General features: G+C 44.7%; 49 protein-coding genes, 1 tRNA gene and 4 pseudogenes (2 of these 54 cut by a window edge). 13 read left to right on the forward strand and 41 right to left on the reverse strand.

The genetic code is table 11. From position 1 onward, the window contains the following. Positions 1 to 792 carry the 5' portion of a dynobactin maturation radical SAM/SPASM protein DynA gene (gene dynA / locus AC5JQI_RS00480; RefSeq protein WP_493913349.1) on the reverse strand. It extends 405 nt beyond the left edge of the window, so 792 of the gene's 1,197 nt are visible here — the first part of the coding sequence; it begins with the start codon at positions 790 to 792; its stop codon lies off the left edge, out of view. 316 nt (positions 793 to 1,108) lie between these two features. Between dynA and AC5JQI_RS00485 the strand changes: the two are divergent. Together AC5JQI_RS00485 and AC5JQI_RS00490 are read left to right on the forward strand one after the other, a co-directional pair. After that, positions 1,109 to 1,321 (forward strand): annotated as a pseudogene (locus AC5JQI_RS00485) (IS3 family transposase); the annotation flags it as partial. Positions 1,322 to 1,377: 56 nt separating this feature from the next. Then, the gene (locus tag AC5JQI_RS00490; RefSeq protein ID WP_493912972.1) at positions 1,378 to 2,415 is read left to right on the forward strand and encodes an IS630 family transposase; all 1,038 of its coding nucleotides are present in this window, start codon (positions 1,378 to 1,380) and stop codon (positions 2,413 to 2,415) included. Positions 2,416 to 2,486: 71 nt separating this feature from the next. Here the strand turns inward: AC5JQI_RS00490 and AC5JQI_RS00495 are convergent, their stop codons facing one another. Further along, positions 2,487 to 3,623, reverse strand: coding sequence for an ISAs1 family transposase (locus tag AC5JQI_RS00495; protein ID WP_493913350.1), 1,137 nt, complete (start codon positions 3,621 to 3,623; stop codon positions 2,487 to 2,489). Between the two features lie 479 nt (positions 3,624 to 4,102). Between AC5JQI_RS00495 and AC5JQI_RS00500 the strand changes: the two are divergent. Beyond that, positions 4,103 to 4,360: pseudogene (locus AC5JQI_RS00500) on the forward strand (ATP-dependent Clp protease proteolytic subunit); the annotation flags it as partial. 31 nt (positions 4,361 to 4,391) lie between these two features. Here the strand turns inward: AC5JQI_RS00500 and AC5JQI_RS00505 are convergent. From AC5JQI_RS00505 to AC5JQI_RS00520, 4 genes and pseudogenes are all read right to left on the reverse strand, one after another. Beyond that, positions 4,392 to 4,877, reverse strand: coding sequence for a GNAT family N-acetyltransferase (locus AC5JQI_RS00505; protein ID WP_493914576.1), 486 nt, complete (start codon positions 4,875 to 4,877; stop codon positions 4,392 to 4,394). Next, positions 4,858 to 6,211, reverse strand: a pseudogene (locus AC5JQI_RS00510) (DNA primase family protein); the annotation flags it as partial. The pseudogene AC5JQI_RS00510 and the gene AC5JQI_RS00505, both read right to left, overlap by 20 nt. Beyond that, positions 6,202 to 6,522: pseudogene (locus AC5JQI_RS00515) on the reverse strand (tyrosine-type recombinase/integrase); the annotation flags it as partial. The pseudogenes AC5JQI_RS00515 and AC5JQI_RS00510, both read right to left, overlap by 10 nt. 20 nt (positions 6,523 to 6,542) lie before the next feature. Beyond that, a tRNA-Sec gene (locus AC5JQI_RS00520) sits at positions 6,543 to 6,637 on the reverse strand. Positions 6,638 to 6,861: 224 nt separating this feature from the next. Between AC5JQI_RS00520 and prlC the strand changes: the two genes are divergently transcribed. Both prlC and rsmJ read left to right on the forward strand, forming a co-directional pair. After that, positions 6,862 to 8,904, forward strand: a complete 2,043-nt coding sequence (gene prlC / locus AC5JQI_RS00525; RefSeq protein WP_493913351.1) for an oligopeptidase A — start codon at positions 6,862 to 6,864, stop codon at positions 8,902 to 8,904. Positions 8,905 to 8,910: 6 nt separating this feature from the next. Continuing rightward, a complete protein-coding gene (gene rsmJ, locus AC5JQI_RS00530) occupies positions 8,911 to 9,654 on the forward strand; it encodes a 16S rRNA (guanine(1516)-N(2))-methyltransferase RsmJ (protein WP_493913352.1) in 744 nt (247 codons plus the stop codon). A gap of 90 nt (positions 9,655 to 9,744) precedes the next feature. On the opposite strand, the gene AC5JQI_RS00535 is transcribed toward rsmJ, so the two are convergent. From AC5JQI_RS00535 to paaA, 15 genes are all read right to left on the reverse strand, one after another. Continuing rightward, positions 9,745 to 10,071 (reverse strand): lysozyme inhibitor LprI family protein, encoded by a 327-nt coding sequence (locus AC5JQI_RS00535; RefSeq protein ID WP_323854892.1) that lies wholly within the window; start codon positions 10,069 to 10,071, stop codon positions 9,745 to 9,747. A 386-nt stretch (positions 10,072 to 10,457) separates the two neighbouring features. Further along, a complete protein-coding gene (treC, locus tag AC5JQI_RS00540; protein WP_493913353.1) occupies positions 10,458 to 12,122 on the reverse strand; it encodes an alpha,alpha-phosphotrehalase in 1,665 nt (554 codons plus the stop codon). A 50-nt stretch (positions 12,123 to 12,172) separates the two neighbouring features. Further along, the gene (gene treB, locus AC5JQI_RS00545; RefSeq protein ID WP_493913354.1) at positions 12,173 to 13,606 is read right to left on the reverse strand and encodes a PTS trehalose transporter subunit IIBC; all 1,434 of its coding nucleotides are present in this window, start codon (positions 13,604 to 13,606) and stop codon (positions 12,173 to 12,175) included. Between the two features lie 488 nt (positions 13,607 to 14,094). Beyond that, entirely contained in the window at positions 14,095 to 15,276 is a 1,182-nt protein-coding gene (locus AC5JQI_RS00550) for a M20 metallopeptidase family protein (protein ID WP_493913355.1), read from the reverse strand. Positions 15,277 to 15,653: 377 nt separating this feature from the next. Next, positions 15,654 to 16,592, reverse strand: a complete 939-nt coding sequence (gene paaX, locus AC5JQI_RS00555; protein WP_493913356.1) for a phenylacetic acid degradation operon negative regulatory protein PaaX — start codon at positions 16,590 to 16,592, stop codon at positions 15,654 to 15,656. A gap of 173 nt (positions 16,593 to 16,765) precedes the next feature. After that, positions 16,766 to 18,109: a phenylacetate--CoA ligase PaaK gene (gene paaK / locus AC5JQI_RS00560; protein WP_493913357.1), complete on the reverse strand. Its 1,344-nt coding sequence runs from the start codon at positions 18,107 to 18,109 to the stop codon at positions 16,766 to 16,768. Between the two features lie 101 nt (positions 18,110 to 18,210). Continuing rightward, the gene (pcaF, locus tag AC5JQI_RS00565) at positions 18,211 to 19,425 is read right to left on the reverse strand and encodes a 3-oxoadipyl-CoA thiolase (RefSeq protein ID WP_493913358.1); all 1,215 of its coding nucleotides are present in this window, start codon (positions 19,423 to 19,425) and stop codon (positions 18,211 to 18,213) included. A gap of 69 nt (positions 19,426 to 19,494) precedes the next feature. Beyond that, positions 19,495 to 21,141 carry a 3-hydroxyacyl-CoA dehydrogenase gene (locus AC5JQI_RS00570; RefSeq protein WP_493913359.1) on the reverse strand — a complete coding sequence of 549 codons (1,647 nt, stop codon included), beginning with the start codon at positions 21,139 to 21,141 and terminating at the stop codon, positions 19,495 to 19,497. Between the two features lie 2 nt (positions 21,142 to 21,143). After that, positions 21,144 to 21,941, reverse strand: coding sequence for a 2-(1,2-epoxy-1,2-dihydrophenyl)acetyl-CoA isomerase PaaG (gene paaG / locus AC5JQI_RS00575; RefSeq protein WP_493913360.1), 798 nt, complete (start codon positions 21,939 to 21,941; stop codon positions 21,144 to 21,146). Between the two features lie 3 nt (positions 21,942 to 21,944). Continuing rightward, a complete protein-coding gene (gene paaF, locus AC5JQI_RS00580; protein ID WP_493913361.1) occupies positions 21,945 to 22,718 on the reverse strand; it encodes a 2,3-dehydroadipyl-CoA hydratase PaaF in 774 nt (257 codons plus the stop codon). 59 nt (positions 22,719 to 22,777) lie between these two features. Next, the gene (gene paaE / locus AC5JQI_RS00585; protein ID WP_493913362.1) at positions 22,778 to 23,881 is read right to left on the reverse strand and encodes a 1,2-phenylacetyl-CoA epoxidase subunit PaaE; all 1,104 of its coding nucleotides are present in this window, start codon (positions 23,879 to 23,881) and stop codon (positions 22,778 to 22,780) included. 14 nt (positions 23,882 to 23,895) lie between these two features. Further along, positions 23,896 to 24,399, reverse strand: a complete 504-nt coding sequence (paaD, locus tag AC5JQI_RS00590; protein WP_493913363.1) for a 1,2-phenylacetyl-CoA epoxidase subunit PaaD — start codon at positions 24,397 to 24,399, stop codon at positions 23,896 to 23,898. Between the two features lie 18 nt (positions 24,400 to 24,417). Next, on the reverse strand, positions 24,418 to 25,194 hold the full coding sequence (gene paaC / locus AC5JQI_RS00595) for a 1,2-phenylacetyl-CoA epoxidase subunit PaaC (RefSeq protein ID WP_493913364.1): 777 nt from the start codon (positions 25,192 to 25,194) through the stop codon (positions 24,418 to 24,420). Between the two features lie 12 nt (positions 25,195 to 25,206). Continuing rightward, entirely contained in the window at positions 25,207 to 25,494 is a 288-nt protein-coding gene (gene paaB / locus AC5JQI_RS00600) for a 1,2-phenylacetyl-CoA epoxidase subunit PaaB (protein ID WP_092552587.1), read from the reverse strand. Between the two features lie 62 nt (positions 25,495 to 25,556). Further along, on the reverse strand, positions 25,557 to 26,507 hold the full coding sequence (gene paaA, locus AC5JQI_RS00605; protein ID WP_493913365.1) for a 1,2-phenylacetyl-CoA epoxidase subunit PaaA: 951 nt from the start codon (positions 26,505 to 26,507) through the stop codon (positions 25,557 to 25,559). A 326-nt stretch (positions 26,508 to 26,833) separates the two neighbouring features. Between paaA and paaZ the strand changes: the two genes are divergently transcribed. Beyond that, on the forward strand, positions 26,834 to 28,906 hold the full coding sequence (paaZ, locus tag AC5JQI_RS00610; RefSeq protein ID WP_493913366.1) for a phenylacetic acid degradation bifunctional protein PaaZ: 2,073 nt from the start codon (positions 26,834 to 26,836) through the stop codon (positions 28,904 to 28,906). Between the two features lie 526 nt (positions 28,907 to 29,432). Here the strand turns inward: paaZ and AC5JQI_RS00615 are convergent. The 8 genes from AC5JQI_RS00615 to yhfZ form a co-directional block, all read right to left on the reverse strand. Further along, complete coding sequence (locus AC5JQI_RS00615) at positions 29,433 to 30,524, reverse strand: hypothetical protein (protein ID WP_493913367.1); 1,092 nt, start codon at positions 30,522 to 30,524, stop codon at positions 29,433 to 29,435. Positions 30,525 to 30,816: 292 nt separating this feature from the next. Continuing rightward, the gene (locus tag AC5JQI_RS00620) at positions 30,817 to 31,905 is read right to left on the reverse strand and encodes an aminotransferase class V-fold PLP-dependent enzyme (RefSeq protein ID WP_493913368.1); all 1,089 of its coding nucleotides are present in this window, start codon (positions 31,903 to 31,905) and stop codon (positions 30,817 to 30,819) included. Between the two features lie 4 nt (positions 31,906 to 31,909). Further along, the gene (locus AC5JQI_RS00625) at positions 31,910 to 33,259 is read right to left on the reverse strand and encodes a YhfT family protein (RefSeq protein WP_237385756.1); all 1,350 of its coding nucleotides are present in this window, start codon (positions 33,257 to 33,259) and stop codon (positions 31,910 to 31,912) included. A 10-nt stretch (positions 33,260 to 33,269) separates the two neighbouring features. Further along, on the reverse strand, positions 33,270 to 33,632 hold the full coding sequence (locus AC5JQI_RS00630) for a DUF2620 domain-containing protein (RefSeq protein WP_275384492.1): 363 nt from the start codon (positions 33,630 to 33,632) through the stop codon (positions 33,270 to 33,272). A 254-nt stretch (positions 33,633 to 33,886) separates the two neighbouring features. Next, positions 33,887 to 34,768, reverse strand: coding sequence for a phosphotriesterase-related protein (locus AC5JQI_RS00635; protein WP_493914577.1), 882 nt, complete (start codon positions 34,766 to 34,768; stop codon positions 33,887 to 33,889). A 409-nt stretch (positions 34,769 to 35,177) separates the two neighbouring features. Then, positions 35,178 to 36,350, reverse strand: coding sequence for a YhfX family PLP-dependent enzyme (locus tag AC5JQI_RS00640; protein ID WP_493913369.1), 1,173 nt, complete (start codon positions 36,348 to 36,350; stop codon positions 35,178 to 35,180). Between the two features lie 104 nt (positions 36,351 to 36,454). Beyond that, entirely contained in the window at positions 36,455 to 36,817 is a 363-nt protein-coding gene (locus AC5JQI_RS00645; protein ID WP_493913370.1) for a PRD domain-containing protein, read from the reverse strand. Between the two features lie 54 nt (positions 36,818 to 36,871). Continuing rightward, positions 36,872 to 37,780, reverse strand: a complete 909-nt coding sequence (gene yhfZ, locus AC5JQI_RS00650) for a GntR family transcriptional regulator YhfZ (RefSeq protein WP_237385760.1) — start codon at positions 37,778 to 37,780, stop codon at positions 36,872 to 36,874. A 545-nt stretch (positions 37,781 to 38,325) separates the two neighbouring features. Here yhfZ and AC5JQI_RS00655 point away from each other — a divergent pair. Together AC5JQI_RS00655 and AC5JQI_RS00660 are read left to right on the forward strand one after the other, a co-directional pair. Continuing rightward, positions 38,326 to 39,240, forward strand: coding sequence for an alpha/beta fold hydrolase (locus tag AC5JQI_RS00655; RefSeq protein ID WP_493913371.1), 915 nt, complete (start codon positions 38,326 to 38,328; stop codon positions 39,238 to 39,240). A 138-nt stretch (positions 39,241 to 39,378) separates the two neighbouring features. Further along, positions 39,379 to 40,248, forward strand: coding sequence for a hypothetical protein (locus AC5JQI_RS00660; protein WP_493913372.1), 870 nt, complete (start codon positions 39,379 to 39,381; stop codon positions 40,246 to 40,248). A 254-nt stretch (positions 40,249 to 40,502) separates the two neighbouring features. Here AC5JQI_RS00660 and glpD read toward each other — a convergent pair whose 3' ends face one another. The 6 genes from glpD to gntX form a co-directional block, all read right to left on the reverse strand. Then, positions 40,503 to 41,999 (reverse strand): glycerol-3-phosphate dehydrogenase, encoded by a 1,497-nt coding sequence (gene glpD / locus AC5JQI_RS00665; RefSeq protein WP_493913373.1) that lies wholly within the window; start codon positions 41,997 to 41,999, stop codon positions 40,503 to 40,505. 260 nt (positions 42,000 to 42,259) lie between these two features. Continuing rightward, the gene (locus AC5JQI_RS00670) at positions 42,260 to 43,018 is read right to left on the reverse strand and encodes a DeoR/GlpR family transcriptional regulator (RefSeq protein WP_237385766.1); all 759 of its coding nucleotides are present in this window, start codon (positions 43,016 to 43,018) and stop codon (positions 42,260 to 42,262) included. A gap of 169 nt (positions 43,019 to 43,187) precedes the next feature. Beyond that, positions 43,188 to 44,036 (reverse strand): rhomboid family intramembrane serine protease GlpG, encoded by an 849-nt coding sequence (gene glpG, locus AC5JQI_RS00675; RefSeq protein WP_323854863.1) that lies wholly within the window; start codon positions 44,034 to 44,036, stop codon positions 43,188 to 43,190. A gap of 82 nt (positions 44,037 to 44,118) precedes the next feature. After that, positions 44,119 to 44,442: a thiosulfate sulfurtransferase GlpE gene (gene glpE / locus AC5JQI_RS00680; protein WP_237385768.1), complete on the reverse strand. Its 324-nt coding sequence runs from the start codon at positions 44,440 to 44,442 to the stop codon at positions 44,119 to 44,121. A gap of 143 nt (positions 44,443 to 44,585) precedes the next feature. Beyond that, on the reverse strand, positions 44,586 to 45,161 hold the full coding sequence (gene nfuA, locus AC5JQI_RS00685; protein WP_493913374.1) for a Fe-S biogenesis protein NfuA: 576 nt from the start codon (positions 45,159 to 45,161) through the stop codon (positions 44,586 to 44,588). A 59-nt stretch (positions 45,162 to 45,220) separates the two neighbouring features. Beyond that, the gene (gntX, locus tag AC5JQI_RS00690; protein WP_493913375.1) at positions 45,221 to 45,904 is read right to left on the reverse strand and encodes a DNA utilization protein GntX; all 684 of its coding nucleotides are present in this window, start codon (positions 45,902 to 45,904) and stop codon (positions 45,221 to 45,223) included. 38 nt (positions 45,905 to 45,942) lie between these two features. On the opposite strand from gntX, the gene bioH reads away from it, so the two are divergent. Then, complete coding sequence (gene bioH / locus AC5JQI_RS00695) at positions 45,943 to 46,719, forward strand: pimeloyl-ACP methyl ester esterase BioH (RefSeq protein WP_493913376.1); 777 nt, start codon at positions 45,943 to 45,945, stop codon at positions 46,717 to 46,719. 66 nt (positions 46,720 to 46,785) lie between these two features. Here bioH and AC5JQI_RS00700 read toward each other — a convergent pair whose 3' ends face one another. The 6 genes from AC5JQI_RS00700 to AC5JQI_RS00725 all read right to left on the reverse strand — a co-directional run bounded on the left by AC5JQI_RS00700 (position 46,786) and on the right by AC5JQI_RS00725 (position 54,363). Further along, positions 46,786 to 47,229: an OsmC family protein gene (locus tag AC5JQI_RS00700; RefSeq protein ID WP_323854858.1), complete on the reverse strand. Its 444-nt coding sequence runs from the start codon at positions 47,227 to 47,229 to the stop codon at positions 46,786 to 46,788. 443 nt (positions 47,230 to 47,672) lie between these two features. Continuing rightward, the gene (locus tag AC5JQI_RS00705) at positions 47,673 to 47,912 is read right to left on the reverse strand and encodes a FeoC-like transcriptional regulator (protein WP_493913377.1); all 240 of its coding nucleotides are present in this window, start codon (positions 47,910 to 47,912) and stop codon (positions 47,673 to 47,675) included. 17 nt (positions 47,913 to 47,929) lie between these two features. Further along, positions 47,930 to 50,239 (reverse strand): Fe(2+) transporter permease subunit FeoB, encoded by a 2,310-nt coding sequence (gene feoB, locus AC5JQI_RS00710; RefSeq protein WP_493914578.1) that lies wholly within the window; start codon positions 50,237 to 50,239, stop codon positions 47,930 to 47,932. 112 nt (positions 50,240 to 50,351) lie between these two features. Beyond that, positions 50,352 to 50,579 carry a ferrous iron transporter A gene (gene feoA, locus AC5JQI_RS00715; protein ID WP_237385775.1) on the reverse strand — a complete coding sequence of 76 codons (228 nt, stop codon included), beginning with the start codon at positions 50,577 to 50,579 and terminating at the stop codon, positions 50,352 to 50,354. A gap of 395 nt (positions 50,580 to 50,974) precedes the next feature. After that, on the reverse strand, positions 50,975 to 51,502 hold the full coding sequence (locus AC5JQI_RS00720; RefSeq protein ID WP_237385776.1) for a pyridoxamine 5'-phosphate oxidase family protein: 528 nt from the start codon (positions 51,500 to 51,502) through the stop codon (positions 50,975 to 50,977). Between the two features lie 512 nt (positions 51,503 to 52,014). Continuing rightward, positions 52,015 to 54,363 carry a Tex family protein gene (locus AC5JQI_RS00725; protein WP_493913378.1) on the reverse strand — a complete coding sequence of 783 codons (2,349 nt, stop codon included), beginning with the start codon at positions 54,361 to 54,363 and terminating at the stop codon, positions 52,015 to 52,017. Positions 54,364 to 54,614: 251 nt separating this feature from the next. Here AC5JQI_RS00725 and greB point away from each other — a divergent pair, with 251 nt between their 5' ends. The 4 genes from greB to pstS form a co-directional block, all read left to right on the forward strand. Beyond that, on the forward strand, positions 54,615 to 55,097 hold the full coding sequence (gene greB, locus AC5JQI_RS00730; RefSeq protein WP_493913379.1) for a transcription elongation factor GreB: 483 nt from the start codon (positions 54,615 to 54,617) through the stop codon (positions 55,095 to 55,097). A 181-nt stretch (positions 55,098 to 55,278) separates the two neighbouring features. Then, entirely contained in the window at positions 55,279 to 55,998 is a 720-nt protein-coding gene (gene ompR / locus AC5JQI_RS00735) for an osmolarity response regulator transcription factor OmpR (protein ID WP_493913380.1), read from the forward strand. After that, positions 55,995 to 57,014: an ATP-binding protein gene (locus AC5JQI_RS00740; protein WP_493913381.1), complete on the forward strand. Its 1,020-nt coding sequence runs from the start codon at positions 55,995 to 55,997 to the stop codon at positions 57,012 to 57,014. The genes ompR and AC5JQI_RS00740 overlap by 4 nt, the downstream gene beginning before the upstream one ends. A 167-nt stretch (positions 57,015 to 57,181) precedes the next feature. Then, positions 57,182 to 57,671, forward strand: partial view of a phosphate ABC transporter substrate-binding protein PstS gene (gene pstS / locus AC5JQI_RS00745; protein WP_493913382.1) — the beginning only. Its footprint extends 551 nt past the window's final position; only the first 490 of its 1,041 coding nucleotides appear in the window; the start codon lies at positions 57,182 to 57,184; its stop codon lies beyond the right edge, outside the window.

Consider the following 57,671-nt stretch of genomic DNA (forward strand, 5'->3'; position numbering starts at 1 on the left):
AACAGGATCAATAGAAAAGGAGGTATTTCCACATTGAGCCATTCCTATACAATCAGCCGCTCTCCCTGCTAGAATTGCCTGAGTTTTCCTTACAAAGTCAGAGACAAAAATGTAATTTTCAGGTTCTGCATAAAACCATTTATCATATAATTTACTCCATGGTAGATAATATTCATCAGGGCCTAATCCGAGATCTTGATAATTATCTACGGCATTTCCTGATTTATTTAATGGAATCACGTTAAATGGTAATTTATTTTCAAACATGAAATCATATATTTCATCTGTATGATTCATGTTTGTCTTGCTCATTACTAAAGCACAACCAACATTAATATCATTTTTCCTTAGTTTATTGATTCCTTCAATAATCTTATTGAAACTCCCAGTGTCCTTATGTGTAACTCTATTTTTATCATTTAGATCTTTAGGTCCATCAATAGATATAGACATGAAAAATTTATTTTTTTTGATAAAATCACACCATCTTTGAGTTATTAATGTTCCATTTGTTTGAAGGGCATTTAAGTATTTTATACCATTGCTATATTTTTCCTGAAAATCTACAACATTTTCATAGAAATTAATACCGGGTAGCATTGGTTCACCACCATGCCATATGAAATGAACATAAGTAAATACTTTCTTATCATTGGCATAGTCGAACGTATCTTTAATTGTTTTTTCAAGAGTTTCCAGTGTCATAACAGGATGTCTTATGTCTTCGTTATAACAATATTTGCATGCTAAATTACATCTATGGGTTGGTTTTATTATGTTTACAAGTTGCATATTAATTTCCTTGCATATCCCATTATTGTCGTAAGGAAAATATTCAATTTAATTTAGGTATCTCATAATCCGTTGAGTTGAAATATAGCATATTAACAACAAACTAATAAATATGTGATTATTGATTTAAATCAAGCAATCTTAATGTTTATTATTTTTAAATTTACTTGTGGTTTAATTTTACTGATGAAACTATAAGTTGTAATAATATATACTTTCAACATTAAATAATAACAAGGCATCATGAAATAAATAATATTTTTTATTTATATAAAATTGATTTTAATTAATTTTAATTATTTTTTAACTTTATTTTGTTTTTTATAGTGATATAGGAAGTCAATATACGAGCCAGCAATATCAGGACTTGCTCAATGGCTATAATTTGAGAGCGAGTCAGGGAGATGTGGGAGCCTGTTGGGATAATGTAGTTGTTGAACGTTTCTTTAGCAGTTTAAAACATGACTGGCTATTTAAAACGTCTCATGAAAATCATGAGGAGATAAAACAAGATGTGCTGGATTATATACCAATCTCCTTTGAAGATGCTTGATTTCTTATCCAAACCCGATCATGCTTGCAACCATGAAAATTCATCTGACACCAGAACAAAAACATGCCCTCGAATTGATGCATGATACAACGCGCGACAGTCGAGTTTGTGATCGCATCAAGGCGGTGCTTTTGGCGTCAGAGGGCTGGACTGCTCAGATGATTGCACAGGCCTTGCGTATTCATGAAAGTACGGTAAGCCGTCACCTAAAAGATTTTATCGCTCAGGAAAAGCTCACCCCGGAAAATGGCGGTTCTGAAAGCCATCTCTCTGCCGAACAAACCGCCGACTTGATTGATTATTTGACGACAAATTTGATGCATACCACCGCCCAAATTGTGGCTTACGTCCGAGCACGTTGGCAGGTGTCTTTCAGCGTGGGCGGAATGACGAAATGGCTTCACCGCCAGGGTTTCAGCTACAAAAAGCCAAAGGGAGTGCCTCATAAATTCGATGCGGATCAACAGCAACAATTTATTGATGACTACCAGTCTCTTAAAGACCGGGCGGGTCAAAATGAACCTATCCTATTTATTGATGCGGTGCATCCTTCACAGTCCACAAAGCTCAGCTATGGCTGGATGAAAGCAGGAAAAAATCAGGTAAAAGTGGTCGAAACCACCGGCAGTCGTACCCGTCTTAATATTCTGGGTGCCCTCAATTTACAACGAATTGAAGACACCGTGATCCGTGAATATCCGAGTATCAATGCTGAAAGCATCGCGTATTTTTTCGGGGCGCTCCGGGAAACTTACCCGCTTTCGCAAAAAATCCACATTATTCTGGATGGGGCGGGTTACCACCGAGCCAAGTTGGTGAAAGATATTGCGTATGTCCTGAATATTGAATTGCATTACCTACCGCCTTACAGCCCAAACCTCAATCCGATAGAGCGATTGTGGAAGTATATGAATGAGCAAGTGTGTAACAATGTCTATTTTCCGAATGCGAAGACATTTCGTGAAACCCTTCATCACTTTTTTCATGTCACGTTGCCAGAAAAAACGAAAGAACTGACGACTCGACTGACTGATAATTTTCAGATTTTAAAACCCGCACCTTCAAGTTAGATTGGTATATCTGCATTATTACAATTTAACCCAGTTACATGCCGCTAATGGCAGGGCAAGAGCATGAATGTTTATTTCTTGCCCAACACCTGAAAACCTGCAATTAATACCTTGTCCAAATACTCACTGCTCATATTGGCCATATTCGTTTTTCGTCTGATACTGGCTTTTATGCTGGTTTCTGCACGCAACATATTCAGTGAGAGGTGTCGCATACCCGCTAATATCTCGGCACCGTTACCGCGACGAATGGCGCACGCATCTTCATTCATGGAAACATCGAGCACCCAATGAACGCGGTTCTCAATTCCCCAATGACTTCGCACTGCCGCCTTAAAGCGGTCTGCCTCAAGCGCTGCTGAGCTGATGTAATAATGGTAGTCCAATGATTCTTTTTTTTCCTTTTTATCAAGGCGATATCGCATTGCCACGCCAAGGCTTTTTAAACCTTTCCATTCCGGAAATTGCGCGGCAAGTTCTCCTGCCGGTAGAACATGGTACTCACGTAACTCAATTCGTCCATGCCCTTGTTCTATACTGACATTTTCTGGCTGACTGACCGCAGTCACTTGTGCTGACAGCGCTTGTTTCACTGCGCGATGTAATGTTGCCTGATTCTCTTTTACGGACAACAGATAATCACCGCCCTGAGCAATAATTTTTTTGGCAATTTTAGTCTGGCATCCCATTGCATCGAGGGTGACCAAACACCCTTTGATGTCCAGTAAATCAATTAATTTAGGGATGGCAGTGATTTCATTAGACTTGTTTTCGGTTTTCAACTGCCCCATGATAACGCCATTGGCCGTAGCAAAGGCGCTCACCATATGGATAGGCGATAATCGCTGATGCCAATTCCCGGTACTCCGTAAGGCTTTGCCATCAATCGCGATGATTTCCCCGTCGGTGCGTTCACTGACCGCCTGAGTCCAGCGAATAAAGCAGCGTTGAAACTGGGCAGGATCAAGGCGGGAAATGATACGTGCTATTGTGTCATGTACGGGTAAGCCGGTTTGAAAAAATCCCTTTTCCTGAAGCCAATTGCAGCGCATATTTCCGAAGTCTTCGATATCTTCCCAACCTTCTGCCCCCGTCAGGACGGCACACATTGTCAAAAAAAGTACATCAAACAGGGGATAGCTGATTTTGGCAGACTGGCGAGGATCGTTAATATCACCGAAATACTGAGAAAAGGCATCAAGTTCCATTAGAGGGTTCCCGAAAAAAGGAGTATAAGATCACAACTTAATTCATGGGTCAAATGGATTTATCTTGATTAAATAACGTTCGTGATCTCACCCTGGGTTTAGACTAACGTTTTTTTCGAACCACTGTAATTAAATATTACTAATTCGAAAATTTTATTGATAAATTTTTCACACAAGAAATTTCTTAATAAAACCACTAATTTAAAGTGACATATATAATTAAAAACATAAATCACAATGGATAACTATTTCACATGTTACGGAACATAACAGAAATAATGTTTTTTAATTTAGTTGAAAAATATTTAATAACATTAAGTTAAGTGAAAATATTTATATTCAGGCATATTACATTTTACCTCAGGCCATCTGATGTTAACATGCCAATTGGATTATCTATGATTTATTTGTTATAGTTCATATTCTGAACATCAAGTTAAGTATATTTTTACTCAACTCAAGTATAAGAGGTCTGTACTACTCGTTTTATGATTCATCAACCTTTAGGAGGGTACGAAGGGAGAGCATCTGATATTGAAATAGAAGCTAGAGAGTTTTTGCTGATACGTAATCGTATAAATCAGCTTATCAGCGATGCCACAGGACAGCCAATAGAAAAAGTAGAAAAAGTAGAAAAAGATACTGATAGAAATTATTGGATGCGCCCTCAACAGGCTATTGAATATGGAATTGTAGGTCGAATAATAACCAATTGGGAAGACGTCAGCCCTGTATAAATGATAAAGAGGGTGGGCAAAATCTCACCCTCTATTTTATATTAGTATCATATTCTTTTAAAAACTTTGGTACTTTCCATTCATCTTTTAGAATTGTGTATATATACATGTCACTCCATATTCCATTAACGTATTCGTTTTGTAATAAGTGAGCCTCTTGACGCATTCTTAGTTTTTCAACTAATTTTTTAGAACCTAGATTTAAAGCATCTAATTTTGCATAAATTCTATGATATTTAAAATAACTAAAGCTAATATCTATTAATGCACCTAAAGATTCTGTTCCAATAGATTTTTTTTGATATAATGGGTGAAATATACAACCTATTTCCCCCTGCTGTGATTCTTTGCTCGTTACCCTTAACATAATTTCTCCTGCTAAATCATTATGTTCACGTAGAACTACAGCAAGTCTTATTTCATCACCATTATCATTAAATGCAGGGTTAAGGACTTTATTAAATTGTTCACGAATATCTTTATCTGTGTGGAAAAAGTTATTCTTCTGGCAGGTTATCCCTTGTCAGTTTCGGCAGCCATTCGATAGCGGTATCGATATTCAGACTCAGATTGCTGCGAATGCCCTGTTTGCTTTTCTTACGCAGATAATGCTGGCTGTACTCCGCCAGTGCGCCCGGCATATCCATACCGAACCGAGTCACGGAAACCGGTTTATTTAGGTTGTTGCCTTTCATATAGGCAAGGTAGGCGTGATAAAGATATTTGCGGGGATTGAACGGCACTATTCTGCATTGCCGATTAACAGACCATCAGCTTCATGGGAAGCCACCAGATAGCCGCAAAAATCGACCAGTGGATCTGTACCGCGTTTGATATCTAAAGCCTCTTCGGATTTTTGTTGCTCTGCCAGTAAACGCCTTGCAGTGTGTGGATCAGCAAACCGATGAAGCAGTTGCCGGATAATGACAGGCAGTTCTGCCGCTATTTTGTCCCGCAGAAGCGGATCGCGTTCGTTTTCCGGCACGATTTCGGAGAAATTGAAAATCACCCGACGCCGTGATACCCCGCCACTGCGATCACTAAAACTCATGGCGTTATTGTTCACCGCCAGCACCACAGCAGGAATGCGGGTTGAATAAGACTGTTTGTGCTTTGGGTCAATAGCGACTTCATCCCCGCCTGTGATGGCCTTGATGCCAGAACCGTCGCCCACATAGCGGGTCTGGTCAGGCAGAATAATCAGCGAATACCCGACAATCAGCGCACGCTCCCGTGGGTTTTCCAGTGCGGCCATACTTGCAAACGGTATTGCCTTTGCCTGCCAGCATCGCGCAGATTTCAGAAAAAATGCTTTTACCACTGCCTCCGGCACCGGTGACTTCCAGAAATAACTGCCAGTCGTAACCGGTTTGCCAGCACCATAAACAGTGCAGCCAGCACTCTCTCTGCTTTATTTTCACAGTTGCCTGTTGCACGGTTAAGCCAACGCCAAAACTGAGGCGCATGGTTTTGCAGGGTTTCCCCCGAAACGGGGGAATTGAATTCAACGTCATTAGCAAGCAGTAACCAGTCATGTTTGTGATGAGGCCGGAACTGGCCGATTTTCAGGTCAAACACACCATTACTGAACCCGATTAAATGGCGTTCTGGTGCGTTCATCATGGGAAGCTATAATTTCAGGGCATCCACGGCAGCGCTGATACCGTGCGGTGAGTACGGCATTTTTTCTTCCATAAAAGCCGCCACCATTTCCCGCTTTAAATCGCGGTCGCTGACCGGACGCCAGATAACACCGTCATAGTGATGAATGGTTTCCGAAGCGCCATCCAATGTCAAATCACCGTCATAACGCACCAGTAATACTTCTCCGCGCTGACTGGCTCCCATCTGTCCAAAGGTTTAATTTCTGATATGGGACGATGACCGATATAAGGGAAAATATCCTTTTCAAAGGTATCAATAATTTCAGCACGATAACGTAATGACCATCTGTCAGCTTTAGATTTATTCCACTCTCTCGTGATAGCTTCGAATGTGTTGTTTAGTTTGTGTTGGCTGGCTAATTTTTTTTGCTTTTTATCAATATTGGGATCTTGTCCCTCTGCAATCAGTTTCTTGGCTTCCTCACGTTTCTTTCTTGCCTCAGCCAAAGAAGTATCGGGATAAACACACAATGCAAGCAGCTTCTCTTTATGAGCAAAAGACGTTACTGGACAAATTATGGCGGAAGATCACAGGAGTCGAACCTGCCGGGGATCGCTGGCGATCCCATCTGGATTTGAAGTCCAGCCGCCCCACCGGGGACGATGATCTTCCATTAAGGAAACTGATGAGGAGCGAGGATTATAGCGTGTCTCCCGAAACATCTAAACTCCTTCATCACATCACAGATCTCTGATATAAAAAGAGCGGAATTCTTAGCATAAAAGTGCGGCATTAGCATTGAACTCACGTTATCTTATCCCCATCTATCGTCAACAACCCACTGGGATAATGGCTGGTCTCAGTACATACCCAACTACACATAAAAGGCGCTCATTATGACAAATCCGTTACTGACATTTTCTGCATTGCCTAAATTCTCTGCAATTGCACCGAAACATGTCGTGCCTGCTGTGAAAGAGACGTTAGCCAACTACCGTCAGGTCATTGAAAATATTTTATCCCAACACTCGACTTTTACTTGGGATAATCTGTGCCAGCCCATCTCTGAAGAGAAAGATAAACTTTCTCGTGTGTGGTCACCGGTTTCTCACCTTAATTCGGTCAAGAATAGTCCTGAGCTGCGCGAAGTTTATGAGCAAAGCCTGCCCCTGCTCTCCGAATTTGATACTTGGCTGGGACAGCACAAAGGGTTATATCAGGCGTATAAATCGCTGAAAGCAAGTGATAACTTTGAGGCGATTTCCCAGCCACAGCGTAAGGCGGTTGAAAATACCTTACGTGATTTTGAATTGAGCGGTATTGGCTTGCCAGAAGAGAAACAGAAACGTTACGGTGAAATTACTGCCCGTTTATCTGAGCTGGGTTCGAAATTTGGCAATAATGTGCTGGATGCTACAATGGGATGGACCAAGCTGATTACTGATGAGAGTGATCTGGACGGTCTGCCTGAAAGTGCCAAAGCCGCAGCTAAAGCTGCCGCAGAAGCCAAAGATCAGAATGGCTGGCTCCTGACGCTGAATGCGCCAAGTTATCTGCCAGTCATGACTTATGTCGATGATTGTGACCTGCGCAAAGAAATGTATCACGCTTATACGACTCGTGCTTCCGATCAAGGGCCTGATGCCTGTAAATGGGATAACAGTGAAATCATGGCTGAAATCCTCGCGTTGCGCCATGAACTCTCTCAATTGCTGGGCTTCAAGAACTATGCTGAAAACTCCCTCGCCACAAAAATGGCTAAGACACCTCAGCAAGTGCTAGATTTTCTGAACGATTTAACCAAACGCGCTCACCAGCAAGGTAAGGAAGAGTTGGAAGAACTCGCTGATTTTGCTGAATCTCACTACTGGGTTGATGAGCTGGATGCATGGGATCTGGCGTATTACAGCGAGAAGCAGAAACAGCATGATTTCTCCATCAATGATGAAGAATTGCGACCATACTTCCCTGAACAACGTGTACTGGAAGGGCTGTTTGAAGTCGTTCGCCGCATTTATGGCATCACTGCCAAAGAGTGCCACGATGTAGATACATGGCATCCTGATGTACGTTTCTTTGAGTTGTATGATGATAAGCAGGTATTGCTAGGCAGTTTCTATTTGGATCTCTACGCCCGTGAAAATAAACGTGGCGGTGCATGGATGAACAATTATATCGACAGAATGCGCCACGCTTCCGGCGAGGTGCAAAATCCTATTGCTTATCTGATTTGTAACTTCAACAAACCAGTCGGTGACCAGCCTGCTTTGTTCACGCACGGTGAAGTCACAACGCTGTTCCATGAGTTCGGGCACGGATTGCACCAGATGCTGACCCAGATTGAAATTCTGGATGTTGCCGGTATCAATGGCGTACCGTGGGATGCGGTAGAGTGTCCAAGCCAGTTTATGGAAAACTGGTGTTGGGAGCCTGACGCGCTGGCGTTTATCTCCGGTCATTATGAAACGAAGGAACCGCTGCCGAAGGAAATGCTGGATAATATGCTGGCCGCCAAAAATTATCAGGCTGCTATGCGAATTCTGCGTCAACTTGAGTTTGGTCAGTTTGATTTCCGCCTGCACGTGGATTATGACCCAGCCAAGGGAGCACAAATTCTGGAAACGCTGCGCTCAGTGAAAAAATTCGTTTCTGTTGTACCATCTCCTGATTGGGGACGTTTTCCACACTCCTTTAGCCATATTTTTAACGGCGGCTATGGCGCAGGCTACTACAGCTATCTGTGGGCTGATGTTCTGGCAGCGGATGCCTACTCCCGCTTCTCTGAAGAGGGAATTTTCAATCGCACCACAGGTCAATCATTCCTTGACAATATCTTGTCCCGTGGTGGCTCAGAAGATCCAATGGCGCTGTTTGTACGCTTCCGTGGCCGTGAACCAAAACTGGATGCTATGCTGAAGAGTTATGGCATCGGTGGATAATAACTTGTGAAGATTTGTTTGATTTGTGAAGAAGGCGCTGATAACAGCGCCTTATCGTTATTGGCTGAACGCTGGAATCTGGTTCATGATGAAGATTCAGTCATGGCTTTGGTACTGACTCCCGAACGGCTGGAATTGCGTAAGCGCGATGAGCCGAAGCTGGGCGGGATTTATGTCGATTTTGTAGCGGGAACAATGGCACACCGCCGCCGCTTTGGTGGCGGTCGTGGCGAAGCGGTCGCCAAAGCTGTGGGTATCAAGAAAGATTATTTGCCCACCGTTGTGGATGCCACCGCCGGATTGGGGCGGGATGCTTTTGTTCTGGCCAGTATTGGTTGTCAGGTCAGAATGCTGGAACGCAATCCTGTCGTGGCGGCATTGCTGGATAATGGCCTACAACGGGGCTATCAGGATGAAGAAATAGGCGGTTGGTTGAAAGAGCGCATGACGCTGATCCATGCTTCAAGTATTACAGCATTGACGGATATCACTCCACCACCGGATGTTGTTTATCTTGACCCAATGTATCCGCATAAGCAAAAGAGTGCGTTGGTCAAAAAAGAGATGCGTGTTTTCCAATCGCTGGTGGGTGCTGATGAGGATGCGGATAGTTTACTGGAACCCGCTCGTGCTCTGGCAAAACGCAGGGTTGTGGTGAAAAGGCCTGACTATGCTGAACCACTGGCAGACGTTAAAGCCTCAGCCGCAATTACAACCAAAAACCACCGCTTCGATATTTATCCCTGTTGAACTGTTTTTGTTAAAGGAATAAGCCCTATGTCCTCATGGGGTTTATTCGTATAAGGAAAGAAAATCCCCCTTGAGCTTCCATTCTTTCTATCAAACCGGTTTCTCTATTGAATTATACAAAGTATCAAGTTGCTTAATGCGTTGGTGGTAACTTTGCATCAGACAAGCCGTATCTCCTTTGCACTTTTGCCGTTGTTTCAGCCATGTTGTTTGGTTATCATACATTTCGCCCGATACCCCCATGGCAAATAATCCTCGCAGAAAGTGATATTTCACACTCATTTCCACATCCAGATCATTTAGTTTTGGGCTGGAGCAAATGGCTTTTTCATCAGGAGTCTTGGCTTTGGCACAATCAAAACTGGCAGCAAAACTAAGCGGTGATAAGATAATTAATAGAAAAAAGAAATACTTCATTTAGTTCTCCTTATGAGGAGGAACGACAGGCTCCGACCCAGTTTGCAATTTTGGTGGTACGACTTTTTCGTATGTGAATGACTGTGCTTTGCCAGTTGCGTCTAATTTGCAGGATAACCGGATGCCACTCCAACTATATTTGTGTAGTTAGACATAATTATCTTCCAATATTAGAGGGTGATTGTATTTGATTTTTTTATGTGCTGTTTTTCAAGTGTAGCAGAAGATTGAAAATATCGAGGTGAATTTTGAAGTTTATTTTCGTGTTTTTTATTTATAATGTGTTCGGGTAAAAATATCATACCTCAATTTATATTTAATGAGGCATGATATTTAAAGCGTTTTATAAACAAACCACTATGTAAAATGGCAATATATAAATAATATTACTCTGAGGATATTAAATATATTGCTTCATAAGGTTTGATCTTGCTTTCATTTTCGATACTTACAGAAGATTGATAGTTACTGATTAATACTCGCCAGTCTTTGTGTATGAGAGAAAGCTCAGGTGACCACAGTTGTGTTTTATCACTAAGGTTTGCAATAACCAACAGAGTTTGATCCTGCCAGCGGCGTAAATAACACCATAATGACGGATGTTCTGGAAGCAGATCCTGATAATCACCGTATGTCAGAACAGGTTGCTGTTTCCTCAACTTGATTAAATCGTGATAGCAATAGAAGACTGAGTCTTTATCCTGCAATACAGCTTCAGCATTAATCTCAGGGTAATTACTGCAAGGTGTAATCCATGGTGTACCTGTGGTAAAACCGGCATTCGCTGAACTATCCCACTGCATGGGAGTTCGGCTGTTATCACGAGATTTTTGCGCCAAAATTGCCAGAATCTCGTCTGACGGCATATCTTTTTCAATATGTTCTTGATACATATTCAGGCTTTCTATATCCCGATAGTCTTCAATGCGCGTAAAGTGTGGGTTAGTCATACCCAACTCTTCACCCTGATAGATATACGGAGTACCCTGCATACCGTGTAGCACCATTGCCAGCATTTTAGCGGATATTTTATGGTACTGGTGTTCATCGCCGAATCGAGAAACAATACGGGGCTGATCATGGTTGCACCAGAAGAGGGCGTTCCATGCTTTTTGATGCATCCCCTGTTGCCATGTTGAGAAAATCTTTTTCAGTTCAACATAATCAGGCTTCGCACGAGTCCATTTCTCTCCATTCAGATAATCCACTTTCAGATGGTGAAAATTGAATGTCATGGATAATGACGTTCCATTCAATGCACTATAACGCTGGCAGTGTTCAAGGCTGGTAGAGGACATTTCACCAACTGTCATCAACCCCTTCGGTTGAAAAACATCACGGCTCATTTCTTGCAGGAATTCATGTATCCGTGGGCCATCAGTATAGAATCGACGACCATCTCCGCGATCATCATCAGGATAATCCTGCTGCTTTGAAACAAGGTTAACGACATCCAATCGCAAGCCATCCACTCCGCGATCACCCCAGAATTCGCAGATTTTTTTCAATTCGGCGCGGACGGGTTCATGTTCCCAGTTTAAATCGGCTTGCTCTACTGCGAACAGGTGAAGGTAATACTGTTCGCTCTCTGCATGCCATTGCCACGCATTACCGCCAAACTTGGATTTCCAGTTATTGGGCAAGGAATTCTCAGCGCCATCCCGCCAGATATAAAACTGGCGGTAAGGGCTATGAATATCCTGAGCAGCCTGAAACCATGGGTGTTGAGTTGATGTATGGTTGAAAACCATATCTAAAATGATGCGAATACCACGTTGATGGGCGTTTTGCACCAGATTATCAAAGTCTTCCATGGAGCCGTAATCAGGGTTAATGGCACAGTAATCGGCAACATCATAGCCATTATCAACTTGCGGAGACGGATAAATAGGGGTTATCCAAATAGCCTCAACACCGAGGTGCTGTAAATAATCCAGCCGTTGGGTGATACCATTGATATCTCCTGTACCTTTTCCGGTACTGTCCTGAAAACTTTTTGGATAAATCTGGTAAATAACGCTATCCATCCACCACGGTTTTTGTTCGGTCATAACTATACCTATTAATTTAATACTTTTGATAATTTATTGAATTTAATAAATTAATTAGTTATTTCGCCGGTCAGGGCAGCTTTACGTTCATTTCTGCGATAAGCCAGAATGGTCAGCACTGATGGCACAACGATTGCGATAAGCATGGCAACCAGATAAACCATCCAGAATTGAGGCTTGATGGAAAGAATGCCCGGTATTCCACCAACACCGATGCCATTGGCAATCACATGGTTGAGACCACAAACCAGCCCAGCCAGCCCAGCGCCAATCATTGAGCAGAACATCGGATAACGGTATTTCAGGTTGATACCATACATAGCAGGCTCAGTCACTCCGAGGTAGGCTGAGATCGCCGCAGGGATGGAAACTTCGCGTTCTTTCTGTTTCTTGCTTGCCCAGATAATACCGACAACGGCTGAACCTTGGGCAATATTGGATAGCGCAATAATAGGCCAGATCGGTGTTCCGCCAGTACTCTGGATCATTTGCAGATCGATTGCCAGAGTAGTTTGGTGTACACCTGTAATAACCAGCGGAGCATAGAAGAAACCGAACAGAGCGGCACCGATGGGAGCAAAACTACCTGTCATCAGCCCTTTCACTGCCCAGGCAACACCATCACCGATAGTGCGTCCGGCAGGGCCTATCAGAGCATGGGCAAGGAAAACTGCTAATAGCAGAGAAGTGACAGGGACGATAACTAAATAGAGGTAATCCGGCACCCATTTTTTCAGACGCGTTTCAATCCATCCCAATGTCAGGCCTGCCAATAAGGAAGGAATGACTTGCGCTTGATAACCGACTTTGGAGATAGTAAACCAGCCAAAATTCCAGACATCAGGGACTTGCTGTCCAAGCAGGTAAGCATTCATCAATTGCGGGGAAACCAGCGTAATCCCCAGAACAATCCCCAGAATAGGAGTTCCGCCCATTTTTTTAACGGCAGACCAACAGATACCCACAGGGAGGTAGAAGAATATTGCTTCACCGATCAACCAGAGGAAATCATAGATGCTTTGCCAAACAGGGTGGAGTTGTGCGAGCGATTTGCCATCACTGAATGGGATATCCCCGATAAGATTACGAAAACCGAGGATTAAACCACCACTGATAAGGGCGGGCAATAGCGGGAAAAAGATCTCGGCAAAATGTGAAATTGCATTTTCATACCATTTCATATTTTGGCGAGCTGCCTGTTTAACCTCTTCTTTATTAACAGATTGTTTCCCTGTGGTTTCAAGCAGAGCTTTATAGTAGACATCCACATTCGTCCCAATAACCACCTGAAATTGCCCGGCATTGGTGAAACAACCCTTGACCATGGGGAGTTCTTCAATAGCTTTAGCATCAGCGTTTTCTGGCGCATTAAGAACGAATCTGAGGCGGGTGATGCAATGGCTGACAGAAGCGATATTTTCTTTTCCGCCAATCAGGGTGATAAGTTTATCAACATCCTTTTGATTTATTTGTTTTTTCTTCATGCCTTTTCTCCTTGGTATGGCAGGAGTTATAAATAATGGGGGTTTTAGGTTAACAATGCGATTAACAGAATGATTACTCTCGTGATGAGATAATGAATAGACTGAAGTAATAGCAGATTTATCCTAGTCAGATTTGACACTTTTTAATATAAAAATATTTTTTGTTTGAGTTTTAGATCACACTTTATGCTACACAATTGAAATTAAAAGAACTCTTATATTTGTAATTCTTATTAATTACATTGTTTTTAATTTGTTATGAAATTAATAGCCTGAGGTTATGTGTTGATGACCTCAAAGGTGAATAAAATAAAGGAAGGTTCACACTCTGTCGAGTCACAACCCAGATAAATGGTTTTGTTGTTATCGGTAAAGGTGATAGTTTATTTTCATATTTTAATACCCCGCTGCTTGCGGCGGGGATATATTTTAATCTAGAAATAGAACTCAGATCCGCTTGTACTGCCATTACCGGACGCGAAAAATAATTAATGCGTTACAAGATTAATAAAAATTTGTGCCCCAACCAACATGCAGTCATCGTCAACAAAATAAGGATTCGAGTGCAGATAGTTACTGATTCCTTTTTCTGTATTACCGCTGCCGAGTATGAACATTGCACCGATGCGATCTTTAGTGGCGTTAATCATATAACTGAAATCTTCACTGGCAGTTATGGGACTACTATTTGGGTTAATATTTTCGTCTGGCAAGAATTTGCTTGCAGCCTCCAGAATACGCTGGTGTGCATAAGGGTGGTTCTCCACTGGGGGATAACCGGCATAGGTGATTGCGGTTTTAAATCCTCCATCCTTGCTGCGGGCAAGAATTTCTTGAAAACTATCTTTTAGGATTCTATGCGTTTCTTCATCCATTGCACGGATAGTTCCCTTAGCATGAACGTGGTCGGCTACGGCATTAGAGACGGTTCCTCCTTTTATCACTCCGCAACTGAGTACTGCAGGACTGAAAGGGCTTGTTTTCTTGGCAACGATATAATCCATGTAATCAAGGATACGACCGACTTCACGGATGGCATCTAACCCATTCTGGGGGGCTGAGGCATGGGTGGAAACACCGTATACATCCAATGTCCATGCTGTTCCCCATGAGGACATAATTCCCGTACCTAAATCGATACATCCGGTTTCCTGCATTGCGTTATTATGCAGTGCGTAGACTTCACTGACTCCTTCCATACAACCCAGTTCGACCATTTTATCCGCCCCGGGAACGTATACATCTTCTTCGGCCATTTGGAAGATAAAACGTACGTTGGCATCCATCTCATCTTGATGTTGTGATAAATAGTTGGCCGCAGTCAGAGCGGCAGTCATATGGACATCATGACCACAGTTATGGGCGCGACCCGGATGTATAGAGGTATACTCATTGTTGGTCATATCAGACATAGCAAGAGCGTCCATATCGGCGCGTAATGCTATCAGCGGTTTTTCCGGATCAATGATTAAGTCAGCAATAAAACCGGTATAGCCTTCATAAGTTTTGATGGTGTAACCAAAATTACGCATTAAATTATGGCAATACTGAGATGTTTTAAATTCCTGACCCGATAATTCAGGAATTCTATGTAAGTATTGCCGTGTTTTTTTACTGAATTCGTTTAATGCGAACAGTTTTTCACTTATGTTATATTTATTCTCGTTCATAGATTACTCCCTTTTATACTGAATATAATTTGAGTAAAGGTTTCTCCATATTTCGAATTTATTATACATCAATTCATCCGGAAATATTATGCCAATGATCACTGTAAATAATAGATAAGTTCAGTATGGTAGCAAGGCCAATTTTTATATCTCGCTTGACAACAATATATTGATAAATAATATTAAAAATATTTCAAATAGCATGATGATAAGATGGTTTTTTATCAGTTTCTATTCAATTCATGATTTCTCGTAGCAATATAACCGTCCAAACATTTTAAGTTTCAACCCAATAATACGCTTATATCTGTTTTTCAACGTGATAATAATTACCAAACTGTTTGAGATCTGCAACAGTTTGGTAAAAGCAATTTTGGTCAGGTGGTTATTTGATTGTGTAAGCCACCAAAACGTCGGTAGTACGCCGCCGCAGGTGGGGGTAACTGACCGATGGTTGTTTCACAGCGTTCGCTGACGTAACGTGTTGCAGCTGGGTCAATGCGTTGATAGATATTGAAGCATAAGTTACGGGCAATCTGTCCTTCCCATTGTATGGGCAGCAGGGCATCCGGCAATAGTGGATCGCGCAGCACCACCCGGCGGTAAAAGTGGATCAGCAGCAGGCGTAGCTGGAAGCCGCGTTCCGGTGTCAGGTCTTCTTCATGGCAATCCCGCAGCAGTGCCATCAAGGGACGGAAGGAGATGATAAATTCGTGGTAGTGCTGTGATACCTGTTCCAGTGACCAACTGGCAGAGACGCGCTCTTTCAGGCTCTGTTCCGAACGTGGATAGGGATAATCGGCGCGGAAGTAAATAACGGAATCGCTGGCGTTGAGTTCTCCCAACAAGGCAGGGATATCACTTCGGGAACTGCTTGGCGCCGCCATCAGAGTGTTGTTGAGTTGACCGAATCCAAGCCAGCTCAACTCTTTTTTCAGTCGGGCACGTTCATTTTTGCTGGTGCCTTCCAGTAGCAGCAGATCCCATTTGCCGTCCCATTCAGGTGGCTCGCCGAGGTAGATTTTACTTTCTGCATGGCGGAATTGATTCATGCCGCGTTCGGTGATGCGGTAATAACTGCGCCGCCCCAGTTTTTCTACCTCAAGCCATTTCTCTTTTTGCAGGCGAAATACAGCGGTCCGTACGAAGCGGTCACTGAAACCCATCGGTTCTAACAGAAGACTCAGACTGCCAAGCCAGACTTCCCCGCCACGGTGGCTGAGTGCATCCCCATATAAGGAGATGATCAGCGATGTTCCGCTGATAGGTTGGGCATCAAGGGCATACCGAATAAAGTCGTCGAGTTTTTGTGCCATATTTCTCTGTCATTTGCTCAAAAGTGTGTCATGACATTAGCATAACTATATAAAGGTTCTTAGGGAAAACAGTATTGGGAAAAAAAATCAGTATTGGAAAAAAAATAGTGTTGGGAAAATGGTGTTGAAGTGCCACCGCAATTCGGCATCATTGAACTTGTGGTGGCAAAAGATCATTCATGTAGTCGGTTGTCGATGACCCGAACAGCCTTGCCTTCTGAGCGGGGGATCACGCCACAGTTGACGATACTGACATCGGTACTGAGTCCGATCATCGATTTAATGTGATGACGAAGCTGGTGGCAGAGTTTGAGGCATTGTTCGTGGTTGAGCAGGTCAGGTTCTTTCAGTTCCACGTTGATTGATAAGCAGTCGTGGTTGCCGTTGCGGTTCACTTCCAGCTGGTAGTGGGGCGACAGTTCTTTAAAACGGATGATCTGTTCTTCTACTTGTGACGGGAAGACATTGATGCCACGGATGATCAGCATATCGTCGGAGCGTCCGGTGATCCTGTCCATGCGACGCATGTTGCGTGCTGTTCCGGGCAGTAAGCGTGTCAGGTCCCGGGTACGGTAACGGATCATGGGCATCGCTTCTCTGGTGAGAGTCGTTAAAACCAGTTCTCCGGTTTTTCCTTCCGGCAGGGCATTCAGATTTTCAGGATCAATCACTTCTGGATAGAAATGATCTTCCCAAATGGTGGAGCCGTCGGTATATTCCAGCGATTCCATGGCTATGCCCGGTCCCATGACTTCGGACAGGCCGTAGATATCCAATGCCTTGATACCCATGCGTGTTTCAATCTCGTTACGCAAGGCGGCCGTCCACGGTTCAGCCCCGAAGATGCCGACCCGCAATGAGCATTTGCTGGCATCTCCGCCCATTTGGCGTTCCAGTTCATCCAACAGTGTCAGACAGTAGGAGGGGGTCATCATGATGACATCAGGTTTGAAGTCCTGAATCAGTTGCGCCTGTTTTTCTGTGTTGCCACCGGACATTGGAATAACTGCTGCTCCCAGCCGTTCTGCACCATAATGAGCGCCCAATCCTCCTGTGAACAGACCATAGCCGTAGGCAACGTGGATTTTGTCTTTGGCGCTTACGCCTGCAAAATGCAAGCTACGGGCGATAAGATTTGACCAATTGTCGATATCCTGCCGGGTGTAACCCACGACGGTAGGCCGTCCTGTTGTACCGGATGAGGCATGGATGCGTACAATTTGTTCCATTGGAACGGCAAAGGTATCAAAAGGGTAGTGATCACGCAGATCTTGCTTGGTGGTGTAAGGGAATTTCTGGATGTCTCCGGGTTGTTTGAAATCGCTCGGATGGATACCTGCTTCATCAAACTTGCGGCGGTACATGGGAACACTGTGATAAGCGTGATTGAGAGTCCATTTCATGCGCTCAACTTGCTGAGCCTGAATTTCATCTCGTGAAGCAAATTCCATCGGATCCAGATGTTGTTGCAGGTGTTGTTTTAAATGTTGATAGGGGTGATGTACGTTGTTGCTCATAATTTCCTGTCCTTTTGTTGATTTGTTTGTAACAGGTTACTTTTGTAGTTATGTGCAGGTGTGGGTTCAGTTTTTTAATCAGTTATCGGGTATAAATTGTGCTACGAAATACGTTCAATAATCATGGCGATGCCTTGTCCTACGCCAATGCACATGGTGCATAAAGCATAGCGCGCTACACGCCGTTCCAGTTCCAGTGTCGCTGTCAGCGCAAGGCGTGCCCCGCTCATGCCAAGCGGATGGCCCAGCGCAATCGCACCACCATTCGGGTTGACATGTTCTGCATCATCAGGCAAACCCAATTGGCGCAGTACGGCCAGTGATTGCGCAGCGAAGGCTTCGTTCAGCTCAATGACATCCATTTGATGTAAGCCAAGGCCGGCCAACTTCAGTACCTTGCGGGTGGCTGGCACTGGCCCGATCCCCATAATGCGGGGTTCTACTCCACATGTTGCCGTTGCGATGATGCGTGCCCGTGGTGACAGCCCTTGCCGTAATGCTGCCGTTTCTGAGGCGATGATAAGCGCCGCCGCGCCATCATTGACGCTGGATGCGTTACCTGCGGTCACGGTGCCGTCAGTACGGAATGGGGTTTTGAGCCGTTGCAGTTGTTCTAATGTAGTTTCAGGACGAAGGTGTTCATCTTGTGAGACGATCGTTGCTGTGCCTTTTTTACCGCGCGAAGGCAGAGTCACGGGGATGATTTCTTCCGCCAGTACGCCGCGCTGTTGTGCGTTGGCTGCGCGTTGCTGGCTGCGCAGAGCGAAAGCATCCTGATCATCCCGGCTAATTTGAAACTGGGTCGCGACGTTTTCTGCTGTTTCCGGCATGGAATCTGTGCCAAATTGCTGTTGTATCAGTGGGTTGATAAAACGCCAGCCGAGGGTGGTATCAAAAATCTCCGTTTGGCGGCTGAATGCACTGTCAGATTTGCCCATGACGAAAGGGGCACGGGTCATTGATTCAACACCCCCCGCTAATACCTGTTGGGCATCACCCGCTTTGATACTGCGGGCGGCAAAGGCCAGAGCATCCAGACCGGAGCCGCACAGACGGTTAACCGTTGTACCCGATATTGAATCCGGTAATCCCGCCAGCAACAGCGCCATGCGGGCCACGTTGCGGTTATCTTCCCCCGCTTGGTTGGCACAGCCGAGGATCACATCATCAATTTGTCCCCAATCCAGTTTAGGGTAACGGGTCATCAATGCCCGTAGAGGCAGGGCAGCCAGGTCATCAGCCCGCAGGCCGGAAAGTACACCGCCATAACGTCCGATGGGGGTACGGATACCATCACAGATAAACGCATGAGTCATGATTTTTCTCCCGGCTTGTTTTTCTGAATTAAGGTTTCAATATGGTGGCGGGCCTGTTGGTGGGTGGTGTTATCGCGCATGGCTGCTCCCCTTATTATTGTTTTTGTGTTTATGGTCTTCGTGCAGCCGGGAGAGTTGCAATCTGGCATGATCTGCCGCCAGCTGGCGCAGAAGAGGTACAGGGCGGTAACGGGATTCTCCATAGTATTTATGCAGGTTTTCCAGCGTGGTGAGAATGTGCTTCCAGCCCACTTGTTCACCCCACGTCAGTGGGCCGATGGGATAACTCACGCCATAACGCATCGCTAGATCAATGTCTTCTGCTCTGGCAATGCCTTTGTTGACGGCATCCAGCGCTTCGTTGCACAACATGGCAACAGTGCGCATTGCCAGCAAGCCGGGATAGTCCGGCAGAAGGATCACCTGCTTGCCAAGTGATTGTATAAAACTAATCACTTTTGCTGTTTGCTGGGGTGTATTCTGGTAGGCGGTACTGAGCGTGATAATGGAAGCCGTTTGATGATTGGCAGACAAATCAAACTGCATCACCGGTACTCTGATTTCGTCAGTGATCTGAGCACATGTTCTCCCTTTGGTCAGTATCAAGATGACGTCATCAAGCTGCAAGGTGGGAGAATGGAACCGGTCATTTTTGTGTTCTTCAAAGACGATGTTATATTTCTGTAAATCGGGTTGCCGTAGCAGGCTGACAAAATGAGGTAAAGCGACCCAATTGCCTGTTGCTCTGATCCGCATTGGCAGTTTTTGTCCTTTGGACTGTTTAGGCTCTATTTTAGGCTGTAGCTGGGTATCTTTCTTCTTATCATTTCCTTTTGTATTATTTCCTTTTATATCATAAACATAAAATCCACGACCGCGTTTGCGACCCAGATAGCCTGCATCTACTAACTCTTTTTGTTGCAGTGAAGGCTGGAAACGGGGATCGCCGTAGAAGGCGTGGAAAAGGGATTCGGTCACCGCGTAGTTGATATCATGCCCGATCAAATCCATCAGTTGTAATGGTCCCATCGCAAAGCCACCGGACTCTTTCATGACCGCATCCAGTGTTGGGGGGCTGGCGACTTGCTCTTCTAATGCGCGCAGGGCTTCCGCATAGAACGGGCGGGCAATGCGATTGACGATAAACCCCGGAGTGGAGCGGCAGACTACGGGCTGTTTTTTCCAATCTGCAATGAGAACCTTAAGTATTTCCACGGTTTGGGGGGAAGTTTCCAGACCCTGTATGATTTCCACCAGTTTCATCAAGGGGGCTGGATTAAAGAAATGCAGCCCTGCCATGCGCTGTGGCGCAGACAGTTCACGGGCAATGGCGGTAATCGACAGTGACGAAGTGTTGCTGGCAAACAAGGTTCGGGCTGAACAAATGGATTCCAGTTGGCGGAATAGGTTTTGTTTGGCTTCCAATTGTTCGATGATGGCTTCAATCACCAGCACACAAGGTGCCAGTGCCTGCAATGAATCGACCCGAGTGATACGCTGTAACAGGGCCTGCGTTGCGCCCGCCTCTGCTTTCCCCATCTCCACCCGCTGATTCAGACGGGTGTGGAGATTATCCAGCGCATGACGTGCAGCTTCGCCACTCACATCAAACAACAGGACAGAATGTCCTGCCTGAGCCGCGACCTGAGCAATGCCGATGCCCATTGTTCCCGCACCAATGACGGCGATGGGACCGTTGAGTGGTGGCGTTTTCATCGCTATTTCCCCTGAAACTTTGGCTGACGTTTTTCAATGAACGCACTCACTCCCTCACGGAAGTCTTCACTGTGTCCACATTGACGTTGTAAGTCGCGTTCGAGGTCAAGTTGTTGCTCTAAGGTATTGCTGGCTGCGGCGTAAGTGGATTGCTTGATGCAGCCAAGTGCCACTGTAGGCTGGGCAGCTAAATGTTGTGCAAGTTCCCGGGTTTTATTCTCTAACTCCTCAGGTTCGACGACTTGCCAGATCATGCCCCATGCCAAAGCTTGTTCTGCGCTGATTTTTTCTCCCAACAATGCCATTCCCATTGCACGGGCATGCCCGATTTTATAGGGCAATAACCAACTGCCGCCGGAATCTGGTGTCAGGCCAATGCGGCAGAAGGCCTGAATGAAGCTGGCTGTGCGGGACGCGATCACAATGTCGCAGGCTAGTGCAAGGGAGACACCAGCCCCTGCTGCAACACCGTTGACGGCCCCGATAATGGGCTTGGGCAAGGAAGTCATGCGTCGGATAAGCGGATTGTAGTAACGTTCAACAGATTTGCCGAGGTCGGGAATGTCGCCATCAGAAATAACGGTGTTTCTATCATTTAAATCTTGTCCAGAGCAGAAGCCGCGTCCGGCTCCTGTAAGCAGAACACAGCGCACTGATTCATCCTGTTCCGCAATATCCATTGCCTTACTTAATTGTTGATGCAATTCCTCGTTAAAACTATTGAGATATTCTGGGCGGTTAAGTGTGATGCTCAGGACCCCAGCCTCAATATCGGTGAGTACCACGGGCATGTTTTCCATCTATCAAGATCCTTTAAATGTTGGTTTACGTTTTTCCAGAAAGGCAGCAATGCCTTCCTGACGATCGGTCGTACCCGCAAGGGCGACAAACTGCTGGCGTTCGGCGAGTAACCCTTGTGACAGGCTGGTTTCCTGTGCGGTTTTGAGAGCGGCTTTGGCTGCCCGCAGTGCCAGCGGGGAAAGTTCACTGATGCGTTGGGCTATCTGTTCGGCACGTTCTAACGTCAGGTCATCGGTGCACACTTCGCTGACCATTCCCGCTTGTTGTGCCTGCTTGGCGTTGATGGACTCACCCGTCAGTATCATCAGGGAAGCCAGCGCCTTGCCGACGCTGCGGATGAGACGCTGCGTCCCACCCGCCCCCGGTATCAGCCCCAGAGTGATTTCCGGCAAACCAAAACGGGTACCTTCCCCACAAATCACCAGATCACAGGCCAGCACTAATTCACAGCCGGCGCCAAGGGCGTAGCCATTGACCGCTGCAATCAGGGGTTTGTTAATGTTGTTTAAGCGTTGCCAAAGTTGTGGACGGCGGTCTGTCATGGCTGTTGCCACGGTCTGTTGTTGTAGTTCTTTCAGATCAGCCCCTGCCGCGAAAAAGCGCGATGAACCTGTAATAACAATAGCACCTGTGCCTTCATCTTCATCTGCCTGTTCTAACTGCCGGACAAGCAGTTCAAGGCAGTCATTGCTGAGGGCGTTACGCACTTCAGGACGGTTGAGGGTCAGAGTGCGTACTCTTTGCTGCTGGCGGCATAAAATCCATTCCTGACTCATATTCGTTCCTCATTTATGCAATGTACTTAAACTATGCAATGTACTTAAACGCAATGAACTTAAACGTCAAAATCCACAACTACGCCATTGCTTTTCGGCCATGACTGACAGCTTAAGATATAACCGGCAGCCAACTGATCGGGTTCGAGGCTGTAATTGACATGCATATCCACTTCACCGGATTTAAGCTGGCATTTGCAGGTCGCGCATACGCCGCCTTTACAGGCGTAAGGCAAATCTGCGCCTTGGCGCAGGGCAGCATCGAGAATACTGTCATCTTCGGCGTTCATGGTGATGTTGAAGGTGCGTCCATCCAGATGAATTTCGACAGGGATATCGCTGCGTTCAGCAAGATTGACGGAGCGGGGACTTATCTGGGTGCGTCCGGTATTGAAACGTTCACTGTGGATATATTTGGCCGGTATTCCCGCTTGTTCCAGCGCAGAGTGGGCATCATCCAGCATAGCTTCCGGCCCACAGAGAAAAGCGTGGTCAAATTGGGAAAAATTGAGCAGGGTTTTGCCGATGCGGTGCAGGTGTCCGGTATCAATGCGTCCGTTAAACAGCGGGCTATCGGTTGTTTCCTGACTGAACAGGTACAGTGCTTGAAAACGGCTCAGGTAACGATTTTTAAGATCGGAAAGCACTTCTTTGAACATGACCGAACGGCTGGTGCGGTTACCGTAAATCAAGGTGAACGTGCTATCCGGTTCCAGTGCCAACGTACTTTTGATGATTGATAGAATCGGTGTGATACCGGAACCAGCGGCGACAGCCAGATAACGCCCTTGTTGGGTGGCAATGGGACGATGGCCAAAGTTGCCTTGTGGCAGCATAACTTCCAGTTCATCGCCAACTTTCAATTGTTGGTTGATAAAAGTCGAGAAACGACCCTGATAGATGGCTTTGACCCCAATTTGCAATATACCATCCAGCGGTGAACTACAGATGGAATAGCAGCGGCGCAGCTCTTCACCGTTCACCCGGGCCTTAAGTGTCAGGTGTTGGCCCGGTTGATAGTTAAAATGTTTTTTTAGCTCACTGGGGACATGCAGCGTGACGGTCACGGCTTCCGGTGTTTCTCGTTCAATGGCAGAGATACTTAAGCGGTGAAAGCTATAACGGTGAAAGCTATGTGAACGTGTTTGATGAGAAGTAACCATCTTCTGTTCCCTTGTTAAATACATTTGAAATAGTCAAACGGTTCCAGACATTGCTGACAGCGATAAAGGGCTTTGCAGGCGGTGGAGCCGAATTCGCTGATTTTTTCGGTTTCATGGCTGCCACAACGCGGGCAGGTGATGGGTTCCGCATCAGTTCGTTTTTCACAAACCAACCCTTGGGGTGGGGCTATGCCGGATTCTCGCAGGCGTTGTCTGGCATCTGCATTCATCCAGTCGGTTGTCCACGCGGGTGTCAGGCTTACCTCAATATAGACGGGGGAAAAGCCTGCTTGTGTCAGTGTGTTGCTGATTTCGTTGAGCAAAAACTCCGTTGCCGGACAACCAGAATATGTCGGGGTAAATGTCACCCGCCAGCCCGATTGCAAGGGCGTGACAGTGCGTATCATGCCGAGGTCGGTAATGGTGAGCGCGGGCAGTTCTGGGTCGGCAATTTGGTGCAGGCATTGCCAGATCTGATGGACTTCCGGCTGCTGTAATGTTTTCAGTTGCTGTTCCATCGTCCCCTCCGCGTTTTATTACCAATGACAGTCAGGGTAAGTACGTTGCAGGTATTGCATTTCTGCTAGCATGTATCCCAGATGTTCTGTGTGCAGGCCTTGCTTGCCGCCTTGTCGGTAAGGTGATTCCGGTGGCATTTCTAAAGTGGCTTCTGTGAATGTTTCGCTGACGATTTTCAGCCAGGGTTTATGCAGGGTTCGGGGATCAACGGCGATACCCTCTTCAGCCAGCCGCTGCTCTATTTCGTCACAATGGAACAGTTCGCCGGTAAAACGCCACAGTTGATCGAGCGATTGCTGGATTTTTTGGCGGCTTTGTTTCGTTCCATCGCCCAGACGAATCATCCAGCCCCGGCTGAATCGCAGGTGATATTCCACTTCTTTCAATGATTTGTTGCTGATGGCGGCCAGTTGGGGATCACGGCTTTGCCCCAGAGCCTGATGCAGCAAAAAATGATAGGCATCGATAAAGAACTGGCGCACTAAGGTGTCGTTAAAACCGCCGTTGGGCTGTTCCACCAGCAGCAAGTTGAGAAATTCACGTTCATCACGACAAAATGCCAGATGATCCTCATCGAATCCTGTTTCTGAAAGAGTAGCTGCATAGCTGAGAAAATGACGCGCCTGCCCCAGCAGGTCGAGACCGATATTGGACAGGGCAAGGTCAATTTCCAGCTCTGGTGCATGACCGCACCATTCGCACAGGCGTTGTGCCAGAATTAATGGTGTATCTCCCTGACGTAGCATGTAATTAAACAAATCATGGTTGAGTGATGAAACGCTGTGTGTATTCATATTGCCGTTCCCCTACATGTTCTTGATGCCATCAGGGATGGTGTAGAAAGTCGGATGACGGTAAATTTTATTTTCCGATGGCTCGAAAAAAGCGCTGCGGTCTTCGGGTTGTGAAGCCACCAGATAAATGGACTTCACTACCCAGATAGAGCAGCCTTCATTACGACGGGTGTAAGCATCACGCGCGTTTTCCAGTGCCATTTGATCATCTGCCGCATGGAGGCTGCCGACATGGCGGTGAACTAACCCCTGTTTACTGCGGACAAAGACTTCATACAGTGGCCAATCGGTATCGTTCATTAGCTTTATTCTCCTGTTCCGATTCTGTTCAGATAACGCAAAAAATGAGTTAGGTGAACTGGTTAGGCGAACCGTGCAGCACGTTTTTTGTCAGCTATTTTTTTGGCATGAGCAGAAGCGGCTTCGCGTACCCAGCTTCCGTTTTCCCAAGCCCGCCGTTTGGCTTCCAGCCGCTCGTGGTTACATATGCCCTGTCCTTTCAGCACTTGATAGAATTCGCCCCAGTTGATTTCACCAAAGCGGTAATGTCCGGTTGCTTCATCCCAAGCCAGTTCCGGGTCGGGCGCGGTCATACCCAGCGCTTCCAACTGGGGCACCGTGTTATCAATGAATTTCTGCCGGAGTTCATCATTACTAAACCGCTTGATCTTCCAAGCCATGCTTTGGGCGCTGTTGGGCGAATCGCTGTCATTGGGACCGAACATCATCAACGTCGGCCACCAGAAACGGTTGATAGCATCTTGTAACATCGCGCGTTGGGCTTCACTGCCATTCGCCAGAACCATGACGGCTTCATAACCTTGTCGCTGGTGGAAGCTCTCTTCTTTGCAGATTTTCACCATTGCGCGGGCATAAGGACCGTAAGAAGCTCGGCACAAGGCGACCTGATTGACGATGGCTGCGCCATCCACCAGCCAGCCAATGACGCCAACATCCGCCCAGGTAAGTGTGGGGTAGTTAAATATAGAGGAGTATTTCATCTTGCCATCTAATAGTCTTTGATAGATATCTTGACGAGTACACCCCAGTGTTTCGGCGGCACTATAGAGATACAGCCCGTGCCCTGCTTCATCCTGTACTTTGGCGAGCAGCACGGTTTTACGGCGCAGTGTCGGTGCCCGGGTGAGCCAGTTTGCTTCCGGTAACATGCCGACCACTTCCGAGTGTGCGTGTTGACTGATCTGGCGTATCAGGTTCTGGCGATAGGATTCAGGCATCCAGTCTTTAGCCTCAATGGATAGATCCGCTGCGATCCGGGCATCAAAATGTGCCTGAAGTGGGTCAGTTGTCATGTTGGACTCCATTTATGATTCTTATTTTATGTTTTTAAATTAAAAAACGAATCACTTTTAACTGTAAATTTATAAACTGTTAACAAAAATATCAAATGTTAATGTTGTATATTTGTCGCCCTCATCACAATGTTATTTTTAATTAGTTTAAAAACATATGCTTATTTTTTTGTTTTTAGATGGGGTAATAATATAAATCAGGGATAGAATGAGAATGTTTTAATTTTGTTGTTCTTTCTGGTGGTCTTGTTACCGTAAAATATGATACATAAATATCATGCTGTTACTTAATAATTGATTCATTAATGCGATTGATGGAGAAAAAAATGCAACAGTTAACGAGTTACATTTGCGGAACTTGGGCTTATGGGCAGGGTAATACCAGAACGATTCATCATGCGGTAAGCGGTGAGGCCTTGTATCAAGTTTCTTCAGAAGGTTTGCCATTGGCAAAGAGTTTAGAATATGCCCGTGAAAAAGGGGGGAAGGCGCTGGCGGCGATGACGTTCCAGCAACGTGCGCAGATGATGAAAGCAGTTGCAAAGCATCTGCTTGTCAACAAAGAAGCATTATATGCTATTTCGACAGAGACGGGGGCGACCCGTTCAGATAGCTGGGTGGATATTGAAGGAGGGGTTGCGACACTGTTCTCTTATGCCGGATTGGCAGGACGGGAGTTGCCGGATGATACCCTGTGGCCGGAAGATGAGATGATCCCGCTGTCCAAACAGTCTCAGTTTGTGGCTCGACATGTACTGACTTCCCGTCCCGGGGTCGCTCTGCATATTAATGCTTTTAACTTTCCCTGTTGGGGAATGCTGGAAAAATTAGCACCAACGTGGATGGCAGGTATGCCGGCGATTATTAAACCTGCAACAGCATCCGCTCAATTGACACAGGCGATGGTGAAAATGATCATCGACAGTGGTCTGGTACCGGAGGGAGCCTTGCAGTTGATCTGCGGGGGTATCGGCGATCTGTTTGATCATCTTGATTATCAGGATGCCATAACTTTTACAGGTTCAGCCCGGACGGGGCAGGCGCTGCGTACTCATCCTCGTCTGATAGAGAAATCCATTCCCTTTACGATGGAAGCTGATTCTCTCAACTGCTGCATTTTAGGCGGGGATGTGACTCCTGAAATGCCGGAGTTCGGGGTATTTATCAAGGAAGTTGTCCGCGAAATGACCGTCAAAGCTGGGCAGAAATGTACCGCTATCCGACGGATTATTGTGCCTGCTGATCAGATGGAAACAGTAAAAGAAGCGTTACTCAAGCGGTTGTCCGGTGTGGCAATCGGTGATCCTGCTTTGCCAGAAGTTCGCATGGGGGCGTTGATTAATCTAGAACAGCGTGATGAAGTACAGTCGAAGGTCAATGAATTATTGAATAGCGGCTGCAAGCTTTTATGTGGCGGTTCACTGGACAAACTGGTGCTGACAGGTAACAGCAACAGTAATGGCGCATTCTATCCACTTACTCTGCTCCATTGTGCTGATCCTATGACAAATCAGGTGGTACATAATACGGAAGCCTTTGGGCCAGTTTCTACGCTGATGGCATATCAGGATACTGAGCAGGCCATCACATTGGCAATGATGGGGCAAGGGAGTTTAGTCGGCTCACTGGTGACAGCGGATGAGCAGGTGGCTGTCCAGGTCATCCGTGCAACCGCGAGTGCCCATGGCCGTATGCTGGTTCTCGATGAAGCAGCTTCTGTGGAATCCACGGGGCATGGTTCCCCACTGCCCATGCTGGTACATGGCGGCCCGGGACGTGCGGGAGGCGGTGAAGAATTGGGGGGATTGCGTGCGGTGAAACACTATATGCAACGTACTGCGATTCAGGGAAGCCCAAGCATGTTGGCTGCGATTGGCCGTGAGTGGGTCCGTGGAGCGAAAGTGAAAGAAGATCCGGTACATCCGTTCCGTAAATATTTCGAGCAGCTTGAGATAGGTGAAAGTCTGTTGACGGCGCGCCGTACTGTTACCGAAGCGGATATCGTCAACTTTGCTTGCCTGAGCTGGGATCATTTTTATGTCCATATGGATAAAATTGGCGCGGCTGAATCTCTGTTCGGCGAACGCGTTGCTCATGGTTATTTTGTTGTATCGGCTGCTGCGGGCTTGTTTGTTGATGACTTGGTTGGCCCTCTACTTGCCAACTATGGCATGGAAAACCTGCGTTTCATTGAACCCGTCAAAATTGGCGATACTATTCAAGTACGTCTGACGTGCAAGAAGAAAATTAAAAAAGCCCAGAAAACACCAGAAGATAAACCACATGGCGTCGTGATGTGGGATGTACAAATTCTCAATCAGGAGCAACAACCTGTGGCGCTTTACAGTATCCTGACTCTGGTAGAACGGCAATTGGGGGATTTTGCCGCGTCGGTATAGGCAATAAGTAAACCTGAACGCGTTTAACGTCAGGAAATAGAACAGCCTGAGGAAAGTCTCAGGCTATTTTCAAAAATGTCGTCATTACTTTGTCAGGTTTTAAGGTGAATGGATCTTCATCTGAGTATTTTTTCTTGTTGATGTTTGACCATTAGCCCGTGTCATCGACATTATTAAAAATGATATTATTCCCTGCCCAGAAATAATGAATTTTTTTGGGATACCCATAGTATTCTTCCTCTTTGCTTTGCAAGTAATTTAAAATATTAAGGGTCTGTCATTAATTAGATAAATTTACTGAATTGACTGAGGTATAAAATTGATGATAATAGAAACTGATGTATTGATGAGAGAAGTGATGTACGCTAATTCACTTGTTAACGCCTGATGATGTATTCTTTTCTGGTATTGTTGCTCAAAAATAGTGGGTAGATAATAAAAACAGATGAAATACCTTATGTAAATACTTTATGTAATGCAGTAACAGGTGGTGTGTCAGTTATCTGGTTTTTCAATTGAGTTATAATCAGGCGTTATAATTTTTTATTCTCTTAGCTAATACTTTCGCTTTCTTATCTTGTATGGATTTATTTATTTTTGCCTTGACCACTTCGTTGATATTGATATTTACTGTTGTCATGTTAATATTTTCATTACTATAATCATTTTTATTGAAGTGTCGATATTCTGAAAAAGTGATCGGGTAAAAATTATTGGAAGCGTCAAGATAAGTTAGTTCATCTTTCTTATTATAACCCAGTTGGTAACTATGATGGGAAGGATTAAATGGGTGAACATTATCTAGTGTATCTGCATAGTAATTATCATTGTCTTCCCTGATGTAATCAGTAATAAATCTCATCCCATTAATAAAAGATCGTGGGTTTCTTATTTCTTCATTTAGCCAATCTAATGTTAATTTAGACGCTTTTCTTAAAAATGCAGAAATAAAGCTTTTTATTATATAGTTATTTTCATTTTTATTTGTATAGATTGTCACAGTCGTATCAAGATCTACCAAGAATCTGAATCCTTCTTTATCTCCTTGACTAATAAATGTATCAAAGGCTTTATCAATTGGGGAAATGCGGTTTTTATCTGGATTTTTTAGACAATAAATATAGCTGTTATCATCGAATTCAGTGTAACCATTAACTTTGATATTGGGTGGTGAATTACTTAGATTTTTATTGAGAAATCTTGACTTATAGTCACCTTTGATTGAATCTTTGGCACTTTTTCTTATCAGACTTTTGCTTATCGATAACCGCTCTTTATTTTGATATAGAAATTCAAGCCAATTATTCAATAAAACTTCTGAGACACTTTTTGTAATCAGCATGTTTTTGTTATATTCATTTTCATTGAGGGTTCTTGTTATATTATAATTTATAATGTTTTTATGGTATTCTGCCATTCTCTTTTTCACTTTCAGTGTATTTTCGAAAAATTTTCTTATTCCTATTTCACCCTCTAAAGATAGAGCCATAGTTAATGAATTTAACGTAACGTATATATTATCTTTATTCACGTTTTCTTTACCTGGAATGACTGATTCATGGATATATCTACGATTCTCATCTAGCATTCCATATAGAAAAATGATGTTTTTTGGCATATTTCCCTCTCAATGATTTTATTTATATATTTCGTATTTTAAATTACAGTTTTGTTGGCTTTGCTGCATTCTGAAATCCATTGGATATATATTTTAATCGGGTAAGTAAATAATAGGCAATGATTATGCTGTTTCCATATTTTTCGATATATTCTCCAGATACATTAATATAAAAAAGTGATGTTCGTCACATTATATGAATAATGATTTTATATCTGCTATCTTTCAAGTAGATAGGTATTCTTTAGATGATTGGTCTCTTGATGTTAAGGTTTATTTGAGTTTCTTGCTTCTAACATTTTAATCGACAGCTTTCCTGTAAAATACGCATCACGGTATCTGCACCACTGCGATTAGGATTGATGCGGATCATGTGCTGTTCCAGTGTGGGATCTGTTTGGCGAAAAGTACCGGAAATACGGTAAAACAGAGGGGGAATTTCGAATTTTGATTCTGCACCCACCGGATAAGGCAGTGCTCCAAGTGCATGGGATGCAGTAAGCACGCTTTCTGCGATAGGTTGGTGAAATTCCACTAATAATACTTTCGATTGCGCATTAGCAAGAAACGCCTGTTTTACTTGTGATAATTCTCCCTGATTCAAACGAGTGACCAATTCGTTGTTAACTTCTGCCTGCACTGCGTGTGTAACTGGCGCAAAGACCATGCCACGCAAGGCTTCCATTGCTTGATAACCTTGTATCTGGCAGCCACCGGAATACATGCTGTGGCGCAGGTTATCAATGGCGGCCTGTTTTCCAACAACAAGCCCAACGCCTTGTGGCCCCAATAATTTAAAGCAAGAAAATGTGGAAAGAGCCGCACCGTATTCACAACCAATTTGTGCCGTTTTCATGGCTGCATAGTTATCATCCACCAACGAAGGAATGTGGTGCTGATTCAGGATATCGATCACGTCTTGCAGGGAATAACGGTCAGACATCTGCTGGCGAGTGTGCTGGACAAGACAGGCTTCAGGTTGGTATTGCCGGATGGCAGTCACAATGTGTTCTGTGTGATTGAAATCTGCCCGGACGATGTGAATCCCCATTTGTTCAATCGACACTTTAGTTGTGGGATAAATCGGCGCATTATGCACAAGTAATGTAGCGTTGGGGCTGACTAAAGCAGCCAGCCCCGCACGCAATGCCCCTGTTCCTGCCCCATTGACAAAGGCCGCTGCTTCAGCACTGAAAAACTCTGCAATGACTGCTTCAATGCGTCGGGTCATCCGTGGCTGGTGAAGATCTGGGACTAACCCCAGATCACCTTGAGAAAGAAAATCAGCCCCCGGAAAGTGACGACAGATAATATCCACCAGCCTGAATTGTTGCTGTTGTGCTTGTGCCATCGTCATACTTTGTAATGGGTAGGTTTTCATTTGCTTATTTTATTCCCAGCAGAAAGAGCAAGTTTGCAAGAATACCGACGGTAATCGTTGCGATCGGGCCGATGGCCATTTCTACTAAAGGTCGTTTGGAAGTACGGTTGAGCAGATAGATACCCGCTACGATCATAAAGCCCATACCCGGCAAAATGGCATTAGAGGCAATCATAGCACCAACCAGCAGGGCCACTTCGAGCATTTTGGTGATCGCGGTACGAATATGTCCGCTACACGCTTTCACACCAGGGTATTTATCCAGCCAGATTGCGATTTTCGCCAACAGTTGGATTTCGATGAACATGGTGATACCACCAGCGACAAAGGCAATCCACGGATTGTTGGTTGCCAGACCCGCGACAAACACGAATTTCATGCCATTCGGGCTGTAAACACCGGTGGCTATGGCTGTTGTTCCTACCAATGGGATAAATCCAATAGCACGCGCCAGTGCTACCAGCAATGCGTTGGTTTGCTCGCCTTGTGCCATTAATTGCAGAGAAACAGGGCCTTCCGCCAGTAGGCTGAAGGACATGGTTGCTGCACTGGCAGTCAGCCCGCCACACAGGATCAGTAACCATTTGTTTTTCTGGATGCGTTCTATGCGGGTTGAAAATAGTCCGACCAAGACTTCATTAGAGCCTTTTTGTTCTGCGGATTTGGCGGGACGTTCACGCATGGCAAAATAGAACATGGCAATCATTGATAGCAGCAGCGCTGCACCATTAGGATCGATACTGACGGGCTTTTCGATCATACCGCCAAAACTCAGTGGGCCAACCGCTTTGGTCGCCAGATAGCCCACCAGCGCGGTGAGCATAACCAAAAGTCCTTTGCGATAGCCATATTGGTAACCAACAACCATCGCCGGGAACAGGGCAAAACAGGCTATAATCGGATCGCCTACTTTCTTGAGATCGTCGGTGAAATTTACTGGCAGCATGGCAAAGAGTTCTACTACCGAACGCAGACCAGCCAGCAAAGCGATGGCATACAAGGCACCGATAACACCAGAGGCAACAAATCCTCTTCGGCTGTTGGCACACCAGATACCTATCATATCAGTACCAAGTAACAGGCTGTGAACCAGAACAATTGGTGCGGTAAGAGAAAAAGGAATGCCAAAACCGACAACTAAACCAATGCTCAGGGCAAAGCTGGTTGCGGCGAGCACTTTGCGGCTCATTCGGCCTTCAAGGTATTCCGGCAGGAGAGGACGCAGGCCATCATGAAAAACGGCGATACCACGGTTTGCCATCATGGCGGCAATGGCACCAATTGTGGCCAATAGTCCAGCCTTGAAAGGGTCAACTTCCATCAATCTCATCAGGAACTCATGAAGATGTTGCATAATAGGCTCCTTACAGTGAGATGAGGGTATTGATGATCACAGGCAGGACGATATCAATATCTTGCCCTGTAAAACCAAATGCTTTTTTGCCCGCTTTTACATGGGTAATTATCTCGTCATCAGATAGGATCTTACCTGGCATGCCGATAGTGGCACATTGATTCAAACCGATGAGAGCAATTGCCATTGCCAGTGCCCCACCACCACCCGTGTTACATGCACCAAAATAGTAATCCGCCTCGCCATTCTTAATTGCTATCGCCGCTTCAATGTCATGCATGATGGTAATGGAAGTGGCTTTGTCTCCTGCCAATTGACGAATACCTTCCGCGATCGCCTCTTTCTCTATTTGTCCACCAACGACAAATCTCATGTTGTTATCCCTCTCTTTGTATCTTCTATCGGATTGTTTTTAGAAATTTATACACTTCGTCTTTCAAATTGCCTCTTTGTTGGCTGCGCTCGCTCACCCCGGTCACATAGTTATCTATGCTCCCGGGGATTTGCTCTCTTGCCGTCGCGATGCAACTTGAAATCCATTGTGTATATACCCGTCGTCTTTCAAATTACAACTTTGTTGGCTGCATCTTGAAATCCATCGTGTATATGTTTTATAAATTTAAGTTTTTACGTGCTGTGCTGGAAAAAACGCGCAGGATTATCACGTAACATTTGGTCTATCTGCACTTGTGAAAACCCCGCATCCAGCAACATGGGGGCGAATACAGTTAACAGGTAATCGAACCCATTTCCCCCATTGCGTTTTAAATGAGAACGGCGGGTGATATCTTGGGAAAGCATGACTCGGTCAAGTAATCCACACTGGGTGATTTTCTGCAACATGGCAATACGTTCACTGTCTGGATAGTAATTATTTTTACCGATCGTATCGAATTGCACCCATGCCCCAGCCTCCAGTAATGGAATGATGGTGTCCAGATTGTCTCTCAAATCGCAATGACCGATGGCTATATGTTCAGGAGGTACGCCAAATCCTGCCAGCAGAGCCAGTTGTTCACGTCCCATTGTGCTTAATGTGGTATGGGTAGAAATGGGGCAGCCTGTTGCCAGATGTGCCCGTGCCGCCGCCGCAAATACTTTTTTCTCATCTTCCGTGATTTGCCCAAGGCTGGAACCAATCTCTGCGATTATTCCTGCTTTTAATTTGGTGCCATCAATGCCGATTTCTATTTCTGCGATCATGTCATTGGCTATCGCTTGTACACTCAGTTCGTTGAAATGGGAGGGGAAAAACGGCTGTTTATAGTAGCCTGTCGAGGCAATGATATTGATGCGGGTATCACGCATTAAATTCAGCATAAAAGCCGGATTGCGCCCCATGTAACGGTTGGTCATCTCCACTATATTTCGTACCCCGAGGGTGTAGAGATGGCGAAGCTCATCTACGATAAGATCGTATTGATCCAATCGGCAATCTAAACTGCCTTTTACACCAAAGAGATCGATATGCAAATGTTCATGTACATAGGTATAGCCTGATGCGTCAATACTGCTATTTGTTTTTACTGCTGAATGATGATTAACAGCCTGATTTTTTGATGAAGATTGCAGTGTGTCACCCCCGATGTTCAACTTGATATCCCGCTGCTCAAGTGTGCCTTCAACTGCATCAATGCTGGATGAGGAATACGAAGCGGAATGTGTGGGTGTATCCCCGGTCTGTTTTTAGTATTTCATGATTATTTTCAGAATTAATGAATTTATTTCTCTTTTATTTTTCAATGTTCAGGTAACAAATTGAAATCTATTGGATATAAATGGCTATTCCACAAAATAGCCACTTCATCAACATCCTATAAAATAGTTGTGCAGAATCATGCGGGAAATCTACTATAGCTAAAATAGCATTATTTAATAGCGGAATAATATTATATGTAATACCTATTACTGGGGATTATTAAGCATAGCCACTATTTTTCCAATTTCCCTGACTGTCATAAATTCCTTCAAGTTTAGGGGAGTTTGTCTGAATTCCTGAAACAAGGGCTACGTCGCTGCGGGTCACGAAAATCTGGGTGCGGAAGCACATGATCACCGGACTGCCGATAGGATGTGCGCCTGACAATGGGAGATGATAGTCAATATAAGGATCGCCCAGATGTAATATGCGCACTGTCTTAGGAGAGATTGCATACTCAGGGAAAACCAGGGCATGTTTCATATGACCACGTTTATAGTAACCACCACCATAGCAGTAGCTGTTGCCATCATAGTGATGTGAAATTTCAGTGACATAAACCATCGCGATATGTTCTGGCTCCCGACCACTGATATTGGCGGGAATTGTGCCGGTCAGAGCATGGCCTGGCTCAAGGTGGGTAGCCCCGTATTTGGCCAGTAGTGGGATGGTGCTACAGCTTGAGGCAGAAGGTGCGTTGATTTGTGACAGTTTAATACCGAGTTGCTCAAGCCGATTTTGTGCACGAATCAGGGTGAGTAAATTAGTGGTAGGCAGAGTTGTTTGATATCGCGCGTCCCATGATAAACAAGGGAAATGAGTCAGGCCGCTCAATTTAATTCCTGGCATCTGTTTTAAGGCATCTACAACAGCGTCAAGTTCATTAAAGGTGATGCCAGCTTCCTGACAGGGAAAGACGGTATCACGTTTATCAAATACTTTCAGCATCACGGGCTGAACTCGTCCTAATTTTTCCGCCGCGTCCGAAATGGATTGTGCTTTTTCAAGAGAAAATACCGTGATGATATCCGGGTTATGCCTGAGCATGGTTTCTATCAAGTGTGTCGGTATCTGCACTAAGTGGCCGATATGACATAATGGTATACCATGCTGGCTCAGGCTATAGGCTTCTCTGAAATCAACTGCTACGGCTCCGCGATAGCCAAGCTCAATCAACTTTTTAGTCAGCCACGGATTACGCCCAATTTGTTTCGTCATCAAATAGAGTTCGATACCGTATTGTTCCGCGACTTTCAGCAAACGGCGACCATTATCCAAAACCTGATCGACATCAATGATATAAGTATCTGGCAATATTACGCCCTGTTGCCAAAGTTTTTTTGCAACTTCAATTAATTTGGGGTTCTGTTTTTTCAATGAATCAATAAACATAGGCTTCCCTTCGTATCTGCAAAGCTGCAAGGCTGTGTAAAATCAAAACGTTCTGTGGATTCATTAATCTTCATTTTTTTGAATATTTATGGAGTAATCAAATGCTAATTTCTTTCGCCCGAAAGTATTAAACCATATAAATTTACTAACAGATAGCCTTCTTCGTTGGGGGGCAGCGTTACTGTAAATTTTTCAATGAGGGAGCGGTGAATTGCGATTAATTGATCGTAGAGTTCGGATTGTTCAATATTAGCCAGTATCGTTTTGTCCAACGGAGAAACTCTTTCACCACGGCGCGAACGCATGAAAGCACTTGCCATGTGGGTCAGTGCCATTTCACCTTGTGGATGGCGGACAGGAATGAGCCAGATATCTTCCAGAGTATGCACAACATCCAGCATGTTATCGTAGATATCTTGATCGATGACGCCACCTTGCAGCAGGATAGTTAGCCGTTGTTCTATCATTGCTTTTTGTTATATGCAGGTGTTAATAAGCTGTTTATTTTGGCTGATCGAGTTTCAATAAATAGGTTCGATGATGCCCGCGACTACATTTTGTTGATGGCTCAGCAATACGTCCCGATCAACCATAGTATGCAGGAGTTGCTGAATGGGGATATTATCCTTGCGGGCAAGGATAACGGCTTCAGAGGCTTTGATAAAACACTCGCTATCGTCAGGGAGTTGTGTCATCAGACCTTGTGCGAGCAATTCATGGCCTTGTCCAACGTTCCAGATAGCCGCATCAATGTGGCCTTTTATAATTTGATTCAAGCATTCATGGTAGGAGACCTCGACCAATTCAATCTCCTTCCCATCAAAGTACTGATTTGTCATTATTTTTTGGTCTGCCGAGGTACTATCTAACCCGACGCGGCGAATAGATTCCATTTCGCCATGACGAAAGATTAGCCTATGCCTGTCTGTATAACTTTGTGTCCCTAGTGAAAGCGCAATATATAGATCTTTATTTTCTGGATGTTGCTCTGCGGCAAGTCTTGATGTTACTGCTAAGTCGTAAACACCACTCAGTAAACATTCAATGCGTATGTCTGAACCCCGCATATGTGCAAAGTAAAAAGGAACCCCTGCACACAATGCTTTCAGACCACTTGCCAGCCCTTCATAAGCGCGGGTATAAGGAAGCGGCATCGCACAGACCACATTGCCGATATCGGCATACTCCAAAAGCAGTTTGTGGTTTATCTGTGCAAGAAAGCTACCATTACGACCTCGACGCTTAATTCCAACCGCCTGTGCTTGTTCGAGAGATTTTAATGCTGACTGCATTAAACCCACGGACAAACCACATTCTTTAGATAATAATTCTATGGTTTTCAGCCGGTTGCCAGATTTTTCTGAGAGGAGGTAACGAGCTAAAAATGCTTGTGCAATCCCCTCTTTTTTAATGAATGCTTGACTCATCATTGCAAGTTTTTATCCGTTCTTATTTATCTTCATAAAATTGAACATAAATCGCAATAAGCGAATTAAAGAAAGCGGATTAATATCACAATTACAAAAAAAATGAAAATTTAAAAATTAATAAAGTCTAATATTATCAATATTTTGAATATATATTTTAATTTGGCTCTGAAGATATAAAAATCATCTCTGTGGAAGAATATAAGGGAGATAAGGACATTATCTCTATTTGCCTGCTATATTTTTATGTCTAGATAGTGATTTTTGCTGTGCTATTTATCACGTTACAGAATAGTTAGCCTATATTCTGCACCTTATTTTTGCATGAATCAATAAAATATCGGGTGTGGATGTTTTATTTAAATATATTAAAAATTAGTTTTTTCTCTCATTGTACTCAATAATTAGAGTTGGATTATTTTAGATTTATATTTTTAACCGTTTATATATAACTAATGGATTTCGAGTTGTATCACGACAGCAAGAGAGCGAAGCCAACATAGCTGCAACTCGAAAGATGATGAGTATAAATCAACAGGTTGTCACTTATGAAAATTACCGCTAATCACATTTCGATTGAAGTTGAGGATAGTGGGGGAGAAACGTGCCCAGTCGTTTTGCTTATTATGGGGCTGGGAATGCAACTTATTGATTGGCCAGATGAAATGGTCAGCTTATTGGTAGCGGCGGGTTTTCGCGTGATCCGTTATGACAACCGCGATGCTGGGCTAAGTCAGAGATTTGACCACATTCGGCAGAGTTCTCTTTTTTGGCAAAAAATTCGTTTTTGTTTAGGGCTGCCTGTTCGTGCTTTTTACAGTATACAGGATATGACAGATGATGCGCTGGGCGTGCTTGATGCGTTAAATATTCCACATGCCCATATTATCGGAGCATCAATGGGAGGGATGATCGCGCAAAGGTTCGCGGTAACCTATCCTAAACGATCCGCCAGTTTGGTCAGCATTATGAGTTCAAGTGGGGCCAGCTATCTTCCCCGTCCCCAGCCAGAAATTATTGCGACCTTATTGTCTAAGTCTGATGGCATGAGTGAAGATGAGCTGATTGCCCATCAACTTAAAATCATGGCGCTTGTTGTTTCTCCCGCTGAATTATTAGATTTAGATAGAGATAAGTGGCTCCGGCATTTGCGAATGGCTTTGCGTCGCGGCGGATATCATCCCAATGGTTCACTCCGGCAGATATTGGCAATCATGACCGATTCCTGTCGAGCTGACCTTTTGGCTCAAATTCGTTGCCCAACATTGGTTGTGCATGGTGAGGATGATCCTTTGATGCCAATTGCTTGTGGAGAAGATACAGCCAGACGTATTTCTGGCTCAGAGTTTTTACCGATTCCCAAAATGGGGCACAGTTTCCCGCCACAATTTATGCAAGCGATGCATGAGAAGATTATTCCATTTTTGCATGGAATAGGAGGTGTGCACAGAATAGAGAAATAGAGAAAATATCATTTATTTATAATTTTCTGTTATTTTAAGTTTCTTGACTGGATATTATAATTGATTATACTCATTTTTCTAACCTCCCATTATAAGAGATTTTTTAATCCTAAAAAACCAAAATATCAAGAGAATTCTATGGATGATAACAAATCTAAAGTAATACAAGTCATTATGCATCAAGATATAGATTTTTTACATTATTATAATAACAATTCTGTTTTGGCACATTGTTATATCTTGGGGATTGAAATTAGAATTATTGACGGGCTAAGAGATCTCCGCAATGAAATTAGACAGGAATATCTTACTTATATTAGTTATGCTATTAATAAAATAATTAAAAAAGTGTCTAATTTACCTTCAGTAGTAAAAATCATTAATGTTTATATAGAAAAAATCGGAAGAATTGAAGTCAGATGGCCAGAAATAGAAGATAAAGAAACTTATAATACATTGAAAAATAATAATGTATGGATTAACAGCCCATGTCTTCATATAAATGATAATACAATTAAACAAGTGAGTAAAATTAAATCTCGTCCACTTTCTTTCGGGTGTTTCAGCTTCAGTAGCTTTAGAAATGAAAATCATATGGGTAGGATTGGAGTTGATACATCCGGCGTTCCGGATCAACTGAATCACGAAGTTAAGGTCAGGTCTAATTTAACCAGAGTTGTTGCTACTATCGTACATGAAATTGGACATATACTTCATGCACAGCAAAAAACATCACACAACAAATTTTGGGAAGGCAGAAAGATGAGTGAGCAAGATAAATATACTATTCCAGCAAGAATTGCTGAAGAAGTGAGTAATTATGTTATACAGAAAAATAATTCTAATGAATTTGTTGCAGAAGTTTTTACTGGTTTAATCTATGGAAAAAAATACAGTAAAGAGGTATTAGAGTATTACAAATATTATTCGGGGCCCGAATTCACTGATGTTGATCTAAAACGTCAGTTTGCTGATATTGAAATAGACCCCAAAAAATTTACTAAATGATTGGACTCCTTAATATATTTATTTTTCTTTCTAAGAAAGTATGTTACGAGTTAAAAATCTATTAAGCATAAGGAGTCAATCGGATAAGTGACGAGCCATGAGATACATTGTGCTTTGCTGTTTTGGAGTGGTAAAGAGAGTGCTACTTTTCGAAACTTAATATGTTTTTGAGGAATATTGATGAGCGATAAAAAACGGCTAAATTAAAAATGGTGATAAAAAATTATCACCATTTTTATGCTAATTCAGTTTTATTATTGAGCTGATTTAGTGTTTTGGGCTAACCAGTCAGCCACACGTTGTTTCTGCTCCTCTGTCAGCCACATACCCAGTTTGGTGCGGCGCCAGATAGCATCATCCAATTGTCTGACCCATTCATGCTCGACCAGATAGCGCAATTCAGCCTCATACAGCCCATGACCAAAGAACTCACCGAGACCGACCAGCGTGTCTGCGCCTTTCAGAATGATGTTGCTGTTGCTGCCGTAAGTGCGGGCATAACGCAGTGCTACGCCTTCCGGCAACCACTTATAACGCTGACGCAGCAGACGGGCGTAACCATCGCGGTCATGGCCTTCCAGTTCACCACCTGGCAACTGACCATTTTTAGTCCATGCTTTGCCTGCGTTTGGATAGTACTGTGTCAGTTTCTCTAAAGCGTGTTCAGCCAGTTTACGATAAGTTGTCAGTTTGCCACCAAATACGGACAGCAATGGTGCCTGACCTTCGTCATCCTGCACGTCCAGCGTATAATCGCGGGTAATTGCTTGTGGAGAATCGGATTCATCGTCACACAATGGGCGAACGCCTGAGTAAGTCCAGACAACATCATCACGACCCAACTGCTTTTTGAAGTGGTCATTATAAACTTTCAGCAAATAGTCGATCTCTTGATCGACTATTTTGACTTCTTTTGGATCGCCTTTGTATTCAACATCGGTTGTGCCGATGATAGAGAAATCGCCATTCCATGGGATGACAAACACAATACGATTATCTTCATTTTGCAGAATATAAGCCTGCGGTTCATCGTGAGCGCGAGGAACAACGATATGGCTGCCTTTGATTAGGCGAATACCATAAGGTGATTTCAGTTGCAGCCCGTTATCGAAGAAGTTTTTCACCCATGGGCCGGTTGCGTTGACCAGGCCTTTCGCGCGCCATGTGTTGACTTCCCCAGTCGCCAGGTCTTTGGCCTCAACCGTCCAGTAACCATCTTCACGCCATGCGCGTGTGACTTGAGTGCGGGTACGCACTTCGCCACCGTGTTTTTGCACTTCTTGCGCGTTCAGAACCACCAGACGTGCATCATCAACCCAACAATCGGAATATTCAAAGCCACGGGAGATAGACGGTTTCAATACTGAATTTGCACCGAATTTCAGCCCTTTGCTGCCCGGTAAGCTAACGCGTTTGCCTAAGTTATCGTACAGGAACAACCCAATGCGGATCATCCATGCTGGACGCAGGTGCGGCTGGTGTGGCAGGCGAAAACGCATTGGGAATGCAATATGGGGAGCCAGCTTCAAGAGAACTTCACGTTCTGCCAGTGCTTCACTGACCAGACGAAATTCATAATGTTCCAGATAGCGCAAGCCACCGTGTATCAGTTTGGAACTGGCAGAGGAAGTCGCACTGGCCAAATCTTGACCTTCCAACAGCAGGACAGAAAGTCCTCGGCCAGCAGCATCTGCTGCAATACCGGCGCCGTTAATTCCGCCGCCGATGATAATCAAGTCTTTGGTTTCCATTGCATACCCTCTGAAATGTTCGAAACAGTTCTTTAATGTTCGTTTTCGCTCATGGATTGTAATCAAAAATCCATCAATCGCCAACTGTTAACTCAGAAAAAACATACTCATGTGATATAGATAACAAATTTGTATCGTATTCATAAGATTAATAAGGATTTTACAGGATACAAATCTGAGGGACATTTACAGGAAGGAGATGACAGAAGGGAGAACCCCACCCATATTTCAGGTGGGGAGCGCCTGTTAACAAAAGACAATTAGCACAGTTCCAGCTTGACACTATGTTGTTCGATGATTTTCTGGACATTTGGCGGCGGGGCTTTATCCGTGAACAAGAAATCAATCAGGTTCATATTTCCGAGATTAACCATGGCACTGCGACCAAATTTCGAATGGTCGGCAACCAGCATGACGCAGCGGGAGTTCTCAATAATGGCGCGCTTGGTACGGACTTCGTGGTAATCGAATTCCAGCAGGGAGCCATCGCTATCAATGCCACTGATCCCAAGAATGCCGAAATCAAGGCGGAATTGAGAGATAAAATCCAGTGTCGCTTCGCCGATGATGCCACCATCACGGGAGCGAACTTCACCACCCGCCAAAATCAGGCGGAAATCTTCTTTACCCATGAACAGAGTTGCAACGTTGAGATTATTGGTAACAATCCGTAAATCGCGATGATTGAGCAGTGCATGTGCTACGGCTTCTGGGGTTGTTCCGATATCAATGAACAAGGTTGCACCGTTTGGAATTTGAGTGGCAACCTGCTGCGCAATACGGGCTTTTTCATCTGACCACAGAATTTTACGGTCATGATAGGCGGTATTAACTGAGCTGGAGGGTAATGCTGCACCGCCGTGATGGCGTTGGATTTTATTTTTATCTGCCAGATCATTCAAATCACGTCGAATGGTTTGCGGGCTGACATCAAAATATTCAACCAGCTCTTCAGTGCTGACATAACCTTGAAGGCGCACCAGCTCGATTATTGCATCATGTCGCTGAGTTTGCTTCACGAAATTCCCCTAATGGTTTGCATAGATGGATTATATTCCTTCATCTTCCAAGTTGCCGCTTTGTGGATATGCTCACTTACTTCAGTTACACAGGTGGCCATGCTCTTGGGGATCAGTTCCCTTGCCGTTGCGCTACAACTTGAAATCTATTAGGTATAGTTGACCAAAATTATTTGGAATATTCTTGATTTTTTTGTTTACGTAAATTATCCCACAGGCCCATTAATAACCCGATGATTAACCCTGAAACATGGGCGGCATTGGCGATGTTTAATGAAAATACATCGGAATAGCCAACCAATAACCAGATGACAGAGATAGCGATTAACCCTCTGGGAATGCTGATTCCACGCTTGGGTGAAATTTCACCAGTCAGCCAAACATACCCGATTAGTGCGTAGACCACACCAGAAAGCCCACCGAAATGAGAACCGCTGAACAATGATTGTGCCCATCCACTGAAAAACGCAGAAACTATTGTTATTTCAAAGAGTTTTCCGGCGCTGATCTTTCTCTCTACCTGACTGCCGAGATACCACCACAACACAAGATTAAAGAGAAGATGTGTGAGTGAGAAATGCAGTAAGGCGTGGCTGACCCAGCGCCATAATTCCAGATGTTGATCACCGTTAGGCCATGCCAGCCAATTCATGACATCGGGTGTGCCGGCAATCTGTATCCAGAGGTAAACGAGGGTGCAAATTGCTGTTATGGCAATGGTCAGGGGACCAGACTGGTTTTTGAGGGTACTCCAGTTCAAGTTGTTGCGATATTTAAAGAGAGTGCCTGATTTGCCCGTTTGCCAGCTGGCTTCCTGATAGCGTTCATGGAGTGGATCGCGGACAAAGTGGCGAAGCTCCTGCTCAACCAGACTTAACTGGCTATCATCTTCCAGCCATAGTTCAACCAGAGAGGGTTCACTGGTGGGCTGCATGGTCAAATGAATGTCCTGCATTGCCATATAATCAATAAAAGCCTGAGCTAGTCGAGGATTGGATATTGAGGTTACGTGGATCATGACTCGTCTTATCTCTGCCTTAAGTTGAAGTTAATCGCACAGGGGCTAATCGCATTGAAATTAGTATTCGTGTGCTAAAGGTTCATAGGGTATGGACAGCTTGAGGGTAGTTCTTCTGCCAGACGTCAAAACCCCCATTGACACTGTAAACGGTTTCAAAACCCATATTGATAAGATATTGTGCAGCGCCTTGGCTGCTATGGCCGTGATAGCACATCACCATGACTGGTTGGTCAAAATCCGCTTCCTGCAAGAAGTTATTGAGTGTCTCGTTAGTCAGATGAAATGCACCTGTTGCATGCCCGGCACGAAAACTTTGTGGATCACGGATATCCACCATGAGAGCGGTTTTATCAAGCCAATACTGGTAAGCCTGATCAGGGTTTATCGTTTGAAAATGGTCCATAAATACTCAATGTAGTTTCTAATATTTCTTTTCCAATATATTCGTTTCTTAATAGTCGTCTGGTATGACCTGATTGCCTTCCCAATGTTTACATTGGAAAGGCTCAGAAATGAGGGTGGAAAGTGTTAGAAACAGAAAAATAATCAGTAATACGAGTGTTCACCACGCTGATGTTCAGTCAGGTCTTTCACTCCCTTCAATTCAGGGAAGATCTGTAGCAACTGCTTTTCAATCCCTTCCTTAAGAGTAACATCGACCATTGAACAGCCATTACAGCCACCGCCGAATTGCAGAATGGCATAACCTTCATCGGTGATCTCCATCAGACTGACCTTGCCACCATGTCCGGCGAGTTGTGGATTAATCTGCGATTGCAGAACATACTCAACGCGCTCAATCAGTGGGGCATCATCGGTCACTTTGCGCATTTTGGCGTTAGGGGCCTTCAGGGTCAGCTGGGAGCCAAGTTGATCGGTCACAAAATCAATGACCGCTTCTTCCAGGTAAGGTGCGCTGATTTCATCAACATAGGCGGACAGTTGATCAAATTTCAGTTCGGTATCAGTGGCTTCAACAGCATCTGGTGGGCAATAGGAAACACCACATTCTGCGGTCGGCGTTCCCGGATTAATGACAAAAACGCGGATCTGTGTGCCCGGTTCTTGATTTGCCAGTAGCTTGGCAAAGTGCGCTTGCGCTGCTTCAGTAATATTAATCATGTCATTTGCTCAATAGTTGACTGTTCTAGTTGGTTATAATACGCCCATTTATAAAGGAACTACAAGGTTCGGCATATAGCCCAGGCCTGTACGGAGCGGGCACCCGCACGAATCAACAATTGTGAGGCTTCATGCAGCGTTGTGCCCGTGGTGATCACATCATCGAAAATCGCGACATGCTTATCGATAAAATCGCCCCGCAATAGAAAGGCATGCTTAAGATTGGTTTTCCTTTGGGTGGCAGATAAGCCCCGCTGCGTGAGTGTAGCACGTGAACGTTGCAAAAGGTCGGGCTGATAAGGGCATTGTAGCCAGCGGGACAGGGGATGAGCCATTAACGCAATGTGATCGAACCCCCGTTGCCAGCGTTTTTTCCTGTGCGGAGGAACGCTCAGTATGCTATCTGGTTTATGCCAGCGACCCTCACGATAGCCTTGCAGCCAGTGCAACAAGAACAGGCGGGCCAGCGCTGTCGCAAGTTGCGGGGTATTTTGGTACTTATAGCGGTGGATAAGTTGGCTTAGCGGTGGGGCATAGTCCGTAATGGCGATAAGTTGCTGCCACGGAGGGGGATGCCTGAGACAACGTCCACAGGGAATCCCTTTGGATTCAGAAGTCTGGGCACAACGCGGACAGACATTTTGCAGCCGCTTTAATTGCTGATGGCACACATGGCAGATTCCATGATGGGCAAAATACAAATTTTGATGGCATAGCCAACAGTATCCAACCATTGTTAGCATAGTTCCCTTCCTTGGCGACAAATAAGATGAGAATAACAATGGGACAGTTGTTTTGGCAGACAATCGGTGATGCTCCTTGCGATCTTGTGATGCTGCACGGATGGGGATTAAATGCAGAGGTTTGGCGTTCAGTAGAAATGCGATTGGCTTCGCATTTCCGTTTGCATCTGGTGGATTTACCCGGATATGGGCGCAGCCAATCATATTCGGCCATGTCATTGGCGGAAATGGCGGATATTGTATGGCAGAAGGCGCCAGAGAATGCGCTGTGGTTAGGATGGTCTTTGGGGGGATTGGTGGCGAGCAGGATTGCTCTGGATCATCCCGAACAGATTGCAGGCTTGGTGACTGTGGCATCTTCACCAAAATTCAGCTCTGATGCAGAGTGGCCGGGCATTAAACCTGAAGTATTGAGTGCCTTTGAGTATCAATTGAGCGCCGATTTCCAGAAAACAGTCGAACGTTTTCTGGCATTGCAGACATTGGGAACAGAGAGTGCCCGTGAGGATGCCCGTATATTGAAATCAGTGATACTGAATCAGCCGATGCCGGCGGTGGAGGTACTCAATGCGGGTTTGGAAATTCTGCGTACTGATGATTTAAGGGCTGAATTATCGTATCTTCAATTACCTTTCTTGCGTCTTTATGGCTATCTTGATGGCCTTGTGCCACGCAAAATTGCAGAACGGCTTGATAATGAGTGGCCGAATACGCATTCCGTGATTATGCGTCAAGCCGGTCATGCACCTTTTATTTCTCACCCTGATGAATTTATAGAGATATTAACGAATTTTGCTGCCGGAATAGAATGGTAATTGCCGATAATTATTTATAAACGTAAATTACCCATAACATTAAACAGTTATGGGTAATAAGCGAATTTATTTGTCAGTATAAATTTCGGTTATAATTTCTGGCATATTAACGATGGTATCGAGAACAGGGCAGTTGCTTTCGACAAAATCAATAAAGTCGTGAATCTCCTGTTCAGTGTTGTCTGCCTTAATATAAAATTTTGAGGTAATTTTGGAAAAGCCCATTTTGGCGTTTTTATTTCTGCCAGTGAAGCCATCGGTATCCAGTTCTCCTTCCATTTTGACCTGAATATCGATCAAATTGATTTTATGCTTGCGGGCAAAACTTTTTGCCACAATACACTGGCAGGCACCAAAAGCAGAAAGCAATGCTTCTACAGGATTCATCGCTTCATCAGTGCCACCCAGACTTTTAGGCTCGTCTACGTGAAAGGTAAAATCCCGCGATGAACATTTCATTTTGAGACGGCCCACTGACTCTATTGTTGCAGTAAATAACTCTTTAGGCATGTTACTATCCTCAGGTTATTAATATTGATAAATAGCACATCAGATAATAATAAAATGATTTTTATTTTTCAATTTTTGAGTGATGAATAAATTTGACCTTCATTGTTCTATTTTTTGTTTAACATTGAATGAGGTCTTTTTAGCCAATTCATGATTTACATTGATTGTCTGAATGTAAATCATGTTATTTTTTGATGATAAGGAATTTGATGTAGAAATTAAAATAAATAAGTAATATATAATATTTATAGCATTTATCACAGTTTTTCGACGCAATTAGGTATTTCAATGTATTTATCGGCATGGGCACATTAATGCTGGTTTGGGGGAGTTTAAGTGAAAAATATCGGAGAAAAAAAGTAATTTTATTGTGGAAATTGTGGAAATTGTGGAAATTCGGGCAGAGTTGTGTCTCCGGCCGTCAGGTAAAAGCAGGCAATATCTTAATTTTTGACTGCCAATTGGTACACTTTAGTTTCGCATTTCTGCGTTTCCGGGCAGTGCTTGCAGCCACCGCTGAGGCAGGAGGAAGCGTCCACTTCCTCCAGTTTACCCATCATGACAAGCTGCTTGAGCATGGCTTCCACCATCGGCAGCGGTGCTGAAAACTGATGGCTCAATGACCTTGCATCAGTACGCCCACTGAGGGCAACAGCATCTCTGATTTTCAGCAGACTAATCATCCATGGCTCCTATACAATTAGTGGCAGCTATCGTTTGAGCATTCGCAGCTACGCCCTGCGGTATTATTGAACTTTACGGTGACTTTACGGCGTGCACGCCGTAAGACAATAAAGATCATAATGTTAAATAAAACCACGGCCAAAATGGTAATGAGGCTCTTTTCAGGATGCGCTGAAAACATAGTGATCTGATAAAACAGCGCAGCCAGTGAGTAAGCAACATTCAATCCCCACAGAATGGAGAAATTCATCCAGCCACGGCTGGTTTCACGGGCAATGGCTCCCATGACGGAAACACAAGGGACGTACAGCAGTACAAAAATCAGGTAACTATAAGCGGAGATGGCAGAGCCAAACTTGGCACTCATTGTTCCCATGGTACTGCGATCCATATCTCCATCACCTTTGCTGGCCTCAATCGGATTGGAAAGTGCACTCAGGGTAAAGGTCTCTTTCAGACTGCCCCATGTTTCCGCTACGGAATCTTCCAATTGATCCAGTAAGTTGAATTCCTCCGGATTAAATGGCTGTTTAGTGATGTTTTCTGCGGTATACAGGGTGTTCAGGGTGCCAACCACCACTTCTTTTGCCATTGCCCCAGTTACAAGCCCGACGGTTGCTTGCCAGTTATCGGGATGTACACCGATGGGTTCCAATACTGGTGTAATCACTTTACTCACCGAGGCCAATGCTGATTCGTTGATATTATCCACCGTCTTACCAGAGAAAGAGAAACTGTTCAGGGCACCAATAAACATACTTACTGCGACAATGACTTTACCCGCACGTATCACAAAGCCTTTCAGACGTTGCCAGGTCTGGAGCAACAAAGTCTTGGCATGAGGCACATGGTAGACCGGCAGTTCCATGATAAATGGCGATGCTTCACCCCGCATCAGGGTATGTTTGAGGAGAAGCCCGGTCAGAATGGCGACAACAATTCCTAACATATACAGTGAGAACACAATACTCGCACCGCTTTTTCCGAAGAAAGCCGCAGCAAAAACTGCGAAGATAGCCAGTCTTGCACCACAGGACATAAACGGAGCCATCATGATGGTAATCAAACGTTCGCGCGGGGCATCCAGAGTTCTTGAACCCATCACGGCGGGTACGTTACAGCCAAAGCCGACGATTAAGGGCACAAAAGATTTCCCCGGCAACCCGATTGCCTGCATCAGCCTGTCCATGACAAACGCTGCTCGTGCCATATAGCCAGAGTCTTCAAGGAAGGAGAGGAACAGGTACATCATGCCAATTTGGGGAACCAGTGGCAGCATCGTATTGATACCCCCGCCGATGCCTTGGGCGAGGAAAACGGTCAGCCAATTCGGGAAATGAAGTGTATAGCCCAGCCACTGCATTCCATCAATGAAAATAGCGGAAGATGCTCCGTCGAAGATGGGCTGTAAGGCTCCTCCAATATTGATGGCAAGTACAAACATCAGATACATGATAAACAGAAAGATGGGAAGACCCAGCCAGCGATTCAGTATTACAGAGTCTAACACTCGGGTCAGTTTGTTTGGTGTCGCTGTGCGGGTATCAATGACGGACAAACAAATTTCGTTAATCGCTTCATAGCGGGCACCCGCAATGATGAGGTCTGGTTCTGCAATCTGTTGTTGCAACCGGGTCTTGCTTTCAGCCTGATTTGCCGGAGTCAGTCCTGAAATTTCAAGACCATAAATATCGCCTTCCAGTATTTGCAAAGCGAGCCAGCGGCGTTGCTGTGGGTTAAATTTGTCTGCAATCTGGTCGGAAAGGAGGGAGATCTCCTGCAATAATGCATCGGGAAATTTGACCTGCACCGGATTAGATTTTTGCGGATAATTATCGATGGTTTTTTTTAGTACATCGATCCCTGTGGCACGGGTAGAAACCAGTGGTATAACCGGGCAACCAAGGCGTTGCTCCAATGCCGCGACATCAATATTGATGTGCTGGCTTTGGGCGATATCCAGCATATTCAGCGCAATGATGCAGGGAATGCCCAGCTCAATCAATTGAAGTGAAAGATAAAGGTTTCGCTCTAGATTCGATGCATCAACTACATTGATTAACATATCGGCTTCGCCACTAAGAATGTAGTGGCAGGCAATCTGTTCATCAATGGAGGTCTGTTCCGAAATTGTTGTGAGAGAATAGGTTCCGGGGAGATCGACAAGTTCGACTTGATGGTCATGGGTGGTAAAGTGGCCTGTTTTGCGTTCTACCGTGACACCGGCCCAGTTCCCTACCCGTTGTCGCGAGCCTGTGAGTTGATTAAAAAGCGTTGTTTTGCCGGCATTGGGGTTACCGATCAGACCTATGGTTAATTGTTTCATCATACTTTCTGCCTATCAGGAGGCGATACTTCTGTATCCGGTTATGTGAGATGAGAGAGGTGAGTAAGCCGGGGCTGTTTTGAACCCTGTTTATGCTTTACCCTGAGCCTCGCTAGTCCAGAGCTTCATCTAACATAAGTAATTCTAAATCTTGTTTACGAAGAGCAAGATTAGATTTGGTTGTTTCGACCTGTATTGGGTCGCCCAACGGGGCGATGCGAATAACTTTAAATGTTGCTCCGGGCAGGACACCGATTGACAACAATTTTTGTCGATAAGCCGGATTAATATCTGGAGAAAATCCCAGAATTTTATATCTGCGCTCTGGAATAAATGACATATAACTCTCCGTTAAAACTGAAAAGAGAAGTGATTATAAGAATTATTATCCTCAATAAAGGGAAATTCACAAGAAAAAATTATGGCGGTGATTATTAATTACGATTATTAATGATAATAATAGGCAATATCAATACGAGTTATTTATCACTGAATTGACATGAAACAAATTGATATTAATCAAATTAATGGTGATTTTTTGAAAATAAATGACGATGTTCAGTGTCTAATAAATTTCGGAAAATTCATTTTATGGATAAGTCATTAGAATTGATAACAGGGTATGGGGGAGGATCTATTGCTGCAACAAGCCCCGAATAATAAACGGAGCTTGTTGATTTTTATTTTTTCATTAATTTATTGAATGGTTTTTTATTTTCACTGGCGATTTATCTGTCATTGAATTTTGGCAGATGAAAGCAACTCGCTCAGTGGAACCTGAACACGATCATCATCTTGATTCTGGCTCCAGGCATCCGAATCGTATACCCACCAGGCCTGAATTTCCAACTCATAGAAACGGCGGGGTGCATTGCCTTGATAATCGCTGATAGGACGGGCTTTTTTCTTCCTGATATTTTCATCGGGATAGGTTTTCAGGAAGAAGTAATCATAGGTTTCCTGTAACTGCCCGTCAGAAATTTGGCGGGCATAGCCAATGAACTGAGAACCAGCCAGATCCAACGATGAATCAGGCAGAACCTGACTACTGTATATTGTCCCGCTTACACGGGGACTGTTATACAGTTCCCGTGAATGTCGAGTCTCTTGTTTTGAATACCAGATCAGCGTCAATGGATTATATTTGGGAATATAAAATATCGTTGATGACCAGACTGAGTCTGCATCCGGATCATGAGTGGAAAGATTAAAGAAACGGATATTGCTGAGTAAGTCAAAACTGTTTTGGATGTATTTTTTCATGTTTTCCTCTACAGTGTTAAGTTGTTCTTTATATCCTTTATTTTTCAAATGACTATTGAATTACCTGCAATTTGAAATTTATTGGATGTAGAACATATTGGTTTTTCAGTTGATAATGTTTTATTACATTCAATAAGTTATGGTTTCATGGAATTTATTGCGGAATGAATTATACGAAGTATTAGTGAGAATAGGCACCTACTATAACCCATTTAAATTTGTAATGTTATAAATAAATAGGTTCATCATTATGAATATTATGGTTTTTATTGAAGATAATTCTGACGAAATTTAAGTTTTCTTTATGTCATAATTAGTTAATCACTCCAATCACCGTTTTTATAAATATACGATTATCTATGTGACCGGGGTGAGTGAGCGCAGCCAACAAAGCTGCAACTTGAAAGACGACAGGTATAAGCGCTGTTTCTTGAGATCTATCGGGCACAGACCCTATTTTATTTCATCCTGAACTGGCTTTGTGAGCCAGTTCAGGATGTCATTAATTGAGATTAACGCTTTTTGCCAAAGGCGGCAGCCAGTGCATCACTCATGACGCTGTTGGTTATAGAAGCAGAACCTGAAGAACGGGAGGTCTGCTGGCGGTTTCTGCCATTCCCGTTGCGACCGTTGCGCTGTTCCTGGTGATTACCACCTTGAGAGCTACCACGGCGTGCCGATGTTTCGCCGGGCTGTTCATCAAGACGCATGGTTAATGCAATGCGTTTGCGGTTCAGGTCAACATCCATCACTTTCACTTTCACGATATCGCCTGTTTTGACCACAGTATGTGGATCTTCAATGAAGCGATCAGACAGGGAAGAAATGTGCACCAAGCCGTCCTGATGGACACCGATATCTACGAATGCACCGAAGTTGGTCACGTTGGTAACGGTGCCTTCCAGAATCATGCCGGTATGCAGATCATTCATTGTCTCAACGCCATCGGTAAATGTGGCAGTCTTGAATTCAGGACGTGGATCGCGCCCCGGTTTTTCCAGCTCTTTCAGAATGTCGGTGACGGTTGGGATACCAAATTTTTCTGTTGTGAAATCCTGTGCGTTCAAATTACGCAGGGTCGCAGGGTTACCTACCAGTTCAGGCAGAGTCTGCTCCATTATTGCCAGAATTTTCTCAACCACCGGATAGGCTTCAGGGTGAACGGTTGAAGCATCCAGGGGATTATCACCCTGACTGATACGCAGGAAACCTGCACATTGCAGGAAGGCTTTCGGACCCAGACGACTAACTTTCAGTAATTGTTCACGGTTATCGAAGCGACCGTTTTCATCACGCCAGTTAACGATATTTTGGGCAACTGAACGGGTCAGGCCGGCAACACGAGTCAGCAGGGCGACGGATGCTGTATTCAGGTCAACGCCGACGCCGTTTACACAGTCCTCAACCACGGTATCCAATTTTTTGGCAAGCTGGGTCTGGCTGACATCATGCTGGTATTGACCAACACCAATTGATTTTGGTTCGATCTTCACCAGTTCTGCCAGTGGGTCTTGCAGGCGACGGGCAATAGAAACTGCACCACGCAGGGAGACATCCAAATCAGGGAATTCTAGTGCCGCCAATTCGGAAGCGGAATAAACGGATGCCCCTGCTTCGCTGACGACTACTTTCTGAGCTGTGACGTCAGGATATTGTTTCTGGATGTTGGCAAAGAAGCGCTCTGTTTCACGGGATGCGGTGCCATTGCCAATAGCGACCAGTTCCACTTGGTGTTTGGTACACAGGGCTGCAACACTGGCAGCAGCTTTATTTTCTTGCCCGGTATGTGGGTAGATGGTATCGGTAGCGATAAGTTTACCTGTTGCGTCAACAACAGCGACTTTTACCCCTGTACGCAAACCCGGGTCCAGTCCCATTGTTGCGCGCATACCCGCAGGTGCGGCCATCATCAGGTCATGCAGATTACGGGCAAATACGTTGATGGCCTCATCTTCGGCTTTCTCGCGCAGTGTGCCCATCAGCTCGGTTTCCAGATGCAGCAGCACTTTGATGCGCCATGTCCAACTCACCACTGTTTTCCGCCAACTGTCAGCAGGAGCGTTATTCAGGCGCAGGTTGAGGTGATCAGTAATAATTTGCTCGCAATAGCTCTCTTTTGGCGCTTCCTCAAATTGAGGATCGGCATTCAGAGACAGTTGCAAAACCCCTTCGTTGCGTCCACGGAACATGGCAAGAGCACGGTGGGATGGAACAGCGGAAATGGCTTCATGATGATCGAAGTAATCGCTGAACTTAGCGCCTTTTTCCTCTTTGCCTTCAACAAGTTTGGACACCAAGTGGGCATTTTTCCACAGGTATTCGCGTACTTTCGCCAGCAGGGCAGCATCTTCGGCGAAGCGCTCCATCAGGATATAACGTGCGCCATCCAGTGCTGCTTTGGTATTGGCAACGCCTTTGTCGGCATCGACATGGGCAGCGGCTGCCAGCTCCGGATCTTGTTGCGGATCTTGCCAAAGCAGATCGGCCAGAGGCTCCAATCCGGCTTCAATGGCAGTCTGCCCACGAGTACGGCGCTTAGGCTTATAAGGCAGATATAAGTCTTCCAGTTCAGTTTTGCTTAGGGTGGCATTAATGGCCTCCGCAAGCTCAACTGTTAATTGTCCCTGCTCCTCAATGGATTTCAGAATAGTCTGGCGGCGGTTGGATAGTTCGCGCAGATATCCGAGGCGGATTTCGAGCTGGCGAAGCTGTGTATCATCTAGACCACCGGTAGCTTCTTTACGGTAACGGGCAATAAAAGGAACGGTATTTCCTTCATCAAGAAGAGTAATGGCGGCTTGGACTTGCTGTGGCTGAGCCTGTAGCTCACCGGCAATGATTCGACTTAAAGATTCATTCATGGTCTGTTTTCTTCAACTTTCTTAGCGCCTGTAGATATCCGAAGACATCATCAGACAGTGCCAGATAGGTTCAAATATCATCTGAAATAATATCGGCGTGGTTCAAACTGGCTCCATTTATACGTGCTGAGAGCGATAATTTCCAGTTTAGCGCGATTTTTCGATTCTGTTGCGACAGAATTCATCGAATATCTTACGGGTTGAGATATAGTACACCGCCATTAATCATCTTTTCTCAAGTGAGTTTTTTCATGGCCAAGAGTAACTACATTACACGAGAAGGTTGGCATGCGCTTGATCAGGAACTGAAATATCTTTGGAAAATTGAACGTCCTCAAGTCACTCAGGCTGTTTCGGATGCCGCCGCATTGGGTGATCGTTCGGAAAATGCAGAATATATTTATGGGAAAAAAAGATTAAGGGAAATTGACCGTCGTGTGCGATTTTTGTCCAAACGATTGGATATATTGCACATTGTCGATCCTGACCCACGGCAAGAAGGAAAAGTCTTTTTTGGGGCTTGGGTTAAAGTTGAAAACGAAGATGGTGAACAGCATATATTTCGTCTGGTAGGCTCGGATGAATTCGATCCTGCCAAGAAGTGGATCTCCATTGATTCTCCCGTGGCAAGGGGATTACTCGGCAAACAGGTTGACGATGAAGTCACAGTAATGACTCCCAATGGCATGGCAACATACTGGATACTACAAATTGACTACCAGCTTCTGGCATAAATCGGGATGATTGAGTCATAAACAGGAGAGCAAGGATAGAAAACCAAAACATAAGCAATTATTGCCAATCCCGCTAATGGCTTTAAAATACCTTCGATTATCTCTATTGAATACGGGTGAATATGGGTTTTCTGTAAGAACCATGGATATTGCAGGCATGGAGCATCTTGGGAGCTGAAACATGCAAGAGAGTTATAAGATCCTTGTTGTTGATGATGATATGCGCTTGAGGGCGTTGCTGGAGCGTTATTTATCTGAGCAGGGATTTCAAGTCCGTAGTGCAGCGAATGCAGAGCAGATGAATCGTTTATTGACCAGAGAGTCTATTCAATTGATTGTTCTGGATTTAATGCTACCGGGTGAGGATGGCTTGTCTATCTGCCGAAGATTGAGAAGTCAAAATAACGCTATCCCGATCATCATGATATCCGCGAAAGGGGAAGAGGTTGATCGGATTGTTGGCCTTGAGATTGGGGCTGATGATTATCTGCCCAAGCCATTCAACCCGCGTGAATTGTTGGCACGTATGCGTGCTGTCCTGCGTCGTCAGACTAATGAGTTGCCGGGCGCGCCGACAGCGGATGGTGCGGTGGTCAAGTTTGGAAAATTTAAACTGGATCTCGGAACACGTGAAATGTTTCATCAAGATGAACAATTGTCTTTAACCAGCGGTGAGTTTTCCGTACTGAAGGTTTTGGTTTCCCATCCACGTGAGCCGCTGTCACGGGATAAATTGATGAATCTGGCCCGTGGGCGGGAGTATGGTGCGATGGAGCGTTCCATTGATGTACAGGTTTCCCGTCTGCGTCGTCTGATTGAAGAAGATCCTGCCCATCCCCGCTATATTCAGACAGTTTGGGGATTAGGGTATGTTTTTGTTCCTGATGGAAACAAAGTATGAGAAGGCTATGGCTTTCATTGCGTACTTTGTTTCATCGCACTTGGTATCTGGTGCTGGCGATGTTACTGGGCAGTTTGCTGATGAGTTTTCTCATCGTCCAGTTGCTGGTGAGGGTAGAAAAACTTTCATTCTGCACCGTATTCCCTTATATCTTTATCAGTGTTTTTATGACGGTGTCTTTGTTGTCCGCAGCATTCTGGCGATATATCCATATCCAGAAACAGTCACTGAAAGCCATGCAAAAAGCGGCCATAGATATGGGCGAGGGAAGAAAGGTCACATCATTGCCTGAAACGGGATCATCCGCAATACGCTCGTTGGTTAGCACTTTTAACCAGATGTCGGACAGGTTGAAATTACAGGAAAGCGATCGGGCATTTCTGATGGCCGGAGTGAGTCATGATTTACGCACTCCACTTACCCGTATTCGGTTGGCAGTGGAGATGATGGAAGGAACGGAAGAGTTTCTCACAGAGTCCATCCATCGGGACATCGAAGAGTGTAATACCATCATTGATCAGTTTATCGATTATCAGCGGGCAGGGCAGAATATGCCGATGACATGCTGTGAATTGAATGAGCTGATTGAAGCCGTTATTGAACCGGAAACGGTCATTGGGGCAGATCCACACTGTAAAGTGAATATTGAAAATTGCCTGTCTGAGCGTCCGATTCTCATTTTAGCCAACCCACTTTCCATTAAGCGCGTCATCGCCAATATGTTCACTAATGCCCAGCGTTATGGCAACGGATGGATTCGAATCAGCAGTGGAACGACGGAAGAATGTGGTTGGTTTCAGGTCGAAGACAACGGTAGCGGCATGGCAAAAGAAGACATGGTTATTTTGTTCCAGCCTTTTATGCAGGGACAAAGGAGCCGCAATAACCGTGGCGTGGGTTTGGGACTATCGATCATCCGTCGCATCATTGATAGTCACGAGGGATATATAGACGTGGGAGAAAGTGACAAAGGGGGATTATCCATTCGCGCCTATCTCCCATTGAATGCAAAATAAATTTCCCCAGAAACGCGCTGTCATAAAAATGTCATAATTCATACATTTTACTGTCATTGAATTCACCTATTTTTCCTCCTGTTTCATTTTTAAACTGAAAAACCAGATTGTTGACGATCTTTAACATCCGTTTTTAATTAATGATGTGTATCCCAGCAGGAGGGAGTATGAAATCAATGCGTACCACCGTGGCAAGCATCATGGCAACTGTATTTGCTGTGACATCTCTGTCTTCATTTGCTGCTACCAGCTTGACGGGGGCAGGTGCGACATTTCCCGCACCGATATATACCAAGTGGGCGGATTCTTATCAAAAAGAAACAGGTAGCAAAATCAATTACCAAGGCATTGGTTCTTCTGGCGGCGTAAAGCAGATTATTGCGAATACTGTTGATTTTGGTGCATCCGATGCCCCGCTTTCTGATGAAAAATTGGCGGCTGATGGCTTGTTTCAGTTTCCAACAGTAATCGGTGGTATTGTGCTGGCGGTGAATATTTCAGGCATTAAATCTGGTCAATTGGTTCTGGATGGTACAACTCTCGGCGATATTTATCTGGGCAATATCAAGAAATGGAATGATCCTGCTATTGCAAAACTGAATCCAGATCTCAAACTGCCGGATCAGAACATCGCGGTAGTGCGTCGTGCGGATGGTT

The sequence above is a fragment of the Xenorhabdus sp. XBWT genome, assembly GCF_059072735.1.

Bases quoted from the DNA above. Each gene is read 5' to 3' on its own strand.
- AC5JQI_RS00490 (WP_493912972.1), top strand. From the start codon at position 1,378: ATGAAAATTCATCTGACACCAGAACAAAAACATGCCCTCGAATTGATG.
- AC5JQI_RS00495 (WP_493913350.1), bottom strand. From the start codon at position 3,623: ATGGAACTTGATGCCTTTTCTCAGTATTTCGGTGATATTAACGATCCT.
- prlC (WP_493913351.1), top strand. From the start codon at position 6,862: ATGACAAATCCGTTACTGACATTTTCTGCATTGCCTAAATTCTCTGCA.
- AC5JQI_RS00535 (WP_323854892.1), bottom strand. From the start codon at position 10,071: ATGAAGTATTTCTTTTTTCTATTAATTATCTTATCACCGCTTAGTTTT.
- treC (WP_493913353.1), bottom strand. From the start codon at position 12,122: ATGACCGAACAAAAACCGTGGTGGATGGATAGCGTTATTTACCAGATT.
- treB (WP_493913354.1), bottom strand. From the start codon at position 13,606: ATGAAGAAAAAACAAATAAATCAAAAGGATGTTGATAAACTTATCACC.
- AC5JQI_RS00550 (WP_493913355.1), bottom strand. From the start codon at position 15,276: ATGAACGAGAATAAATATAACATAAGTGAAAAACTGTTCGCATTAAAC.
- paaX (WP_493913356.1), bottom strand. From the start codon at position 16,592: ATGGCACAAAAACTCGACGACTTTATTCGGTATGCCCTTGATGCCCAA.
- paaK (WP_493913357.1), bottom strand. From the start codon at position 18,109: ATGAGCAACAACGTACATCACCCCTATCAACATTTAAAACAACACCTG.
- pcaF (WP_493913358.1), bottom strand. From the start codon at position 19,425: ATGACTCATGCGTTTATCTGTGATGGTATCCGTACCCCCATCGGACGT.
- AC5JQI_RS00570 (WP_493913359.1), bottom strand. From the start codon at position 21,141: ATGAAAACGCCACCACTCAACGGTCCCATCGCCGTCATTGGTGCGGGA.
- paaG (WP_493913360.1), bottom strand. From the start codon at position 21,941: ATGGAAAACATGCCCGTGGTACTCACCGATATTGAGGCTGGGGTCCTG.
- paaF (WP_493913361.1), bottom strand. From the start codon at position 22,718: ATGAGTCAGGAATGGATTTTATGCCGCCAGCAGCAAAGAGTACGCACT.
- paaE (WP_493913362.1), bottom strand. From the start codon at position 23,881: ATGGTTACTTCTCATCAAACACGTTCACATAGCTTTCACCGTTATAGC.
- paaD (WP_493913363.1), bottom strand. From the start codon at position 24,399: ATGGAACAGCAACTGAAAACATTACAGCAGCCGGAAGTCCATCAGATC.
- paaC (WP_493913364.1), bottom strand. From the start codon at position 25,194: ATGAATACACACAGCGTTTCATCACTCAACCATGATTTGTTTAATTAC.
- paaB (WP_092552587.1), bottom strand. From the start codon at position 25,494: ATGAACGATACCGATTGGCCACTGTATGAAGTCTTTGTCCGCAGTAAA.
- paaA (WP_493913365.1), bottom strand. From the start codon at position 26,507: ATGACAACTGACCCACTTCAGGCACATTTTGATGCCCGGATCGCAGCG.
- paaZ (WP_493913366.1), top strand. From the start codon at position 26,834: ATGCAACAGTTAACGAGTTACATTTGCGGAACTTGGGCTTATGGGCAG.
- AC5JQI_RS00615 (WP_493913367.1), bottom strand. From the start codon at position 30,524: ATGCCAAAAAACATCATTTTTCTATATGGAATGCTAGATGAGAATCGT.
- AC5JQI_RS00620 (WP_493913368.1), bottom strand. From the start codon at position 31,905: ATGAAAACCTACCCATTACAAAGTATGACGATGGCACAAGCACAACAG.
- AC5JQI_RS00625 (WP_237385756.1), bottom strand. From the start codon at position 33,259: ATGCAACATCTTCATGAGTTCCTGATGAGATTGATGGAAGTTGACCCT.
- AC5JQI_RS00630 (WP_275384492.1), bottom strand. From the start codon at position 33,632: ATGAGATTTGTCGTTGGTGGACAAATAGAGAAAGAGGCGATCGCGGAA.
- AC5JQI_RS00640 (WP_493913369.1), bottom strand. From the start codon at position 36,350: ATGTTTATTGATTCATTGAAAAAACAGAACCCCAAATTAATTGAAGTT.
- AC5JQI_RS00645 (WP_493913370.1), bottom strand. From the start codon at position 36,817: ATGATAGAACAACGGCTAACTATCCTGCTGCAAGGTGGCGTCATCGAT.
- yhfZ (WP_237385760.1), bottom strand. From the start codon at position 37,780: ATGATGAGTCAAGCATTCATTAAAAAAGAGGGGATTGCACAAGCATTT.
- AC5JQI_RS00655 (WP_493913371.1), top strand. From the start codon at position 38,326: ATGAAAATTACCGCTAATCACATTTCGATTGAAGTTGAGGATAGTGGG.
- AC5JQI_RS00660 (WP_493913372.1), top strand. From the start codon at position 39,379: ATGGATGATAACAAATCTAAAGTAATACAAGTCATTATGCATCAAGAT.
- glpD (WP_493913373.1), bottom strand. From the start codon at position 41,999: ATGGAAACCAAAGACTTGATTATCATCGGCGGCGGAATTAACGGCGCC.
- glpG (WP_323854863.1), bottom strand. From the start codon at position 44,036: ATGATCCACGTAACCTCAATATCCAATCCTCGACTAGCTCAGGCTTTT.
- glpE (WP_237385768.1), bottom strand. From the start codon at position 44,442: ATGGACCATTTTCAAACGATAAACCCTGATCAGGCTTACCAGTATTGG.
- nfuA (WP_493913374.1), bottom strand. From the start codon at position 45,161: ATGATTAATATTACTGAAGCAGCGCAAGCGCACTTTGCCAAGCTACTG.
- gntX (WP_493913375.1), bottom strand. From the start codon at position 45,904: ATGCTAACAATGGTTGGATACTGTTGGCTATGCCATCAAAATTTGTAT.
- bioH (WP_493913376.1), top strand. From the start codon at position 45,943: ATGGGACAGTTGTTTTGGCAGACAATCGGTGATGCTCCTTGCGATCTT.
- AC5JQI_RS00700 (WP_323854858.1), bottom strand. From the start codon at position 47,229: ATGCCTAAAGAGTTATTTACTGCAACAATAGAGTCAGTGGGCCGTCTC.
- AC5JQI_RS00705 (WP_493913377.1), bottom strand. From the start codon at position 47,912: ATGATTAGTCTGCTGAAAATCAGAGATGCTGTTGCCCTCAGTGGGCGT.
- feoB (WP_493914578.1), bottom strand. From the start codon at position 50,239: ATGAAACAATTAACCATAGGTCTGATCGGTAACCCCAATGCCGGCAAA.
- feoA (WP_237385775.1), bottom strand. From the start codon at position 50,579: ATGTCATTTATTCCAGAGCGCAGATATAAAATTCTGGGATTTTCTCCA.
- AC5JQI_RS00720 (WP_237385776.1), bottom strand. From the start codon at position 51,502: ATGAAAAAATACATCCAAAACAGTTTTGACTTACTCAGCAATATCCGT.
- AC5JQI_RS00725 (WP_493913378.1), bottom strand. From the start codon at position 54,363: ATGAATGAATCTTTAAGTCGAATCATTGCCGGTGAGCTACAGGCTCAG.
- greB (WP_493913379.1), top strand. From the start codon at position 54,615: ATGGCCAAGAGTAACTACATTACACGAGAAGGTTGGCATGCGCTTGAT.
- ompR (WP_493913380.1), top strand. From the start codon at position 55,279: ATGCAAGAGAGTTATAAGATCCTTGTTGTTGATGATGATATGCGCTTG.
- AC5JQI_RS00740 (WP_493913381.1), top strand. From the start codon at position 55,995: ATGAGAAGGCTATGGCTTTCATTGCGTACTTTGTTTCATCGCACTTGG.